Source organism: Marinibactrum halimedae, assembly GCF_021234875.1.
Taxonomy (GTDB): Bacteria; Pseudomonadota; Gammaproteobacteria; order Pseudomonadales; family Cellvibrionaceae; genus Marinibactrum; species Marinibactrum halimedae.
The window spans coordinates 230,686-271,452 of sequence record NZ_JAJQVM010000002.1; the positions used below are offsets into that span (position 1 = coordinate 230,686).

Annotated in this window: 35 protein-coding genes (1 of these 35 only partly in view); 17 read left to right on the forward strand and 18 right to left on the reverse strand. The window is 41.3% G+C overall.

Going from position 1 to position 40,767, the window contains the following annotated elements; translation table 11 throughout:
• The 3 genes in view from LU351_RS02155 to LU351_RS02165 are tightly spaced (at most 51 nt apart) and all read left to right on the forward strand, a layout consistent with a single transcriptional unit that may run on beyond the window.
• On the forward strand, positions 1–396 hold the 3' portion of the coding sequence (locus LU351_RS02155; protein WP_232592358.1) for an MBL fold metallo-hydrolase. Its footprint begins 252 nt before the window's first position; 396 of the gene's 648 nt are visible here — the last part of the coding sequence; its start codon lies off the left edge, out of view; the stop codon is at positions 394–396.
• The gene (locus tag LU351_RS02160; RefSeq protein ID WP_232592359.1) at positions 389–1,219 is read left to right on the forward strand and encodes a M48 family metallopeptidase; all 831 of its coding nucleotides are present in this window, start codon (positions 389–391) and stop codon (positions 1,217–1,219) included. Before LU351_RS02155 ends, LU351_RS02160 begins: the two co-directional genes overlap by 8 nt.
• Positions 1,220–1,270: 51 nt before the next feature.
• Positions 1,271–1,639 carry a DUF2750 domain-containing protein gene (locus LU351_RS02165; RefSeq protein WP_232592360.1) on the forward strand — a complete coding sequence of 123 codons (369 nt, stop codon included), beginning with the start codon at positions 1,271–1,273 and terminating at the stop codon, positions 1,637–1,639.
• Between the two features lie 120 nt (positions 1,640–1,759).
• Here LU351_RS02165 and LU351_RS02170 read toward each other — a convergent pair whose 3' ends face one another.
• Together LU351_RS02170 and LU351_RS02175 are read right to left on the reverse strand one after the other, a co-directional pair.
• Positions 1,760–2,308: a TlpA family protein disulfide reductase gene (locus LU351_RS02170; RefSeq protein ID WP_232592361.1), complete on the reverse strand. Its 549-nt coding sequence runs from the start codon at positions 2,306–2,308 to the stop codon at positions 1,760–1,762.
• A 244-nt stretch (positions 2,309–2,552) separates the two neighbouring features.
• Complete coding sequence (locus LU351_RS02175; protein ID WP_232592362.1) at positions 2,553–2,909, reverse strand: hypothetical protein; 357 nt, start codon at positions 2,907–2,909, stop codon at positions 2,553–2,555.
• 558 nt (positions 2,910–3,467) lie between these two features.
• On the opposite strand from LU351_RS02175, the gene LU351_RS02180 reads away from it, so the two are divergent.
• Positions 3,468–3,938 carry an LEA/WHy family protein gene (locus LU351_RS02180; RefSeq protein ID WP_232592363.1) on the forward strand — a complete coding sequence of 157 codons (471 nt, stop codon included), beginning with the start codon at positions 3,468–3,470 and terminating at the stop codon, positions 3,936–3,938.
• 96 nt (positions 3,939–4,034) lie between these two features.
• Here the strand turns inward: LU351_RS02180 and LU351_RS02185 are convergent, their stop codons facing one another.
• On the reverse strand, positions 4,035–4,406 hold the full coding sequence (locus LU351_RS02185) for a c-type cytochrome (RefSeq protein WP_232592364.1): 372 nt from the start codon (positions 4,404–4,406) through the stop codon (positions 4,035–4,037).
• A 989-nt stretch (positions 4,407–5,395) separates the two neighbouring features.
• Here LU351_RS02185 and LU351_RS02190 point away from each other — a divergent pair.
• From LU351_RS02190 to LU351_RS02225, 8 genes are all read left to right on the forward strand, one after another.
• Positions 5,396–7,135: a S8 family peptidase gene (locus LU351_RS02190; protein WP_232592365.1), complete on the forward strand. Its 1,740-nt coding sequence runs from the start codon at positions 5,396–5,398 to the stop codon at positions 7,133–7,135.
• 830 nt (positions 7,136–7,965) lie between these two features.
• Positions 7,966–9,738 (forward strand): S8 family peptidase, encoded by a 1,773-nt coding sequence (locus tag LU351_RS02195; protein ID WP_232592366.1) that lies wholly within the window; start codon positions 7,966–7,968, stop codon positions 9,736–9,738.
• Positions 9,739–10,160: 422 nt separating this feature from the next.
• Entirely contained in the window at positions 10,161–13,172 is a 3,012-nt protein-coding gene (locus tag LU351_RS02200) for a bactofilin family protein (RefSeq protein WP_232592367.1), read from the forward strand.
• A 26-nt stretch (positions 13,173–13,198) separates the two neighbouring features.
• Complete coding sequence (locus LU351_RS02205; protein ID WP_232592368.1) at positions 13,199–17,257, forward strand: DUF637 domain-containing protein; 4,059 nt, start codon at positions 13,199–13,201, stop codon at positions 17,255–17,257.
• A gap of 18 nt (positions 17,258–17,275) precedes the next feature.
• Complete coding sequence (locus LU351_RS02210) at positions 17,276–18,244, forward strand: hypothetical protein (RefSeq protein WP_232592369.1); 969 nt, start codon at positions 17,276–17,278, stop codon at positions 18,242–18,244.
• Positions 18,245–18,288: 44 nt separating this feature from the next.
• Entirely contained in the window at positions 18,289–18,645 is a 357-nt protein-coding gene (locus LU351_RS02215) for a hypothetical protein (RefSeq protein WP_232592370.1), read from the forward strand.
• 34 nt (positions 18,646–18,679) lie between these two features.
• The gene (locus LU351_RS02220; protein WP_232592371.1) at positions 18,680–18,994 is read left to right on the forward strand and encodes a hypothetical protein; all 315 of its coding nucleotides are present in this window, start codon (positions 18,680–18,682) and stop codon (positions 18,992–18,994) included.
• 333 nt (positions 18,995–19,327) lie between these two features.
• The gene (locus LU351_RS02225) at positions 19,328–19,663 is read left to right on the forward strand and encodes a hypothetical protein (protein ID WP_232592372.1); all 336 of its coding nucleotides are present in this window, start codon (positions 19,328–19,330) and stop codon (positions 19,661–19,663) included.
• Positions 19,664–19,716: 53 nt separating this feature from the next.
• On the opposite strand, the gene LU351_RS02230 is transcribed toward LU351_RS02225, so the two are convergent.
• From LU351_RS02230 to LU351_RS02250, 5 genes are all read right to left on the reverse strand, one after another.
• Positions 19,717–20,562 carry a SphA family protein gene (locus tag LU351_RS02230; protein WP_232592373.1) on the reverse strand — a complete coding sequence of 282 codons (846 nt, stop codon included), beginning with the start codon at positions 20,560–20,562 and terminating at the stop codon, positions 19,717–19,719.
• A gap of 263 nt (positions 20,563–20,825) precedes the next feature.
• Positions 20,826–21,662 carry a DUF6999 family protein gene (locus LU351_RS02235; protein WP_232592374.1) on the reverse strand — a complete coding sequence of 279 codons (837 nt, stop codon included), beginning with the start codon at positions 21,660–21,662 and terminating at the stop codon, positions 20,826–20,828.
• Positions 21,655–22,383 (reverse strand): hypothetical protein, encoded by a 729-nt coding sequence (locus LU351_RS02240; RefSeq protein ID WP_232592375.1) that lies wholly within the window; start codon positions 22,381–22,383, stop codon positions 21,655–21,657. Before LU351_RS02240 ends, LU351_RS02235 begins: the two co-directional genes overlap by 8 nt.
• A gap of 97 nt (positions 22,384–22,480) precedes the next feature.
• Entirely contained in the window at positions 22,481–23,581 is a 1,101-nt protein-coding gene (locus tag LU351_RS02245) for a beta-ketoacyl-ACP synthase III (protein WP_232592376.1), read from the reverse strand.
• A 90-nt stretch (positions 23,582–23,671) separates the two neighbouring features.
• Positions 23,672–24,268: a diguanylate cyclase gene (locus LU351_RS02250; protein WP_232592377.1), complete on the reverse strand. Its 597-nt coding sequence runs from the start codon at positions 24,266–24,268 to the stop codon at positions 23,672–23,674.
• A gap of 211 nt (positions 24,269–24,479) precedes the next feature.
• On the opposite strand from LU351_RS02250, the gene parC reads away from it, so the two are divergent.
• Positions 24,480–26,729, forward strand: a complete 2,250-nt coding sequence (gene parC / locus LU351_RS02255) for a DNA topoisomerase IV subunit A (RefSeq protein WP_232592378.1) — start codon at positions 24,480–24,482, stop codon at positions 26,727–26,729.
• A gap of 79 nt (positions 26,730–26,808) precedes the next feature.
• On the opposite strand, the gene LU351_RS02260 is transcribed toward parC, so the two are convergent.
• Genes LU351_RS02260 through LU351_RS02270 form a run of 3 tightly spaced genes read right to left on the reverse strand, consistent with a single transcriptional unit; the run spans position 26,809 to position 28,614 of the window.
• On the reverse strand, positions 26,809–27,183 hold the full coding sequence (locus LU351_RS02260) for a hypothetical protein (protein WP_232592379.1): 375 nt from the start codon (positions 27,181–27,183) through the stop codon (positions 26,809–26,811).
• A 41-nt stretch (positions 27,184–27,224) separates the two neighbouring features.
• A complete protein-coding gene (locus LU351_RS02265) occupies positions 27,225–28,187 on the reverse strand; it encodes a M56 family metallopeptidase (protein ID WP_232592380.1) in 963 nt (320 codons plus the stop codon).
• Positions 28,174–28,614, reverse strand: coding sequence for a BlaI/MecI/CopY family transcriptional regulator (locus LU351_RS02270; protein ID WP_232592381.1), 441 nt, complete (start codon positions 28,612–28,614; stop codon positions 28,174–28,176). Before LU351_RS02270 ends, LU351_RS02265 begins: the two co-directional genes overlap by 14 nt.
• Positions 28,615–28,686: 72 nt before the next feature.
• On the opposite strand from LU351_RS02270, the gene LU351_RS02275 reads away from it, so the two are divergent.
• Positions 28,687–30,741: a TonB-dependent receptor gene (locus LU351_RS02275; protein WP_232592382.1), complete on the forward strand. Its 2,055-nt coding sequence runs from the start codon at positions 28,687–28,689 to the stop codon at positions 30,739–30,741.
• Between the two features lie 121 nt (positions 30,742–30,862).
• Here the strand turns inward: LU351_RS02275 and LU351_RS02280 are convergent, their stop codons facing one another.
• The 7 genes from LU351_RS02280 to LU351_RS02310 form a co-directional block, all read right to left on the reverse strand.
• Positions 30,863–31,795, reverse strand: coding sequence for a glycosyltransferase family 2 protein (locus tag LU351_RS02280; protein ID WP_232592383.1), 933 nt, complete (start codon positions 31,793–31,795; stop codon positions 30,863–30,865).
• Positions 31,749–32,927, reverse strand: a complete 1,179-nt coding sequence (locus tag LU351_RS02285; protein ID WP_232592384.1) for a polysaccharide pyruvyl transferase family protein — start codon at positions 32,925–32,927, stop codon at positions 31,749–31,751. Before LU351_RS02285 ends, LU351_RS02280 begins: the two co-directional genes overlap by 47 nt.
• 10 nt (positions 32,928–32,937) lie before the next feature.
• Entirely contained in the window at positions 32,938–34,551 is a 1,614-nt protein-coding gene (locus LU351_RS02290) for an LruC domain-containing protein (protein WP_232592385.1), read from the reverse strand.
• A gap of 16 nt (positions 34,552–34,567) precedes the next feature.
• Complete coding sequence (locus tag LU351_RS02295) at positions 34,568–35,212, reverse strand: sugar transferase (protein ID WP_232592386.1); 645 nt, start codon at positions 35,210–35,212, stop codon at positions 34,568–34,570.
• The gene (locus LU351_RS02300) at positions 35,209–36,477 is read right to left on the reverse strand and encodes a WecB/TagA/CpsF family glycosyltransferase (protein ID WP_232592387.1); all 1,269 of its coding nucleotides are present in this window, start codon (positions 36,475–36,477) and stop codon (positions 35,209–35,211) included. The genes LU351_RS02295 and LU351_RS02300 overlap by 4 nt, the downstream gene beginning before the upstream one ends.
• 292 nt (positions 36,478–36,769) lie before the next feature.
• Positions 36,770–37,459, reverse strand: coding sequence for a hypothetical protein (locus LU351_RS02305; RefSeq protein WP_232592388.1), 690 nt, complete (start codon positions 37,457–37,459; stop codon positions 36,770–36,772).
• Positions 37,460–37,652: 193 nt separating this feature from the next.
• A complete protein-coding gene (locus tag LU351_RS02310) occupies positions 37,653–38,399 on the reverse strand; it encodes a hypothetical protein (protein WP_232592389.1) in 747 nt (248 codons plus the stop codon).
• A gap of 174 nt (positions 38,400–38,573) precedes the next feature.
• Between LU351_RS02310 and LU351_RS02315 the strand changes: the two genes are divergently transcribed.
• From LU351_RS02315 to LU351_RS02325, 3 genes are all read left to right on the forward strand, one after another.
• Positions 38,574–39,122: a heme NO-binding domain-containing protein gene (locus LU351_RS02315; RefSeq protein WP_232592390.1), complete on the forward strand. Its 549-nt coding sequence runs from the start codon at positions 38,574–38,576 to the stop codon at positions 39,120–39,122.
• 61 nt (positions 39,123–39,183) lie between these two features.
• Complete coding sequence (locus tag LU351_RS02320; protein WP_232592391.1) at positions 39,184–40,131, forward strand: sensor histidine kinase; 948 nt, start codon at positions 39,184–39,186, stop codon at positions 40,129–40,131.
• Between the two features lie 56 nt (positions 40,132–40,187).
• A partial coding sequence (locus tag LU351_RS02325) for a transposase (RefSeq protein WP_232592392.1) occupies positions 40,188–40,767 on the forward strand: 580 nt, incomplete at its 3' end.

Consider the following 40,767-nt stretch of genomic DNA (forward strand, 5'->3'; position numbering starts at 1 on the left):
CAATTCTGGATTCAAGGGCTTGCACAACAAGCGACGATGATGGGCTTTCAGCCGGTGCCAACGTTTCAACCTGGGCGCTGGTTGCAAGATGGCGATGAGTTAACCTTAGGACGCTTACGTTTTCAAGTCTTGCATTGTCCGGGCCATACCCCAGGCCATGTGGTGCTGTTTGAATCTACCAGTCGTATGGCGTGGGTGGGAGATGTGTTATTTCAAGGTTCAGTGGGGAGAACCGACTTTCCTCGGGGAGACTCACAACAGCTTGTGGCGTCTATCCGTCAAAAATTGTGGCCGTTGGGGGACGATGTACAATTCATTCCCGGGCATGGGCCGATGTCGACGTTTGGTCACGAGCGTCAAACCAATCCTTTTGTTGCAGATACTCGCTTTGGCTAATTCTTCTCGACATGTGAACTCTGTAAGCGTGGTATTAGCATCGAAGCCCACACCTCGACAGGCGCAAGATGTTGCTTTGTTGAGTAATGATGGCGCTGAAATCGACTTTTGTTACCGGTTGCGCCGATCAGCAAAACGTAAAACGTTGGAAATTCGAGTGTCTGACGGACAAGTGACGGTCGCTGCACCTACGCTGGCACCCCTTAAGTCGATAGACGCATTTGTGCAGTCTCGACGGCACTGGGTATTGTCAAAGCTTTGTGAGCAGCGCAGTGCGTTAAATGTTATTCAAGCAAGAGGTTTTGAGGCGGGTGCTCAGTGGCCATATTGCGGAGAGATGCTAACGTTGGCTATTGAGTGCGAGCCCCAAAAAAAAGTGGGCTCGGGTGTGATTCGGGAGGGCAGTACATTACACATTTATTTGAGTGGACGCAGTCAAAAGCCTCACGATGAGCAAGTGGTAGACCGGTTAACCCAGTGGTACAAACAAGAAGCATCAGTGGTATTAGCAGAGAAAAGTCGTGATATGGCACACCGATTAGGGCTGGCTTCGATACTGGGTAACATCAAGATTCGCCAGACAAAAACCCGGTGGGGGCACTGCACTTCGAAAGGTGATTTACAATTTAATTGGCTGATTATGCTGGCGCCGGAACCGGTAATTGACTATCTCGTTGCGCATGAAGTTTGCCACCTTCGTCATTTTAATCACAGTCGAGCTTTTTGGACGCTGGTGGAAAGTGTGTGCCCGGAGTTTCGGCAACATCGTCAATGGCTCAAACTGCATGGGCCAGGGCTTCGTATTCAAGTTCCAGCACGATAAACTGCTGGTTTTTCAGTTGCTGTATTTTTACGGCTTTTTTATAGGTAAGTTATGACCACAGAACCGCTGGGCCCTGAGGCCGATGAAAACTATGACCGTTTCATTGTGGAAGCATTGGACAATGGTTGTGTTTGGGGGCTAGAAGGCCCAGAGGGCTGGGCACTCTGCCCTTCAGAAAAATACGTCGACAGTGATGTGATGCCCTTTTGGTCACAACCGGAATTCGCAGAGCGTCATTGTGCTGAAGAGTGGCAAGGGTATGAAGTCATTGCGATTTCTACCGAAGAATTCATTGAAGATTGGTTGCCGGGTATGCACGAGGATGTCTTTTTGGTGGGTGTGAATTGGGATGCCGCAATGGAAGGGACAGAGGTTGAGCCGCTTGATTTATTAGCGGATTTAGAAGAAGAGTTAAAATAATGGACAATGAGGGTATTAGCGCGACGAATCATTAAAGGCGATGCGTCATAAAGGCTAAGTATCTTTAGCTAAACACCCTTAGGCCTTTAATAGGAAAATAACGCCGAATAGAAAATACCGTTAATTTATAGCTTTTTGTTGAGCGGCATTTTTCGTGATTGTGTTTAGCGATTGATTTAACGCTTTTCTCACCGCAATAACGACATCTTTATTGCTGGTGCCTTTTTGGCGAATATACGTAATTTTTTGATCAGAGTTGACCACAAAAACCGCAGGTGTGCCAACAACACCATAACGTTTTGCAACACTTTCTGCCCGCATTAGCAAGGTGAAATCTAAATTCTGCTTAGCAAGGTAATCCTCTGGGTTACCGTCCTCCCAAACATTCAAAGCATAGAACTTCACATTATTGAATGCCGACGTGCTTTTCATTTTATTAAGCATGGGCAGTAACTCTTTACAATAAGGGCACCAAGTTGCCCAAAATACAATGACTGCCATTTCTTTATCGGCATTTTCATAAAATGATACGCGCTGACCATTTCCTTGTTTCAAAATCCAGTTAGGTGCAGGGTCTCCCAGTTGTGGCGGCATGGCACAGTTGACAAGTGTAGAAAACCCAATGCATAAAACAAACAGAGATTGATGTAGAAGACTAAATATTTTCATAAATGAGAGTGACGTAAAAGGCAATGGTGATAAATCACAGTGAGTATGGTGCTACTCGTTTCTACACTAGACCATGATTATTGGGGAATGGTTCCCTCTCTTTAAGGGGGAATAGAGCCCTTCGTTACACAGAAAGGGAGTGAATAGGATGGGATGGGATGGGATGGGATGGGATGTAAATTATAATATAAACGTCATTACCGCCAGTATTGAATTGACAAGATTAAATGGAGCTAAATAGATTTTAATAAAACTTCAATTCTTGTGAGGATTCTGTTTCCAAGTCTGTTGTATCACCAAACAGATAATCATGAAGAATATCTGTCATGTGATTTTGTACATACTCCTCCAATGCGTTCATTGACCCGCATTCGGGAGAAGCCGAGGTGCTGGCATTGTCCGAAAGGCTAACCAGTTTAAAGTGGTTAGTGTATTTTTCAGTATGCCTATTGGTATTTTCATTGGATTCCTGGTGAGAATTTAAAGTGGCGACTCGAAAATTAAAATCACAACATAAGCGACAAAGCCTAGGATAATCAACGTCCTCAACCTTTATTAATGCTTTTGCCTCGGTAAATGGCTCTCCATTATTAATTTTCATTGACTATTCTGCTCGCTTTATTTCTTTTCATTGCTAAAGTACGTTTTCGGTGATTCATCTCATCACTTAATCTACCGCGCAACGGCTTCATCTTAACGATGCATTTTTCAATTAACGCGTAAATGATTTATGCCGCTATTCGTACATTCCTACCCTCTGACTTAAGGGGAGTCTTTATTGGTAAGGCCGCTTCTACGCCTACCTTATTTATAATATAAATTATGTTGTGTATTTCTAATAATTGTAAAAATTTAGAATTCTTATACTAATTTTTTTATTTTATGGTAAAAAAATGCTCGAGAGACAATTCAATTTGTGATCTATATCAAAAAATAAGCTTCTAACCATTTTAGTTAACATATGCGCCATAGTAAGAAAGTTTGAGCGTCAATCAGTTTCAACTCTGGTTAAATTTCATACTATTTCTGAATTTTTTTACTTACTTGGCATTGTGAATTCTTATTCTGTGCCAGTATCTTGCTCCTCGGTTTAAGTAGTCCTGAGTATAGACCGTCGCCTAATGTCTCACCTAACCATTGAAAAAAGGAATCTAAAAGCATGATGCTATCTAAGCAGTTGGTTTTAAGCTTGTTAAGTATTATCTGCTTTGTCGTGATATCTGGCTGCAGTGTTCTACAGCAATCATTGGAGCCACTAGAGGTAGATGTTGTAAAAGTACGGGTACTGCCCGCTAATGGTATGCAACAACGTTTTTTGCTGAATCTACAAGTCTCTAACCCGAATGGGGTTGACTTGCCTATTGAGGGAGTGAGCTATGCTCTTTCGCTAAATGGTAGTTCCGTCTTGAAAGGCATGACGGGAGAAGTTCCTCTCATCCGAGCCTATTCTTCAACGGAGTTGGAGTTAGAGGCAAGAACCCACCTATTGGGTATTGTGCAATTGGTGAACACAGTGCTTCGTGATCCTGGACAACAATTCTCATATGAGCTGGATGCAACAATTGATTTTGCCAATTGGATTCCTTCAATGAATGTCACACGCAAAGGGGACTTACCCATGGTAAGGTAAGTGAGCAGTGGAGTTTTACTTAATAATGATGTGCCTGGCTACGGTATGATTCATTACAATAAGCCAGGCTGAATAGAGATATTTGTTAAGAGTGACTTACTTTTTCCCTAAGGTTTGAGTGGAAAAGTAGGCGGCCAAATCGGCAATATCTTGATCCGATAGGCTTGCTGCCATTGGTGTCATTACCGCAGACATTCCGCCTTTGCGTTCATTCTTTCGATAAGCTTTCAAAGAGCTCTCAAGGTAAGCGGCATTTTGGCCGGCAAGATTAGGGTACATGGGGGCAATGGCGACACCGGTAGGGCCATGACAAGTGGCGCATACAGCAGATTTTCCCTTCCCAGCTGCCGCATCTCCGGCAGCGATTGCTGCAGATGAGACAAAAGCACTTGCCACTAATGTGGTCAAAAGAGCAGTCTTTATACGATGTTGCTTTATCTTATTCACGGCTTGATTCATAAAAGTCATTGTTGATTCCCAATATTTTTCATTTATCGGCTATGGTGGAGCTTGCAATTTGTACTGCAATAACGGCGTATTTCCCAATAAATACGTTGACCACGATCATATAGGTCTTATCCATAGAGAAACAATCCATTTACGACAATTTTTGCTGGCATTGTAAACGATTATATTTTCGCACCCGCCTTAAATTTATGTGGTTTACGACGCAAGAAAGTCTCTCTCTAACCATGAGTGTAACTAATGGAAGATGAACTTTGTTTAAACAAACACAAACTCTGCACTTGCCCCCCAATAGTGCACTAAAGACCAAAATATCGTGGATTACTTTCCCAATATAAATGTAAAAATGGTTTATTCGTCTGTCATTATATTGCTGAGTGAGAAAAAGTACCGTAAATAATTTTATAAAATCACTTACGATACCTTCCAAAAATTTTGGGGATTTTTTTTGATAATTTTGTGCTTCGCGCTGCCGCATAGATTTATTTCAAAAAACCCAACTGCTATTAATTGGTGCAACTTTATTTTTCACTCCTCCTTTCATGTTTTTTATTATTTCGTCGGTGTCACCCTATATTTTCTTTATTTTTATGGTGATGTTATTTATGCCAATTTTATTTTTTTATTGAGATGATTTCTAAGTTATGCGTTACTTATTTTAATTCCGATTAAAAATATTCACTTATCCAAAATTGAATACTCCGATTTACTTGATGATTTTCTTTCTTGAATAGTTGTTGGTGTAATTCTGATTGCGACAATTTTATTGCCTCCTTGTTATTCAGTGTAGGGGGCGATAAAAAGGAGATGTGCCTTTAGGACGAAGTGGTGGCGATAAATTTTCAATATCTATTTTCTATTTACACTTTTATGTTGTGTATTTAGATGTTGTGTTTCTAGATATTGTTTTTTAGAAGTATCGCTGCCTGAAAATAGTACGGGAATTACAGAGTTTTCCCGGATTTTTTATAGTCTAAAGCTCGGAGTTTTCCATGAAGCGATTAACCAAAGCAATAAAAAATGCTTACCAATCTGCCCCTAGAACGATTTTATTAGGCGGCGCAATTGCGACATCCTTAATATCCACTTCAGCTGCAATTGCAACCCCTGCTGAACTGATTGCGGCACCGATAGATACAGCAATTCAAGGACAATACATTGTTGTATTTAAAGATGACTATGTTCAAAAGCAAGCCGGTGCACTACAAGCTTCTTCAGCAAGCCCTGCTTCAATGAAAGAACTTCGTAAAGAAGCGGCATTAAAAAGTGTTAGTGAATTAGTTAATGCCTATGGTGTGGTGGCGGAACGCTCTTATAGTTCTGCTTTAGCGGGATTTGCCGCGAAGCTTGATAAATCAACACTGAAAGCATTGCTCAAAGATGAGCGAGTAGAGTTTATTGAACAAGACCAATTAGTATCGTTAACGACAGTTCAACCCAATGCCACTTGGGGTTTAGACAGAATTGATCAAGAAGATCTTCCTCTCAACAGTGAGTATGAATATAACTACACGGGCGATGGTATCGATATGTACATTATCGATACCGGAATTTTAGCCAGCCACAGTGATTTTGGTGGGCGAGTGTCGTCTGGCCGAGATTTCGTTGGTGATGGTCGTCGTGCTACTGAAGACTGTAATGGCCATGGAACCCATGTGGCCGGTACAGCAGGCGGTACTACTTGGGGTGTAGCGAAAGAAGTGGATTTAATCCCAGTTCGCGTTATTGGCTGTGGAAACTCAGCGCCAAATTCCAATATTGTGAGTGGGGTGGACTACGTTGCGGGTCAAATTTCAGGCCCTTCAGTGGTTAACATGTCATTAGGCGGCCCTGCTTCAACAGCGACAGATCGTGCGGTAAATAGCGTTATTAATAATGGGGCTGTCGTCGTTGTGGCAGCAGGTAATAGTAATTCAGACGCTTGTAATGGCTCTCCTAATGGTGTCCCACGTGCCTTGACTATTGCCAACTCTACAAGAAGTGACAGAAGAGCCGGAACGTCTAGTTGGGGCCGCTGTATAGACATGTTCGCACCAGGTACAAGTATTACATCTGCATGGAGTAATGGCGGCACTCGCAGTATTTCTGGTACTTCTATGGCATCGCCACATGTCGCTGGCGCTGCAGCGCTTTACCTAGAGGCGAACCCCGGTTCAACGGTGGCGCAAGTTGAGAGTGGTTTAGAATCTGTTGCTGCAAGAGGTAAGATTTCAGATCTACGAGGGTCTCCTAACCTATTGCTACAGACTAATTTCGGCGGTGGTACAACACCTCCTCCTCCGCCTCCTCCACCGTCTAATTGCGGCGAGGGCGTTATCAGCTTTGGCACAATGCAAACCTATTCAGGTGGCAGTGATGACGAGTATGAAATTTCATCCGATGGCTGTTCAATTACAGTTACGGGAAATTCTTGGGTAATGACCGCCGAGGATTACAATATCACCTCTGGCACTTCCATTACTTTTGAATTTTCCGCCAGTGGTACGGCTGAAATTCAAGGCGTTGGCTTTGATGCCGACAGTGGTGCTAGCAGCAACCGCATTTTCAAACTGGCGGGAACCCAAGACTGGGGCATCGATGACTACAGTTATAGTGGGGGTACACAAACCATTACCATTCCTGTTGGCCAGTTTTATACCGGAAACAGTATGAGTTTTGTCATTGCGAATGATAAAGATAGCGGTACACTGAACAATTCTGTAACGGTCAGTAATGTTAGAATTTCTAATTAATCTGCCGAAACAATAATGGATTGCGACATTAGCTAGAGTTACATTAACTAGAGTCACATTAGCTAGAAGCTTAGGGCACAAGGAAGTGCTAAAATCAAAAAAACAAGCAAGTGAATTGAAATCACAAGTACTCTCTTTTTCTCTATTCGTTTTTTAATGCTTTAATTCTCAACCTTTTTCTGAAATCCGTTTTCCACCTTCCTAAATTATTCTATTTTGCTACTAATTTGCCAATTTTTACGAGAAAACAGGGGTGTTTGATACACTTGGGAAGTGAATTTACAGCGTTTTTTGCGAAAGTTAAAAGTTGCACACTTTGTGTGGCTTTTCCAACTGAAATACAGTTTTAAATTATGGCTTTGTCATTAAAGCCATAGCATTCAATTATTTAGAGGTTATGGCTGCCAAATTGTAATTTTTATTGAGTTGTCTTGAAAGTTGTACGTCTGTTATACAGATTGAGATTAACTTACTCTTTAAAAGGTATACTGTTTTGTTGATGAATATTTAAATATTTCGTAGCTCTTTATTTAATAGGCAATAAAGAAGATTGCACGGATTTATTTTGTGTTTTTATTGTGTGCTTGGTTGTTCTTCTAAGAAGAGTTTCATACTTTGCCTTGGCGTAATAAATATTGACAAGTCTCTGAATTGCACCTGCATAACTTTATGCGGGAAGTAGTAAAGGGAGATGTACATTTGGGAATCAAATGGCAGCGTTGTCACTGTTTTCGTTGTGGGTGTTCTAGAGAAAAGTCGCGTTGCTCGAATGGTGCGGGGATAACAAAATTGTTCTCGCATTTTTATAAAACTCAAACTCGGAGTTTTCCATGAAGCGCTTAACCAAAGCAATAAAAAATGCTTACCGTAATACCCCTAAAACCGTTTTACTGAGTGGTGCGATTTCAGCTTGTGTTGGTTTCGCTCCACTCTCTATGGCCGCACAGGCGGAGCTCTTCGCAGCACCTGTTGATACTGCCATTGAGGGCCAATACATCGTTATTTTTAAAGACGATTATGTTCAACAGCAAGCAGTTGCACTGCAAGCAACGTCTGCAAGCGATGTTTCAATGAAAGCTCTTCGTAAACAAGCCGCACTAAAAAGCGTAAGCGAAATTTCTTCGGCTTATGGTGTTGTGGCCGAGCACTCTTACGGAACCGCGATTGCGGGATTTGCAGCTAAGCTTGATAAATCCACATTGAAAGCACTTTTGGATGATGAGCGTGTTGCGTTTATCGAGCAAGATCAAATCATGAAAGCCTATGATATCCAACCCAATGCCACCTGGGGTTTGGATCGCATTGACCAGGAAGATTTACCGCTAGATTCTCAGTATGAATACAACTACACCGGCGCTGGTGTGGATATGTATATTTTGGATACGGGTGTTTTGGGTAGCCACAGTGATTTTAGCGGCCGTATGAAAAGTGGGTTTACCTCAATTAATGACGGTCGTGGTACTACTGACTGTAATGGCCATGGAACACACGTAGCAGGCACAGCCGGTGGAACCCGATGGGGCGTGGCAAAAGAAGTTGATATTATTCCAGTACGCGTATTAGGTTGTGGCGGATCAGGAAGCAATGCCGGTGTAATTGATGGTGTTGATTTTGTTGCTGAAAATGCATCAGGCCTTTCCGTGGCAAATATGTCTTTAGGGGGTGGCTCTTCCAGTGCCTTAGATCGCTCAGTCAACCGTGCCATTGATCAAGGCGTGGTGTTTGCTGTCGCTGCGGGTAACAGTAATTCGGATGCGTGCAGTGGCTCGCCTAACCGCGTAGCTCGTGCATTAACAATCGCTAACTCCACCAGAAGTGATGCAAGAGCAGGAACCTCAAGCTGGGGTAGCTGCATTGATATGTTTGCACCTGGTACCAGTATTACTTCTGCATGGGATGATGGTGGTACGAGAACCATCAGTGGTACGTCAATGGCATCACCCCATGTTGCCGGTGCGGCTGCGCTTTATTTAGAAGCCAATCCACGTGCATCGGTTGCACAGGTAGAACAAGGGTTAGAATCGGTTGCGGCTGTGGGTAAAATCAGCAATACACGTGGCTCCCCCAACTTATTGCTACAAACCGATTTTGGCACGCCCACTCCAACGCCAACACCCACTCCAACTCCGACGCCAACACCCACTCCAACCCCAACACCTACGCCTTCAACGTGTAATGCTGCCCCAATGAGTTTCGGTAACATGCAAAGCTATTCCAACAGCAGCGACGACGAATACACTATTTCGAACGGTGGCCGCACCATTACCCTAACCGGAAATACTTGGGTAATGACTGCAGAAGACTACAGCATTTCTTCAAGTACCTTCATTACCTTCGAGTTTTCTGCCGGCGGTACCGGTGAAGTGCAAGGAGTAGGGTTTGATGCCGACAGCGGTGCGAGCAGCAACCGAATCTTCCAGTTAACCGGCACTCAAAACTGGGGAATTGATGACTACGATTACACCGGTGGCACACAAACGTTCACCATCCCTGTGGGTGAATTCTATACCGGCGGAAGCATGAGTTTTGTGATTGCCAACGACAAAGACAGTGGTACGTTGAATAACTCCGTTACGGTCAGTAATGTGAGAATTTGTAATTAATCTTTTTGGTTGATTCTTGTAAAGCTAAAACCACAATATAAGGACATGTTGTGGTTTTTTAATTTTTATTAAACGCTATTTTTCACTTCTATTTTTCTGCATTAAAGCCAGAAAAACGATTATTTTCAGAGTTGAATCTAGGAGAGATAGCAACATTCAATTTTTCATTTCGATTCCTATCATAAACCCAAAGTTTAAAAATAATACTTTTATGTTCGAAATGTGACCTTCATGGGTTGCAATTCAATATATTTTAAGTTTTTTATAAGATGTATTGATTTTATTTCGAACAATATTACAATTGCGCTGCACAATTTATTGTAAATCAGGGTTTAAGTGAGGTATGGAGTGCCATTGCTCTTCCGTACAGTTTATCTTTTATTCCCCCGCTTTTCTTTTGGCCTAAAAAAATCTGAAACTCTATGAAAAAGCTGCTGCTGACGGTTGCGGCCAGCCTTTGTATCGCTGTGTGTTTTACGGCGACGGCTGGTATTGCCCCAATGATTGTTGAAATTCCTGTATCTGACCGAGACGGTACCTTCGACCTTGAATGGATTGAAGGTGCGAATACCCGCTATGGCCCGTTGACACATTTTGTTATTCAACATTACTTGCCGAATGGTCAGCAGACGTTACATAAAGTGGGGCCCAAAACGCGCTACTCCTTCCATCGTTTAGCCAATGGCACGCACATCTTTCGGGTGGGAGCAGAGTATCGAGGCCAAAATAATAATGGTGATTTTCAAGACGACTTATATTGGTCTGGTTACTCACAAGCGTACTCGGTGACTGTTGGGTCGAATGCACCAGAAGGGCCATTTGGTGATCCCGTTTACGTACCCATTGGCGTGGGTGGTATTACTACTATTATCCCTATTTATGAAAATGCACAGTACGTTGGGGCATCACAGGCTACTCGCGCTGTGCTTCCGAATATGACAACCAATACATTGTCATCTGGTAAGCGAGTACTACCTATTGATCGCCCGAATGGATATGGGGTGTCTATTACTCGTATAGCCAATTTAAGCGTAACCGATAGGCCATTAACCTTATTAAATGTAGGTAATGGTAATGTGAATCATGCGGCGTCGTTAATTGTGTTAGAGGCTGATAATTTTACGCTCAATAACACGGTTGAAAACCTCGGTGAGCCGGCAGATTTACTGCTTATCTCTAAGAAGTCTAATGGGGTTATTAACTGTACAGCCTGTGAATTTAAAGGCTTTAATCGCGTTACCCTAGCGGTAGGTGAAACCATTGAAGACATTAACGAAATTAACGGCATTGGTGCGATAGAAACTCATCACTCTGGCAGCATTATATTGAATGGAATAGATGCACCGGGCGTGGTCGGGCTAAATATTCTTGCTGCCAATGTTCAACAAAATGGAATCATTAATACCCACAAAAAAGCCCATCGATTAAGCAATGGTGTTTATGAGGCAAACCCTAATGGGCGCTATACAATCGCAACAGGCTCGGTGAGTTTACTTTCCGGTGATTTAACGTGGCACTTTGATAAAGACATGGTGTTATCGCGAAGCACGAATGTCAGTGACAATAGTCACTTTGGCGGTAACATTACCGCCGCAGGAGCAAAAATTGTGGCCACTCGCCCATTGGCCATGAACACACACATTAATACCACGGCAGACGCAAAATCCACACTATATTATCGTGGCGCGCCGGTGATTGCTGATAATCGTATTACCATACACAGTTATGCAAGTGAAAACTTAACCTTAAATCGCTCCCTTATTGCTCATGGTGTCAATATAAATAGTGGTAATGGCAGTATTGTCATTCACGGGGGTGGCCGAATAGAAAGTCAGAATACCGACATCATCGCCAAGGGGGCACTGGTCAACTACGGTCAGATCAAAACAGAAACGTTAAATATTGCAGCCTCACGATTGGATAACCAATCCATTATTAAAGCCGGTGGCGAAACACAAGTGTATACCGATGGCGCTGTGCTGAATCGTCATGGTGGGAGTATTTCGTCAAAGACGCTTCACGTAGAGGCTGGTGGTGTTCTTATCAATGGTTCAAGAACACCATTTAATCAATACCCTAATGGTTATTTAAATGAAGTTAATGATCGTTATCATGAGTCGTTAAATTCAGCAGAGTTAGGCATTTTTTATACTGCAGGGGTAGATCATCAAAATTGGTCTGGTAAATCTCAATCCAATAACACCAGTGCGTATATACATGCAAAACGCATCAGCATTAAGGCTGGCGCGGTTGAAAATATCAATCCGTATTATGCGATGTTTGAAGAGGCGGATGAAGAACTCGTTTTATCACGAACCTTCTTCGATCAGGTTCAATTTACCGCTGAAGAACGTCTGGAAATTGAAAGCAGCCGATACATTGTCAATGCATCAGCACTAATGGGCGTAACCAGTGAAAACGGTAAGGTTCACGTTAAGGCTCGTAATATTGTGAATGAGCGTTATCGTGTTACCTCCATTCTTGATCGTAATACTTACGATATAAACCCAAGTGCTGCACCTAACACAGAGATTGATTCTGCAACTGAAACCGCTGTGTATGATCGCATTGCCGTCTTTTCTCCATCGGGCCGTTTATTTTCCATGGGAAGTTTTGAAGCCTCCGCAACGAACCTTTTCCTAAATAATGTCGGCTATTTTGAAGTGTTTGGTGAAGCCAAAATCAATGCGGGCAGTCATTTTTACGACTTTGGTTTAAAAGGGCGCAGAATTTCAAGGTCTAGTATTTCCTCTACTTATTACGGATCTTACTGTGGTACAGGCTGTGCTTCTTCCCATATTACACCTGCTGTTGTGACTGGAGCCAGAGAAGTCGATTCGTTGTTCTTTGTGAATGGTAGTGCAGCCATTAAAGTCGGCCCACAGTTTTTAGATAATGTGGATGAAGGTGAAGACTCTATTCTGAATAATTACAATCAAAATAGAGTACAACGCCCTGAAGAACGCTGGCATTTCACTAATCATGATCCATTTGATCAATTCATGAGAGATCGCATTGAGTATTTACGTGCAACTCAGTTTGATGAAGCAAGAGATGGTTTGGTATCAGATCGTGGCAACAATGCCGATGGGCAAGAGATTATATGGAATATAAATAATGAAAGGCATAGAGAGCGTATGCCGGATGATTTTGAATACCGCTCTTATGTCTCCGAAGGAGTTATCGATTACGAAACTGGGCAATTAACAATTAATTGGAGCGAATCTTTACTTGCTTATGTGGAACGTAGGGTTACTGAGTGTAATCAAGGATATTCTGATAATTGTCAAGGCACAGAGTTTCACGAAGAAGAGATCGCTAATGGTGGGAGCAAAGTATATCGCTTATTTGACGAAATGGGTCATGCCTATGAATCTCTATTAGGTTGGGTAGAAGGTATTTTCGACGAAATTAAATGGTGGGAAGACGAGTAATGGCCGTGTACGAGGAGAAGAAAGCAATGACGTCGAAATCGAATTCAGCGCAGTTTAGTGTATCGCTTAAAATTATTGCGTGTGCACTGTCCTTCCTTATGGTGTTTCAATCTACCGTTGCGGTAGCGGCGAATTTGCCAAACAGCGCTATTGAGGAAGATATTCGGTCTAATCCGATTTTCCGCTGGTTGGATAACATGAGTTATCTTTACCAAGCGGACGATTATGTCGAAACTCTTGCCCCACAAGGGGCAACCACCATTGAATACTTTTGGCAACGTTTATTTAATAATTACCAAGCGGGTCTTGGCAATCCCAATTATGTGCCTATTTCGGTCGGCGATGGCTTAACGACCATTATTCCCATTTTCGATTCCGCCAAAAGTTTAGGGACGCCCTTGGTACAGAGTCGTTATGTTCGGCAACAAGTCAGAGGGTTACTTGGCCGTACCTTAATTGACTCAGACAAGCCGGAATACACGAACGAAAGAGCTCAATTAAATACCCTTTACAACAATGCTTATAACTATGCCAGAGCGAATCAAAAGCAATTTGGCGATGTATTGGGTTTTCAGCAAGATGGTGTTATTGAGTCTGACATGATTTGGCCAGAGTATCGGACACTCTTCGGTCAGCGTGTTGTCGTACCTATTGTTTACCTTAGTCAAGATACCATTGATAAGCGCAAGGTCGATGGGCATGTTGTTGAATTTAATAATGTGGTTGAGTTTTCAGACCTTGCTGTTGATGGGGTGAATCTTCAGTTTGGCCGAAATGCAGTATTAAATGTTGCCGGAAGTTTACTTAATAATAGCGGCTCCTTTAACGGAAGTGGTGATCTCACCATTATCGCCGAGCAGCTTTCAAACTTGCAGGGTGACATTACTGCTCAGCGTAATTTGAATATGGTCGTTGAAGGCGGCTTGTACAATGCATCAGGCCTGTTATCTTCCGGCGAAGATATGTACATCAGCGCTGGTGATTTCCAAAGTGAAACGTTAGTACACCTTTTTGATAATGGTGATTCTCGTGGTGGAGTCTTTGGTGAAGTCGCTGAAATTACCTCAGAGAATGGCAGTGTCAACCTTCGTACGTCTAATGATATTAACTTAATTGGAACCCAGGTTCGTGCAGGGCAAAATATCCGCTTTGGTGCTAGTGGTAATATTAATATTGGTTCTTCTAGTTACAGTACTTACGATGACTTAAGTGGAAGAACGAGGTGGCGTAATTATGAGCGCTCTTCTACGGAATATCTCACTTCATCTTTATCTGCCAAAGAAAGTATTGAATTAATTGCATCAGGTGAAATTAAAATTGATGCGGCAGATATCATCGCCGATGAAGGTCATATCGAGATACTTGCAGGCCTTGGGATCACGATTGAAGATGACCTGCGTTCTGAACAATTTTATCGGGAAGGAAAGTTTGGTAAGAAGAGTGTTACAGAATCTACCTATCAAACCGTAGCCATTCGTTCGCTACTTGATGCCGGAAAAAATATAAGGCTTCATGCTGAATTTGGTGATATTACATTAAGGGCTACAGATATACGTTCAAATGAAGGTGCAAGCGTAACGGCAGATAATGGACAAGTGAAATTGCTTGTTACAAAGGAAACCGATCATTACAGCTATAGCTCTATTGCAAAGCGGTTATTTACTGTTAAAACCGTTAATCGTGGACACAATATTGAAAATGTTGTCCATACGACGATTGTTGGTGGTTTTGAAGCAAATGCTTTATACGGATTAAATGTTGAGTATGAAGGAGATCCTAATTTAACGTTTGATGAGCAATTAAATGAATTAGAAAAAATGCCAGGTTTGGCGCCCTGGGTCAAAGAGGCTAAAAGACACGCAGAGCTTAACAATGTTGATTGGACATTGGTGGAGGCCGAATACAAGAAATGGAATGATTCTAGTACAACACTAAATGCTGCTGCATTAGCCATCATAACAATTGTTGTTGCAATTGTTACTGCAGGTGCCGGTGCCGCTATGATAGGTGCGGCTGGCACTACAGCAGGCACTACTACTGCTTTAGGCGCGGCGATGAATGCTGGTTTCACCGCTATGATTAATACTGCCACTATTGCAATGGCAAATGTGACAGTTAATGGCGGTAACCCAGAAGATATATTCAGAGCTGGCTTTGAAGCTGTTCATAGTGAAGAAGGTGCTCGAACTATAGCAACTTCTGCAGTAACTGCTGGGGCTTTGCAAGCAATTGATGCTCAGTTTTTTGAGGTCGCTAGGGGTTCTGAATTAAGTTTAGCGGACCAAATGCTGCAGGTTGTTACTCATTCAGCAGTAAATGCAGGGATAAATACTATTGTGAATGGAGGGGGCTTTGAAGAATCCTTTATTCAAGCTTTAGCACAGAACTCCATTAATTTACTTGGGCAGAATGCAACAAAAAGAATATTAAATAGCAATGAATTAGGAGATGCGCTAAAAAATATTTTGTCAGCTTCTAATAGTTGTATAGTCGGTGCGGCCACAGCTGGTTTGCAAGGGGAAAATGCCGAATCTGCATGCATATCATCTGCAGCTTCGACTACGATAACGAATATTGTTAGAGGGAATTTGACCGCTGATTTAACAGAAAAGCAAAAAGAATTATCTAGTTGGTTTGAAGAAAATATTGGTGAAGGTATTCTTGGTCTTTCAAATGAGGAGTTACAAGCTTATCTAAATAATGGGCAACATCTTCCGCTCGATATATTGCCCAGAATTCAAGAGTTTTCACAGCTTCAAAATGAATTAGGTAGGCTGACACGTCGATCTATTAATATTTCTAGGCTGACTGCTGGTGTCGGTGCTTTAATTGCAGGTGCTAGTGGAGCGAGTATTAATATTGCTGATGGTATGGTTTCAAATGTTGGTTGGAGTGGCTTTACTGCTGACCGCGCTGAAGTAGATGATGCCGTTGCAATTTACGATTTATTAACAGAGCAAAATAACCTTCGAACGTTGCGAGATCGATTGTATTCACCATGGGATTTAGTTCAACTGGATTACATCCCAGAAGAGTGGATGCCTCATCCAAATGCTCCAACGCAGCATATTACCGGTGATCAGTTATTTGTAATGCATACTCTTGCAAGTATGGAGGAGTTTCATTCTGAGGCAGAAGCGGATTACAAAGAACAGAATAAAAATGCTGTACTGCCTTATCATTTTGGTGACGTTAATTGGTCAGAACTAATTCGCATGGCTTTCAGGGAGGGGCCTCAAGATGCCATTAATGCTTATATTGAGGAAACAGAAAGTGAAATAAGAGAATATGAATCACAGGATATTACTGTGGTGAATCGAGAAGAGCTTCGAATGATGGGGAATCAGATGCAAAGACAATTTAGCATCTATGAACCCATATATGACGCGATAGATCAATTTGGAGCTCCCTCATTAGTCACTCGTATTGGGGCCGAAGTTACAATTGAGGCTGTTGAAAGTGTTGCATCGATGGGAGTTCTCATTGGTCGTGCGCTTGATCGAAGTAATTTTGGTAATATACTTACCAAGAAAACGCAAGAAGAAGCATTAGAAATTATAGCCACTGAATCAAAGAATAAGCGAAACAGGATGGTTGCTCTTTCTAGGACAGGCATTCCAGAACTTGGTGTGGATTCGGATTCATTCACTAATATTGATTTCAAATTAAGCCCTAATACAGAGATTCCTGGAGTTTCAAGACCTCACACTGGTGCTATAGATGAGGTGTTTACTGTCGAATCAATAGATGAATATCTTGGTTTTGTGAAAAAATTATATAAGGACAACGGAATGGAGATGCACCCGATCATTGAGAGGCGTATTGCTCAACATTTAGATGGGGGCACTTTTACTATCCATGATGCTGACAGCTTTAAAGGAATACCAGGCTTGCATGCTGAAGTACGTGCTGCAAATGATATCTTGAATCAAGTTAGAGCGGGCCTTGATTATGATGTGAGTAGAATTCAAGTGGCTACCTATCGATTGAATGGTGGTGAAGGTGTTTTGGGGGAGCCATTTGCCGCATGTAATCACTGTGGAGGAATATTAAATGGATTTGAAATTCTAACCGGAACTCATTAATTGTAGAGATATTGAAAAATGTTTGTGAATAAAAGAGCACTCTCTTTAAAAAACGATCGGTATTTTTACAAAGAAAGCTTATTTACAGGGGTTTATTTTTTTATTAGCAATGGATTGGTTAAAGAAAAAAAGGTATGTGAAAATGGTATGGTGGTGGGTGATTTTGAGCTCCCATTCCCTTTATTGAATGAAAATCCTAAGCATATTGTAGAGGTGGAACCTTTTATTGAATATGTGGAGGACTATATGGAGCAATTTTTAGTTTATTTGGATACGAAGCCTTTTAGTGGGGTTACCTATCTATTTAATGAATCTGGCTATGTAAAAGCTCCTGGAAATTATGATAGCTTGGGAAAAGAAGTTGAAGACCCAGCTTGGATAAATGGTGATGGAAAAAGTCTTTTACGGGGGGTTGAAATTTCCCAATATGTAAAAGGTTATGATGAGTCTAAAGCCTGTTATCAAGATGGTTCATTATTTATGTTAGAGCATGTCGATAATTCCATAGGGCTTCGAGAGAAATATCGCTGGAATGCTTGCGGCGAGGTTGTTTTTTATAGCTATCAAGCATTATTTAATAATTTGTTGTTATTTTGGATGAAAGATGAATTTGGCTTACTAAGCACTTTTGAATGCTCGATTGATTATTTTGAAGAATTGAGCATGGGATCATTTCATCCGTCTGTTGGAGGTTGTTGTTCTTATTCTTTTTTAAGTTTGGAAGCTTTATCTGGCAAGTTAGAGTTGTCTGGCAGCGGAATAACTGATGAAGCTATAACTTCTTTGTTGAAAAATAACTCAGTTGAAAAAATCTTTGAGCTTCATATTTCTTCGTCATCTATTACGTCTGATTCCTTTTTTAATCTCACTAGCCTCTCTGGCCTGAAAAAGTTATACCTTTCTTCATGTCAGCTCTCGAAAGAGCTTTTTTTTGATTTAAGAAAGTCGATGCCTTGGTGTGAAATTAGGGTGGGGAATGAAATTTAAATGAAATTAGTTTTTAGTTGTTTTTTGGACCTGGAGTTTTATTAATGAGCAAATTGTTTCAAATTTTAGTCCTATTATTTGCAATTGTAGGCATAAACGCCAACGCAACAGTCTGCAATCCAGAAGGAAAATTACAAGGCCTCGTCCCCTCAATGGGAGTTGCAGGCTTTAGCATGGATACTCAATTGGGTGAGTGTGATTGCGCGCACAATGTGATCTGGATTGATACCGCAACTCAAGGCGGTCAAGCCATGTACTCAGCAGCACTTGCCGCCAAAATGGCTGACCGAAGAGTGCTTGCCACTATTGAAGATGGCTTGGGAGAAGGGGCTGAGGGGAACACCTCAATCTCTTATCGTTATTGGGCAACATGTAAGTTAATCGCATTTCAAATTTTGTAATTAAGTTAAGCAGAAAATAGGTAAAGGATTTTTAATGAAAAAAGTTGTATTTTTAGTTGCTGTTTTGTATTCGGCTTTTGGTTTTGCTGCTGAGAGCACGCCATTTTCCAAAATTCAGGATATCGCTACTGATTGGGGTGTTAATTCAACATTTTTTACTTTGGAAAATAAAACCATTGTAAATGGATGTACAAGGGCGAGATTATTTGTCCCTCTTAGTAATAGAATGCATGATCAAATTCTATCTATCGCTTTGTCCGCTTTTATGGCTGGAAAAGAAGTTTCCTTTAGAATTACGGAGTGTACTGACAAGGGAACAATGGTTGGCTCAGCAGTTTTTGTTCGTTAACCCTTGGTAAAATAATTCAAAATCCCAGATTTATTCTGGTTTTTTTAGCCTTTAGTTTTTGTTGAATCTATTGGTTGGTACGGAATTATTAAGCTGCTATAGCTGCGGTGGAGATTGGCAATAAAAATGGTGAGCTTAATATTGAAAACTCTCCTTTTGATCAAATTTTTTCAAACAGATTTAATAGCTCGCATGTGAGTTTGTCTGCCTAGGAAGGAGAGTTTGAAGAACCTTTTGAGGAAATAATTTTTGATAATTATGAAAAGCAAGAATTGGTTTCCTGGTTGGCTCCGGTAATAACATTGTTAAATTAATATTTTAAGGAATTTTATTGTGAAAAAGTTATTGTTATCTATTTTCTTAGTTATGGCGTCGTTTCAGGCGTCTGCTGATCTTCATTTTACAGGTTGGTTTAAAATTAGTCAGCTGTTTGTGTCGAATGCCAATAACTACCATTTCCGAATTTATGGTATGCCTAGAATGGATTATTGTTCAGCAAGTCCAGACTGGGCGTATTTAAATGAAAATACATCTGGCTCTGAAGGAAAGATGTCTGTTCTGTTAAGTGCATACGCGATGGGAAAGCAAGTGAATTTACGAGTGGAAGATAAGGATGGGGGAAATGGGACAATACGATGTCACATAGTAGAGTTTTTTGTGAAAGACTAACTTTTTTATAGTTCAAAAGGCCCCCTTCAAATAAGGGGGCCTTTTTGGAACTCTTATAAAACCTTAGTCAACGTCAGACGAAATGTATCCCCTTCAAAATTCTCACTACTGTCGTAATCATTGTAATACGCCGCATTCAAACCCAGCTTAATACTTCCCCAAAAATACCCTGCTTCGACGCCAATAGCGTGGGATTCTGAGTTGCCGCCAGAGGTTTGCCATAAATCGTAGCCGACGATACCAATATCAATGCCGGTTTCTAAATTCTTTTTCAACCCCCATTCCACAATAAGTTCTTCATCTACTTCAGAATCATCCGGGATTAAATAGCGAGAGAGTGCGCTGATGCTCACGTCTTTTTTGTCGGTGAGATAAAAATTGGCGCCGTAAGTTAGCATCACTTCGTTGTAGTCGTGGCCTGGGTCGGCGGGTGAGTCGTCATCTAGGGTGTCGAACCACATGCCGGCTCCGGCGACGGCATCCCACCACTGATTGTGCCAAGATAATACGGAGCCAACAAAAATATCTTCTACATTAAATTGCTCGTCCCTAACGGCACCGTTACCAATATTTAAATCGATATTGATTAACGGGATAACGGTTTCGGCAATTACGTCGGCACCGAGAAAATTGGCGCCCGTTACCCAGACAAACCGATTGGCGGCGACGTTGACGGTGACTTCACTGTTTTCAGGTGCTCCTTCACCTTCATAACTGTCGGCTCTGTATTCTAAGGCATAGCCACGATAATACAGACCTGGCCCAGGTGCTTTGGCATTGTCGAGACCTTCTATGCCTGGCCCATAATGGCTGGCATAAACAGAGGGTGAAAATGACTGTGACAAAACTCCAAAAATTACAGCGAAAGATGAATACTTAAGAATCTGTGAATTTTTCATGATTAAGCATCTCTAGTGATGTTCAAAACGTCATGGAAAGTTTAGTTTTGCACTGAGTGTGAAAAGGAGCCCGCTTTATTTTTCATTCTTTTGAAATGCGAACTCAGAGTAAAAGTGGGAAATCACAGATGTATCACGGAATTTAGACTTATGTATAAAGTGATTTATTTATTTCGCGTAAAATGGTTTTTTTAATTAGAAAGAAAAAATAAGTGATGATTAAGCACTTTGTATTCTTTGGCACTTGAGAAAAATTCAGGTTGTCACGATTTATCTTTATGATAAAAATTATGTAATTTGGCATATAAATATTCTGTAAAGAAACCATGCATGAGAAAGCGTTGGCTAAGATTCCATGGGCCAACAAGGTAGTGAGGATGTTTGTTGTACGCCATTTCGACAATACTGTCGTCGCCAATAATTTTACCGATTCGTATAGCGATGGATTGATCGAGATTAAACCCGTTGATGGCGTCTCTGTACTCATCTCGAGTCAGTAAAAAACAAAATAAACACATAAACAAAGCATGGGAGCTTTCAAAATCTAAAATTTGTGAGCGACGTTTTTCAATCTTATAATTGCTCATATCAATAGGTCGCCAATATTTCCATTTTAATATCGATTCTGACGAAGTGTGCTGCCACTTTCCCAACTCTTTAAACAATCGAAATAATTCCTGATCGTGATCAACAAACGTTGCCTGATGCATGTCTTCAATGGTACAGGGGTAGAGTTCTACAGGGGTAGGAGCGTGGTTATCTTGAATATGGGAGTTCTCTAAGAGAAAGTTCAGAATATTAGACTCAGTGGCAAAGTGACGAAGAATGAGTTTGTTGGCCTCTACACTAACGACGTTTTTACAAAACCAGCAAATGAGGCTTTGTAAAAGGGTGTGATTAGAAAACTGCGGCAAGGGTAAGCGTTTAAGAAACCAGATAAGGTGTAATAAAATGGCAAAAAAGAACTGCAAAAACGGCCTTAGCCACCATCGGAAGGGGTTGTCTAGATCTTTTAACCACAAGTCTACCGCGTCTTGCTCAATGGGTAATGAGTTATCCACAGCGATGGCTTGAAGATAAGCACTGCGAGATTTACTCATAATCCACTTCCTCCAGTTGTAGAGCATAAAGTCGGCCAACAACCCGCGCCGTGCGAAGTATATTTTGTACGTCAGCATCAGTTTGGCAAACACGATCAATCATCTTATAGAGTTTTTCCATATGATGATCATCGTTGGCTCCGTGGTAACGCATAAAACGAGTGCAGTGTTGTGCCATGTGTTCTTCACTTTTTGCGAATGCTTTAGTGAGGCACGCTTCGACCAGTTCGGCCCAGTCGTTCGCCATTTTCTCTCCAAGCCCTTCGATCATCCACATGGCGCCAATCATATCCACAGGATTGCTTTGGCTGGCCCGATACATCAAAAAACCATGTAAAGCTTCTGAGCCTGCATTACGAGGGTAATTATTGATGTCTTCGGGTTGCCCGCCGCTGTTGATGTAATCCTGTTCCAAGATTTCATAATCCCGATGTTCTTCTTGTGCATGGCCAATGACTTCGGATCGAATATCAGCAAAGGTTCGATCAAAACTGGAGGCGGTTCGTGTGATCCAACGTGAACCTTCGATCACTTGTTGGCGAAGATTTAATAAGAGTTTTTGGTAATCTTCGAGGGTGAACTGACTTTGTTGGAGGCGTTGGATAATGGGAATACGCCCGAGTGCTCGCTCAAACTGAAACCATTCGCGCATTAACCCTTGCAGGCACTGTTGGCCAAGGGGAGTAAGGGCTTTATCAGACAATGAAGGTTGTGATGTCATGAGAGGTTATTATCCTTAATTGTAAAATTATTCTTGCGTTATTTGTTGCTCGCGCTTTAGCTTGATTTTTTGCTCTGTCTTCAATTCAGTTTTCAACTTAGCTTTCCACGACGGTCAGTCGCATATACACATTATTAAAGCGTCCGCTCTCAGGCACCATGCAAATAATGGTATCGCCCACACTGTAGTGTTGAGTTTTGGCAAATTCGTCCAGCATAATGAAAATGGAAGCACAGCCGGTATTGCCACGTTCGTATAAATTGGTGTACCACTTTTCTTCAGGAATGGCGACGCCCGCTTTTTCCATAAGGGAAAATATTTTTCCTCGAAAGTAGTCAGAAGAATAGTGGCAAAGGACATGATCGATCTCACCGACCTGTATTTTTCCTTTTTCGAGTAACCGTAAAAAACCATCCACACCCAGTTTCACAATATTATCGAGTAGGCGAACATCTTGACGAATTAATAGCGCTCCGGCGGCTTCGGCTTCTTGATAGGTAGAATAATCTTGCCAAGTTTTATCAGCGTCGTTTTGCCCTACCGACATACAAACAGGGTAGGCGTCTGCATGAGAAAATCCCTGAATCCATTCGATTTTAAAACATCGGCCCACAGGCTGATTTTGTAATAAAAACGCGCCGGCGCCATCGGAGAGCATCCAGCGTAAAAATTCTGCATTAAAATCGACTTTATTCGATAAGGTAGCTTCGTATCGGCTGGCTTTAAATAGCCGAGAAGCTAATTCGCTGGCAACCACTAAGGCGTTGTTGTGTTCTCCTAACGCAACCGCCATATACGCGGTTTTTAATGCCATCATGCCACTAGAGCAAATACCGTGAGCGGTATTGAGTTCGATGTCGGGGAGTTTTAATGCCGCTTGTACCATGCTGCCAAATCCGGGTAAGACTAAATCCCCTTGGCTGGTGGCAACCGACAACATGCCTAACTGCCGTTTACTGACCATACTGGATTGCAAACAGTCATCACCGGCAAAGGCGGCCATGTCGCTATTGGAAATCAGCGTTTCATGGTCTCGATTAATGGCATAGTGCCGGGTTTTAATCCCATTGGATTGAAGAATTTTTTTCTTTAATCGGCTGGGCTTACCGTGCACAAACCCTAAAATATTTTCGATTTCGTCATTATTGACCGGATTGCCCGGTAAACAATGACCTGTGCTAGTGATGTATACGCTCATAGATAATGATTTCCGTTATTTCTGAAAGCGATTGAGGCTGTCTGCTCTGGTGAGTAACTGTGGCTAATCGATGATAGATCGTAGAGTGTGTTAGCGAGATATTTTTATTCGAGAGCGATAAAAATAAATTGCGCAACGAATGTTTTCTTCTGCATAGGGAAACACACAAATAATGGCCATGAAGAATGTGTAGTGAAATACGTACCCGTCAAACCCGTGTGCTTGCCTTAGCGGTTCTAGCGCCAGGTGCCCTTGCCAATTTAAAGTGACCAGGTTTTTTACCATCGGCCAATTGAGGACGAAAATGAGTGTGAGCATAAAAAAGGGCAGGGTCGCCAAATAACTGTGGGCGTGCATTTCCCAAATGGAAATATCGCGCCGAGGTGAGGCATACCACACATCAATGTGTGCAATCACTTCATGGGCAAGCCAAGCGAAAATACACACCAATAATACCGTGACATTAATTTGGTAAAGCAAACACAGAGCAATGGGGATGGCAATTTGGATTCCCATAAGTGAGTGCAAGCTCGACTCCATCAAGCCAGAGTTCTGCTCAATGTGGGTTCGGCGATGGCAAACCCAGTCTAAGAAACCGGCGATGCCCCAGATGGGTAAAAAGACATACAGAAGGACATTAATCAGCAGTTGGTTCACCCCAACAACATCGTTTGCATCCATTTTCATTCCTTGTTCTTACTTTTTACAATTGGCGGTTAATTCGTCAATTTCTATTCTTCAGCGGACGACCGACTTTGAAAAGCCATGTTGTTGAAGCACTTCATAGGCAGTGCTTCGTTGCTCCTGACCGCCCTCTTTGGTATAAGCCCTAAACTAATATCGTTAAGTCTCGCTTTTATCAGTATGCCTCTTATTAGCATAAGTAACAGGATTATCTATGACAGATCTCACCTACGGCCCCGATGCCGATGAAACCATAGAGCTTAAGACCTTTACCGAAAAGGCGTATTTGGATTACTCCATGTACGTCATTTTGGATCGGGCGCTGCCGCATGTGGGAGATGGCTTAAAGCCAGTTCAACGTCGAATCGTGTACGCCATGAGTGAGTTGGGGCTGAAGTCCACCGCAAAGTTTAAAAAGTCGGCACGTACGGTGGGGGATGTGATTGGTAAATTCCACCCGCACGGCGATGGCGCCGCCTATGAGGCCATGGTGCTCATGGCGCAGCCGTTTTCTTATCGTTACCCACTGGTGGATGGTCAGGGGAACTGGGGCTCGCCAGATAACCCGAAATCTTTCGCGGCCATGCGTTATACCGAGGCACGCTTAGGCGCTTACGCCGAAGCCCTGTTGGGTGAAGTAGGCCAAGGGACGGTAGATTGGTTGCCGAACTTTGATGGCACCTTAGAAGAGCCCAAAGTCTTACCTGCACAAGTGCCGAACGTGCTGCTGAATGGGACAACCGGGATTGCCGTGGGGATGGCCACGGATATTCCACCCCATAATTTGCGGGAAGTGGTGAATGCCACCGTACATTTACTGGAAAATCCCAAGTCGACCGTCGAAGAGCTGTGTGAGTTATTACCGGGGCCGGACATGCCCACGGATGCGGAAATCATCACACCGAAACAGGATCTGTTGAAAATCTATAAAACCGGTCGTGGTAGTTTGCGCATGAGGGCGGTTTGGCGCATTGAAGATGGCGATATCGTCGTCACAGCCCTGCCCTATCAAACCAGTGGTGAAAAAGTCCTTGAGCAGATTGCCGCGCAAATGCAGGCGAAAAAATTGCCGATGGTGGCGGATTTACGAGATGAATCGGATCACGAAAGTCCGACGCGTTTGGTCATCGTACCAAAATCGAATCGGATCGATACCGACCAACTGATGAACCACTTGTGTGCCAGTACGGATTTAGAGCGTACCTATCGTGTCAACATGAACATGATTGGCATCGATGGTCGCCCACAGGTCAAAAGCCTAGATCGACTATTGGGAGAATGGCTCGAGTTTCGAACCGAAACCGTTAAGCGTCGCTTAAACCACCGCTTGAAAAAAGTGGAAGAGCGCTTACTGCGTTTAGCGGCATTAATGATCGTCTTTTTAAATGTGGACGAAGTCATTCGTATTATCCGCGAAGAAGATCACCCCAAGCCCATTTTGAAGGAACGTTTCAACTTAGTTGAAATGCAAGCCGAATACATTCTTGATACCAAATTACGTCAGCTCGCTCGATTGGAAGAAATGAAAATTCGGGAAGAGCAAGAAGCGTTAGAAAAAGAGCGAGATAAATTACAGCTTACCTTGGGTTCAGAGCGACGTTTAAAAACATTAATTCGTAAAGAATTAGAAGCGGCGGCGAAAACCTATGGTGATGATCGTCGCGCTAACATTGTCGAACGTGGTGAGGCCCAAGCCTTTAACGAATCGGATTTATTGTCTTCTGACCCAGTCACTGTGGTGTTATCAGAAAAAGGATGGATTCGCGCCGCCAAAGGTCATGAAATAGACCCTGCGGCATTAAGTTACAAAGCCGGAGACAGCTTTAAATACGCCGCACGAGGTAAGAGTAATCAAAGTGTGGTGTTGTTGGATTCTACCGGTCGCTCTTATGCGCTTGCCGCCCATACCTTGCCGTCGGCACGAGGGCAAGGGGAGCCGGTAACGGGCCGATTAAATCCACCCAGTGGGGCCACCATTGATGGCCTCTTTATGGGCGAAGAAAAGCAGCAAATTCTTGTGGCCAGCGATGCGGGCTATGGATTTGTTACTACCCTTGCAGACATGTACACCAAAAATACCAAAGGCAAAAATCTACTAACCTTGCCAACTGCCGCACGAGTTTTACCGCCAGTGCCGTTAGAGAATGTGAATAATGCCATGCTGGTGGCCATCAGTAACGAAGGGCGTATGTTGGTGTTCCCAGTTTCTGATCTGCCTGAGTTAGCACGAGGTAAAGGGAATAAAATCATGAATATCCCCGCTGCTCGCGCTCAGAGCCGAGAAGAATTTATGGTGGCTGTGACCGTATTGCAACCTACCGATAAATTGGTGGTATACGCCGGTAAACGTAAAACCATTATCAAATCCGCTGATTTAGAACATTACGTGGGTGAGCGAGGCCGCAGAGGCAATAAATTACCGAGAGGATTCCAATCGGTCAGTGGCGTGGATGTTCAGTCTTAAATGGTAACGACGTTTATATCTGGAAGGAAATACGGTGCTCATGGTTAAGCACCGTACCAGTTTGAAGGATCATAATTTATTACAAATCTTTACACCACGATTTGGGTTGTACAATTTTATTGTATTCATGCCCTTTTGATTTACTCGATATCGTTGAAACGCAAGCAATATCCCCAACCTCATGTTTCAGATGTGTCGTGGTATTAAAAAGAGTCCCGTTAGCAAGTTGCAATTCCAGTTCATAAGTCAAGCTTGAACTCATGGCTCTTCCACCGCTGGATTGCATTGCTTTGGCCTTCGTGACTAAAGCGGTTTCGACATTGGTCAATACAGAATCAGATGCTTGAAAAATACTGAAAATTGTAAAAAATAAGAAGAGGGAAGCGATCAACGACCCCACAATCCAAGCTTCTTTTTTGTTTGGTTTCCTACTTTTTCTCTCTATTTCAAACATGGCGAATTTGTTGCCCCCTTAGCACTATGACACTTTATTGCTCATCTCAACAACCACTCCAATAAATGATGTCCGAAGTGTACCGAGAGAATAATTGCAGCCCCCCCAAGAAACATCATAATACCAATGGATTGCAGTCGATAAACAAGGGGGGCTGCTTTTTGGCCACAGTGGATATTCAATTCTTGCTCTAATTTTTCTCGACGGCTTTCAAGATAACTGGGCTCACTCGAATTAAATCCACTTTTAGTCAGTGAGTCATATCGTTCTAACGTATCCACAACCGCTAAGGAGTTAACTTTAGCTGCCATCACATCACATATTTGCTCAATGTAGTGAGCTAAATCTCGGCGAATTTGATGTTTAAATCGGCTTGGCCAAACAAAAGTTGCCCAATGCAAAAGCCACTTGCGTAAATTATCTTTTCGAACCACATGGGCGAGTTCATGCGCCAATACTGCTTCTATTTGTTTAGGGGATAAGGCATCAATCAATCCACTTGAGAGGTAGATTTGGGGTCGAATAAGGCCCACACACCAAGCAAGATGCGCTGGGCTATCGACAATTCGAAACGCAGCCGTACTCTTTTTTGACAATTGACCCAATAACTTCAGTTTTTGCCGACTTTTTAAAAGCTGCATTAGCATAATAACGCTAACACAAAGCAATAAAACAAGAATAAGACTGACAAGCATGGCACCTTTTATCGTCTCTTTCTGCATATGCACGGTATGTGGTGCGCAATGTGTCGCATGACAATGATCAATGACAAAAATAAAACTCAGTGCCGGTAACGACAATAAAATCATGGTCACGGTTGTTGCAGCTGGCGCCAATAAACCATAAAGCAACGAAAAAAGCGCAGATTGCCCAGCTTCTTTTTTAACCAAGGTACGTGAAATAAGGGGATAACCTATTGCTGATATCCAAGACAGTAAAACCGTCAACACAACCCAACCAAACACCTGATTAAGAATGGTCGTTAACAGACTATCTTCCATCATCGGATACCAATCGCTCCATAACTTCTTTCATTTCAGCAGAAACCGTTCCTGACGTATCCTGCTCAATAAAATCCATAAATCCGGAAATCATTGGGGCCATTTGACCATCACTGACCTGTTCAGCAATGTTCCCCAGTAACTCGCGAATCATCTCATTACGGCTGACCGCAGCCTGATAAATATAAAATCTGCCTACCTTTTCCCTACTCAAAAGAGACTTCCTGTGTAAACGCTCTAAAGTACTTTGCATTGTACTTAAGCTTAATGTCGTATCAGAGAGTCGCGTTAGCACCTCTTTGGCGGAGAGAGCGCCATCTTGCCAAAGGATTTTCATCACTTCTAATTCTCTCTCCCCCAATGCTGATGAAGAGCGCCTTTTTTGTCTATGGGGCAGTAGCTGACTCAACCTGAGGGCAATCGTTTTCATCAAAACCTATCTCTTATCGGTTTTTAGAGCGTCGTGGATAATGCGGGCAAATCATAAGGGGTTAACTATTTAATGAAAAGACTGCAAAAACTGTTTCTGTTAATGGTAGCAGGGCCAAACCTGGCCTACGCACATACGATTGAAACGGTCACAGTAGAGGGGCGTCAAACCAACTTGGTGGGTGTCAGTACTTCTGCATCTGAAGGGCTGATAGGGCAAAAAGAGATGGAAATTCGGCCGCTATTACGAACAGGTGAAGTACTTGAGTTGGTTCCAGGCATGGTCGCTACACAACACAGCGGCACCGGTAAAGCCAATCAGTACTTTTTACGTGGTTTTAACTTAGACCACGGTACCGACTTTTCTACCTCTGTCGATGGTATGCCAGTCAACATGAGAACCCATGGCCATGGTCAAGGTTATACCGATCTGAACTTTCTAATACCAGAAACCGTATCGCAATTGGCCTACAAAAAAGGAGCCTACTATGCCGATGTGGGCGATTTCAGCGGCGCCGGCAGTGCCGAAATAACAACGTTCAAGCAGCCTGAAAACAATATCGTCGACATCACCGCAGGTGAGTATGATTATTATCGATTATTCCTGATGAGTAACATTGCGCTTGCAGGGGGAAATACACTTTTTGCAGTTGAACGCAATGACTATGATGGCCCTTGGTCCGACATTGAAGAAGACGTTGATAAAACCAATGTATTGATCAAGCACACCACCCCGCTCAGCCAAGGCCACATGAGTGTGGCTTTCATGACCTACGATAACCAATGGAACAGCGCCGATCAGATTCCATCCCGTGCGGTTGAACAGGGTATTATTGATGAGCTGGGGTCGCTTGATAACACCTTAGGTGGCGAGTCAAGTCGTTATAGTCTTAATGCCAATTGGGAATTTGGCAATTGGCAGGGCTCTGCCTACATCATTGATTACGACCTGAACCTGTGGTCTAACTTCACCTATTTTTTAGACGATGAAACCAATGGTGACCAATTCGAACAGGTCGATGACAGAGTCATTTACGGCGGTCATGTCAATTATTCCCTTAAAGATAGCTTCATGGGAAAGCCTATGGAAAACCGTTTTGGTATCGAGTGGCGTGTGGACGACATTGACGAAACCGGGCTTTATCAGAGCCAAGCCCGTCAACGACGAGGTGTGATTCGCAGCGATCAAGTCAAAGAGTCCAGCATTGGCGTCTTCTGGGAAAATAAAATGACATGGACAGATCAATTACACAGTGTTGTAGGCATTCGCTCAGATTATTATGATTTCGAGGTTGACGATCAGGTTGGAACCAATACCAATGGTATTGACCTCAGTACAAATAATGGCAATACCAATGACGATATCACTTCTCTGAAAGGCAGCTTAATTTACACGTTCAATAGCGAATGGGAGAGCTACATTTCGGTTGGTCAAGGGTTTCATTCTAACGATGCACGCGGAACAACAACTCGTATTGACCCATCCGATGGCAGTCTTGTAGAAACCGTCGACCCATTAGTTCGATCCTTCGGCTATGAAATGGGTATTCGAGGTTTTATCAGCGATAAAATTAACACCTCTTTGTCTTTATGGACATTAGAATTGGACAGTGAATTATTATTTGTCGGAGATGCTGGTAATACAGAAGCCAGCCGAAGGTCAGAACGGAACGGGTTTGAAATCACGGCTTACTATCATATTACAGAGCAATGGAGCGCTGATGTAGAATATGCTTATACTGATGCAAAATTTACAAACTCAGCACCAGAAGGCGATAACATACCCGGTGCCATTGAAAGCGTATTTCAAGCAGGGCTCAATGCAGACTTCGGTAACAGTTGGTTTGGCAGCCTACGTGTACGTCACTTCGGCGAACGCCCTCTTATAGAAGATGGCACAGTAAAGTCTGACCCCAGCACGATCTGGAATTTACGTGTAGGTTATCACCTTGCCGACTGGACTTTTAAAGCAGATATTTTAAACCTCACCGACAGTGATGATCATGATATTGATTACTTCTATGCTTCGCGCCTTAACAGTGAGTCATCAGGTCAGGAAGTAGAAGATATTCATTACCATGTTATGGAGCCTAGATCGGTAAGATTTTCAGTAGGTTATCAATTTTAAAAAATAACTGACCAATTCAAAAACAGCAGAATATTTGCCTTGATGGTGTAATCAATATCAAGGCAAATAAAAAGTCTTAACATTTTAAAAACACTTTAAAAGCCAAAAAACACTCAAAAAATCAACAATAATTTAAGAAAGAAAATAACTTTCTTACGTATAAATTAGCCAACCAATAACGACGCTTAAACGATTTAAGACTGCAACGCTCATCCATCAAGAGTCGTCTGGCAATATCAAATCGTCCAACACGAATATTTCTCGAAGCCAAATGAATAAGATGGGCGGCACTACACTTCAACAACCATTTTTTATCCTGAGCACGTACAAAAGAATGGTGGGCGAAACGCGTAAGCCGTTGACTATAGAAACATTCCTGATCTGGAATCGAAATATTCATAGCACTATTATCCGCATCAGATCGATAAAAGACCGTTATTCGATTGCTATAAGCAATTTGATGCGTTAGCGCAATTCTGAAAAAGAAATCTTGATCCTCACCCATAGATTCACCTACAGGAAACCCCCCTACTTTTTCATGAACTTTCTTGGGAATAACACAAGAAGAAATAATAAATGGCAACTCGCCTTCAGAGCATACCTCAAAGTAATTAGGCAAAACATAAGGTCCAACTTCTTTATCCATCTTTCTTATTTTGGGTAAGTAAAGTCCGTTTTTATTAAAACATTGATAATTGCTACCATAGACACCCGCATCCGGGAACAACCGAATCAATTTCTCCACTTCCGCAAGATAGTGAGGAGACCATTTGTCATCGGCATCTAAAAAAGCGACATATTCCCCTATCGACTTTTCAACCCCCATATTGCGAGCAGCAGAGACACCTTGGTTTTTTTGCGAAAATACTTTTATGTTTTCATTATTTAATTTTGATATTTTCTCCACACCATCATCTGTTGAGCCATCATCAATCACTACAACTTCCAAGGCAGGATAGCTTTGATTTAAAACAGAATCCAACGCCTCTAAAATATAATGGGTTTTATTATAAAGTGGAATAACTACGGAAAAAGCAATCTGATTCTTTTTCATCAATTAATCTCCAGTTATCAAATGAAGCTTGTACGGCATGGGCAAGCGTTAAAGAAGGAGTCGGAATATTTCCATTTATGGTTTGATCTAATGCAAACAACAACTCTTCAGAGCTAAAGTTTTCCGAACTCAACTGTTGTTCTTCACTCATACCAATAGAGCGGCACCACTCTCTGCATTTTGAATGATAATTCAAAGAAATAACCGGAGTATTCGCCATAAAGCTTAAAATAGCACCATGCAATCTCATCGAAACAACGGCTTTGAAACTGGCCAATCGCTGCAATAAACGCAATGGGTTACTATCATATTCTATATGCCGCTCCACAACACCATGAGGCAACCTCTTCGTAATTGCTTTATGTAAATGGTGATCTCCCATTATTGGATGCCCATTGATATCCAGAAGATAGACAGGCTCATTAGATTCAAGATGCAATCGATTGATCACCTCTACAACTTCCGTTATTTTTTTCTTATTAGAAGAATCATTAACATCATCTACTTGAGACCAACATAAATTAAAGGCTATTCCTTTACGAGGAACATCAAATAATTCAAAATCTTCTCTGCATAACAACATTGGCGCCAAATCAAATGTTTTATGTACATTCGCGGTAGGCGCAATGGCTTGCGCAATCTCTAAACTGGTTTTATCACGAACCCCCACAAACCGACATTCATTTAAAAATTTAACACAGGCTTTTTCGGCGGCAACATTTTTAAAGGGCCCCAAACCAACACCCAAAGCAAGACTGAATTTAGTTGCACTCAGCTTCATCATATGAATTTTCTGATGTATATCTGAAGCAGAATGCAATACTGAACCACCACCAAAAATAATAAACTGACTCAAAATTGCACTAGAATATCGACGAAAACGGTTTTCGCCTTTAAATCGTTGTTTCTCAACCAATGTTGATGGAATGGTATCAAAGTCTTTATTTGATAGAGCCATAGGGGTTGTGACTGACACCTTTTGTACCCCTAAAAATTTTTTTGCTCCCCAACCAGCAGACAATAATAATGCATCATCACCACTGTTCTTCATTCCGTAAAAACCGCACAAGGTTGCATCGAATTTTTTCATAAACACCTCAATTCTAATAAGTGCAGAATAATTATTCTGCACTTACTTTTGATCAATAAAAATGGGTATCTCGCTCACTCGTTGAATGCCAATCAAGGGCTTGCGCACCAGAGCTTTCTACCCAGGTTTCATAATCTGGATAAGCCCACAGCACATCAATATATTCTCTAGGATGACGCCAATCGGAATTCACTTTTATCGCCCAAGGTAAATTCGTGCTAGTACGAAAATATCGATTTTGCTCCGGATTAGACGTATCTGCATGAGCTCCGAACTGAGATTCATCAAAATAATCTGTGGGTGGATAGTCAGCAAAATGAATTTCACGCCCCCGATAGTTCGTTCTAAAGATAAAAAAGTCGAGGGCGGAATGAAGCAGAGCATCCACAGAAACAGCAAAGTCAACATCCAATTCGAATGGAACAGGTTCGAATTCTGTGCAAGATTTTACAGTATTAAAATGTGAGCATTGCCCTGTCTCACCCGTCGTCGTAAAAGTATGAGAATCTTGCCATAACAAGATGACTGCATCGGTCTGGAAATCTTCCGTTTCCTTAGAATAGGTTATGCCATTGATGTTAATATCAACTTCATCAATGACAGATGGAGCTATATCCATTAAACGTAATGCAAAACCATTGTGATTACTGGCACCTCTTGCATCAATAAAACCTTTAATTTTAAAGCCTGATATATTTCCTTGGCCATCATAAATTAACTGAAAACGTTCACGGATAACTAAATCATTCATATCGTAGTCATCCGTTTGAGGCCACTGATCTTCATAAGCCAGTGTTGTCCATTCTGAAGCCGAAGGATAGTAACTTGAGTAGGCACGCTTAAAGTCATCAGGAAATTCATCTAAAGAATCAAGAACACCATCAGCATCACTATCATTCACATCGGGAATACTCACTAAATTAGCATTATCTATTGCAGATTCAGGGCTTGCTTTAACTGAAAATACAGCATCATTAAAATCATTATCTCCCCATGTTCGAGGTAAATCCTCGAAACCAATAATGGTTTCACTGGTGGAATCATCGTACAGCAAAACACAGTGCTGCCTTAATTCATCGGTAGGGTCAGGGTTAAGTCCTTTTAAAGAATAGTAGTGAGGCGCATAACCATTTTTTACACCTGTAAAATAAGAAAATCCGTTTGCAGCAAGGAAAAATCCTATACTGGTTCCCGCTGGAAATGTTCCTAAACTCAAACGATGACCATTCGTCATATGAGGATAAGAAAGATTCGGAAAAACAATAACCTCATCAATTTCTTCTTTTGATGTAGGAGGGTTTTCTTTATCAAAAGTAAAGTAACCAAATGAGTTTCTATAACCTGCACCCTCATGAATAAAAGTAACAAAGACTTCTGCCTCTTGGTTTAGTGTGATATTTGCACCTTCATCATCTGTCAAGAAGGCCTCATTCACTTCTCTTTCTGGCAAAGCATTATTAATTCTTGAGAAAAAATCAGAGGAATATTCGTTGTATGCCCAGATCAAATCATCTGGCTTCCCGATATTTTGATCGTACCCTAGAGGCCAGGGCAAATCAGTCAAGAAATTCCAAATATATTCTCCTTGCTCATTCTGATTCGTTGCCATTGATGAATGGCAAGCTAAAAAAGCCAAAGACAAGGTTAATTTTTTAAAATTATTCATCACTTTTCCTCAAAAATTAGTATGCACCGCGACAGAAAATAACTGCCGGAATGGTTAACAAAAGTATTTTTAAATCCATCCATAAGCTATGTTGTTTGACGTAATTTAAATCCAACTCAATTTGATGTTCGAACGTAGTATCGGCTCTTCCTGACACTTGCCATAGGCCTGTAATACCTGGTAGCACATCTAATCGATCTAACATTTTATTTTTGTATTCGTTGTATTCACTGGGTAATGCAGGCCGAGGCCCAACTAAAGCCATATCCCCTTTGATTACATTGATAAGCTGTGGAAGTTCATCTATTGATAATTTACGAATAATACGACCAAGTGGCGTAATTCTCGGATCTTGACGATATTTCTTACACAATCCATCCCGATCACTCTCTCCTGGTTCTACGTACTTTGGATCACTCTTTAAATACATCGACCTAAATTTATAGAATTTAAAATAGACCCCATTCTTACCTATACGAGTTTGTGTAAAAATCACAGGGCCTGAACTGGTACACTTGATACCCAGTGCCACAATCAATAAAAACGGTGCACAGACAACCAAAACAGTAATTGCCATTATCACCTGTATATTAATACTCAATTTACGAAATCTAGGAAAAACGATAGCGTCTAAAGACCAAGATAATGATTGTGTTTTCATAGTTCACCTGCCTGATTAAGCACAAAAGTTCTAAATAAAAAAATGGGATTTCCAATAACGTAACGATTAAATTTTGTCTTTGGCTCTTGAAGTAATCTCCACACCCACTCCAAGCCTAACTCACGAAGGTATAATGGTGCCCGCTTTACCTTCCCAGAAAAAAAGTCAAATAATCCACCTACCGCTAAAGCACATTGGCAGTGCAACAAATGCTTATGATCTTGCAACCAAGCTTCCTGTATTGGACTTCCCATCGCCAATAGGAGAATATCTGCACCACTGTTATTAATTTCTTCAATAATTTTATTTGTTTCTGAGGGCTTAAAATAACCATGATGCGAGCCAGCAATAGACAAATCTGGATAAGACATTAACAAGTTATTTTTTGCCTTTTCCGCAACACCGTCTTGCCCACCCAATAAGAAAATAGACTTGTCCATTTTGCTGGCTTTTCTACAAAGATGGGGAAGAAGATCTGTACCATTCACATTATCTTTTAAATCTACACCAATATGAGAACAAGCAATCCGAACACCCGACCCATCTGCAAACACTTTATCAGCTTGATTAATGGCTTGTGATAGCCCTCTATTAGATAAAGAGAGATTCACTGAATTAACATTCACAAATACAGCTGTCTTACAGCAAGCAGTATCCTGCTTACTGACTATCCAACTTACAGCCTCATTCATAGTAACGTTGTTAATGTTCAAGCCAAACAACGTGAATCTATCTTGTTTTTCAGATCGATTCGCTTCTCTTCTTGAACGATATATTATTCTGCAAGCAATGTATTTGATGACAATAAGTGCAGCTTTTTTTAAAGCTATTTTATTTGTTTGATCTAAAGTAGTGATTTTTCTCTCCGCTAAACAAAGGCCCGTTAATTTATGAATATCAAAAACACTGATCATTCCTAGCAGAAGGTTAGAATCACTTCTTTGTAAACACTGATCAACAAACACTTCATGAGAATCATCTGGCAACCCAACGACGGCTATATTTTTTCGCAAAACATCGAGTAGCTGCGCTGTGGATTTTAATAATCCACAATTAAAAAAATGAACCAAATAAACTCTGCCTAAGCAGTCTCTTCTTTTTATTCTCTTAAAAAGATTTTTCCTTAAAAAAAAGGAAACACCTACATTAACCAACCAAATTGGAATCAAAAAAACGATTAAAGTTGCTGCAATCACAAATTGTGAAGCACTTTCGTTCGCTAGACGTTTATTCCCCCTTCCATGAGTAACCAAGTAAGTATTCATTGCAATTTGCCTCTTTAACTTTTAACTACTTACCCTGTTGCTAAGAATGTACCAACCACGCTAAAAATCACCAATGAAAACATAAGCCGCTGTTTTTATTGTACTTTTTTGAAAAAACGCCACGTTATTTAAGTTAAAAACTTCGCATATCGATAAATTAATTAACTTCTTCTATTCTGCAAATTGAGAACGGAGAACGGAGAACGGAGAACGGAGAACGGAGAACGGAGAACGGAGAACGGAGAACGGAGAACGCCAATAGCTTTATTAGTATTGGCGCTTTTGTAAAGCTTTAATGAAAATGATGAACTATAGCGTCGTCGACAGAAAGGAGTGCTTCATTTTCTACTCCAACGGCTTCAATTTCTACAATCACTTTTTTAAGATTATTAGGCCATTCTACTAATTGATTTAATGCCCCTGAGGAATCAGTCATTCCCACCAAAAGCAATGATTTTTCATAAGCAGACTCCTCCGTTAATTCTTCAACAGAATCATCAACTTTATACACTCTGACCAAAGAGTTTGCTATTGCATCACCGTTGGTATAATTACCCGTTATTTGAATATCCACCAAAGTACTAGCACTAAATGAAAATGTATTTTCTACATACAACTCAGAAGAATTATCTGCATCAGAAATCATTAAATCTTCATTAGGAGTATAATCAACTTCAGCCTCATCTGATTCATTGGATATTTCATTTTCAACGAGAGAATCTTCTTCAATACTCTCTGCGGTCTCTGAAGAATTGTCGGCTTCCGAAGGAATATTATCTTCAGCCTCATTCGTTTCCGTCATGCCCCCTGATATCGTCTCCTCAGATAATCCATCATTAGAGGCAACATCAGCTGGCCCATCATTATTTACGGCGGGGGTTGGTGTACTGCTGCCCGAAGAACTACCACCTCCACCACCTCCACCACAAGCACTGACCACTATCGATAAAAAAATTGAGCTGGCTAATAATTTTGCTTTCATACTATCCTCCAAGTATTTGTGTAAACTCACTATTTAAGCAAAGCCTGCTTTACTAATTTCTTTGCAATGAGCAAAACAGATACATAGAGAATGCGACAAACATGCCAACAAACCCCTTCATTAAGCCATTGATATATAAATATTTTTTTATTTTCAAAATGAGAATAGCGAAGTAGAACTACATGAAGTAGAACTACATATTGATGGACAATGATTTTAAATATCGCTGTATGACAGTTTTAGTTAGGTCAGTCAATAAATCACCGGATTTAGATTTCAGCCACGTATCCCAACGTAATTGCCTTAATAATACAAGTGGTACCTGATTCAACCTCCAAAGGCAATACCCCAACCAAGTGACCTTATAATGACACCTCATTGGACCAAAACTATAGTGCCTAATATAATCCTTTAGCATCGGATTCGCATTATTATTCCATCGAGGATCGATAATTTTTACAAACTTCTTATCTTTAGCATATTGAATAATATGACCGTTTTCCCCCCATCCAACTGAGCATTCCTGTCTAACGGGTTTATGCCTAGACTCAATAACACTTTGAACCCAATCAATCACGTTAACGGAATTACGAACAATAAAAACACCTGAATTGAGACGATCCGTGTAACCTTTTGCAATATAAAAATCTTTTTCATCCACTAAAATATCAACAAAATTAGGAGCCTCTTTTTTTATCTCAGCATCCGCATCAACATATAATATCGTAGAATAACCTTGCTCCAAGGCATATAGCAGCACCGTCAATTTCAACCAGGCACACTCTCGCCCTACCCTCCAGCAATAGGGCTTTTGAATCACAACGTATTCGTGGTTATACCTACGCGCGTATTGACGGTGACTGGCTAGGTTTTTTGCATATAAATGCTGATATCCATTCATTGCAATAGAATAAACCAGTGTCTTATTTTTGCTTACCATAGCTCAATCCCAACCGACAGTTTAATTGACTAAAGCAAAAAATACGCCAGTTAAAGATTTACTGTGAAAAATAAATCACCATGGATCATACCTAATTGAATTAAAGCAATATACGCTATGCTTATAAGCATTATGACATAAGTGAAATAGTCAATACTGAAAGAAGAGGCAATTATGCTGGGCCATATATTTACAATTCTTGAAAAAATGATTGTCACCCAATATGGCTTGAAATTTTGGAATGAAGTGATTCGAGAAACGGAGTTACCCAATCAAGGAGCATTTACTACGGGAGGCTTATACCCAGATGAGTATATGTTGAATATACTCTCCGTTTTGGTAAAAAAAATAGGCATACCATTACCCGACTTATTGAGGGCATATGGTCATTATATGTTTGAACCACTCTTCTCAATTCACCCTAAAATAGTAGAGCATTACAAAACGGCAAAAGAATTGCTCATGAATATTGATGTTCGAATACATCATGAAGTGGCAATGTATCATAAAGAAGCCGCCCTTCCTCTATTCACCTGTAAAGATACAGGTAAAAACACAATGATAATGTACTATCAATCTGAAAGAAGACTATGTTATCTCGTAGAAGGCTTGCTTAAAGGCATAGCAGAGCACTTTAGCACTTCCATTGAATTCACGCATTCAACCTGTATGCATAAAGGCGATGATCAATGTACTTTTAACCTTGTCTTTAAAGACCTTTAAGCCTTTTAGGATTATCGTTAGATTAAACCGTTCAATATTTCAATAAACGGCATAAATTCCAATGGATTCATATGATGACCTCCTCGAATACAAGTTTGCTTATGAACGAGAGCGTGCTGCACGAGAGGAGTCTGAACGTATATTAGAACGACAACTCAGGGTGCTGTATGACACTAATCTTGCGTTAGAGGAAAAAAATAAAGAACTACTGGAACACAAAAACTCGCAAATACAAATAGAAAAATTAGCCGCACTTGGTACTTTAAGTGCTGGCATAGCACACGAAATCAATAATCCTTTAGCGTTCGTTATAAGTAATTTAAAAAATCTGAATAAATATGTCGATATTTTTATTAATATTGTTAATGATTTCAAAATCGAACCCCATTTAGACCATAAGCATATTAATCACATCTTAACAAAGAGTGTCCAACAGTATCCTCGTTGGGATATTGATCACATAATCAAAGATAGCCAAACCATTTTTTCTGAAACCTATGAAGGTTTAGAGAGGGTCAAAAACATTGTTCTAAACTTAAAAAATTTTTCTCATTCTGAACACAGTGTTAAAACCGAAACTGATATTAATAAATGCATAGAATCTGCTGTAACCATCATGCAATCTGAGTTGAACGATCCATCAGAGCTGGATATAAAACTCTACCCAATACCTAATATTCAAGCCAATTCAACTTCACTATCTCAAGTTTTTCTTAATTTTCTACTCAATGCGGCATATGCCACTCGTAGCAAACACACTAGAAAAATGGCTATTCACTCATTTAGAAAAGGCACCAATATCTACATAATAGTGCAAGATAATGGCATCGGTATTTCAGAAGAAGATTTAAACCATATTTTTGTTCCTTTCTTCACAACAAAGCCGATGGGCGAAGGTACTGGATTAGGACTCTCTATTTCTTATGGAGTGATACAGGATCTTGGCGGAAAAATTGAGGTGGTTTCACAAGAAAAGGAAGGCACCACGTTTACTATTGGGCACCTCTAAAAATAGCCCAACTTTGATATAATCTCACTGTTCAAAAATTTCAAGAGTTTCCTTCTATGTCTCAGCCCGGCTTTTTTGATTTAGATGACAGGTATCGCAAGTTAGATGAAAAAGATCCATTAGTTCATCTCAACAAACTGATATTTTGGGAAGCCTTTCGTCCGACCTTAAAGGAAATACGAAAGTCGAACCGAAAAAGCAATGCGGGTCGTAAAGCCTATGACGAGCTTCTGATGTTCAAAGTACTCGTACTTCAGCACTTATACAATGTATCCGATGATCAGATAGAGTACCAAATACGGGACCGCTATTCTTTTTGCCGGTTTTTAGGTCTGACTCCATCGGACAAGGTGCCTGATGCCAAGACAGTGTGGCTGTTTAGAGAAAACCTAGTCAAAGCTGGTTTAATGAAGCGTTTGTTTTTTACTTTTGATGTTCAATTAGAGGAACACGGTTTTCAAGCAAGAAAAGGTCAAATAGTGGATGCGAGTTTTGTCGATGTTCCCAGGCAGCGCAATAAAAAGGAAGAAAACAAACAGATAAAACGCGGTGAAACGCCTGATCGTTTTGAAAAGAATCCGAACGTTGGCGCTCAAAAAGATACGGATGCCCGCTGGGCGAAGAAGAACCAAGAGA

What these genes read in the sequence shown, in the direction of transcription:
- LU351_RS02165 (WP_232592360.1), top strand. Translation starts at nt 1,271, where the DNA reads ATGACCACAGAACCGCTGGGCCCTGAGGCCGATGAAAACTATGACCGT.
- LU351_RS02170 (WP_232592361.1), bottom strand. Translation starts at nt 2,308, where the DNA reads ATGAAAATATTTAGTCTTCTACATCAATCTCTGTTTGTTTTATGCATT.
- LU351_RS02175 (WP_232592362.1), bottom strand. Translation starts at nt 2,909, where the DNA reads ATGAAAATTAATAATGGAGAGCCATTTACCGAGGCAAAAGCATTAATA.
- LU351_RS02180 (WP_232592363.1), top strand. Translation starts at nt 3,468, where the DNA reads ATGATGCTATCTAAGCAGTTGGTTTTAAGCTTGTTAAGTATTATCTGC.
- LU351_RS02185 (WP_232592364.1), bottom strand. Translation starts at nt 4,406, where the DNA reads ATGACTTTTATGAATCAAGCCGTGAATAAGATAAAGCAACATCGTATA.
- LU351_RS02190 (WP_232592365.1), top strand. Translation starts at nt 5,396, where the DNA reads ATGAAGCGATTAACCAAAGCAATAAAAAATGCTTACCAATCTGCCCCT.
- LU351_RS02195 (WP_232592366.1), top strand. Translation starts at nt 7,966, where the DNA reads ATGAAGCGCTTAACCAAAGCAATAAAAAATGCTTACCGTAATACCCCT.
- LU351_RS02200 (WP_232592367.1), top strand. Translation starts at nt 10,161, where the DNA reads ATGAAAAAGCTGCTGCTGACGGTTGCGGCCAGCCTTTGTATCGCTGTG.
- LU351_RS02205 (WP_232592368.1), top strand. Translation starts at nt 13,199, where the DNA reads ATGACGTCGAAATCGAATTCAGCGCAGTTTAGTGTATCGCTTAAAATT.
- LU351_RS02210 (WP_232592369.1), top strand. Translation starts at nt 17,276, where the DNA reads ATGTTTGTGAATAAAAGAGCACTCTCTTTAAAAAACGATCGGTATTTT.
- LU351_RS02215 (WP_232592370.1), top strand. Translation starts at nt 18,289, where the DNA reads ATGAGCAAATTGTTTCAAATTTTAGTCCTATTATTTGCAATTGTAGGC.
- LU351_RS02220 (WP_232592371.1), top strand. Translation starts at nt 18,680, where the DNA reads ATGAAAAAAGTTGTATTTTTAGTTGCTGTTTTGTATTCGGCTTTTGGT.
- LU351_RS02230 (WP_232592373.1), bottom strand. Translation starts at nt 20,562, where the DNA reads ATGAAAAATTCACAGATTCTTAAGTATTCATCTTTCGCTGTAATTTTT.
- LU351_RS02235 (WP_232592374.1), bottom strand. Translation starts at nt 21,662, where the DNA reads ATGAGTAAATCTCGCAGTGCTTATCTTCAAGCCATCGCTGTGGATAAC.
- LU351_RS02240 (WP_232592375.1), bottom strand. Translation starts at nt 22,383, where the DNA reads ATGACATCACAACCTTCATTGTCTGATAAAGCCCTTACTCCCCTTGGC.
- LU351_RS02245 (WP_232592376.1), bottom strand. Translation starts at nt 23,581, where the DNA reads ATGAGCGTATACATCACTAGCACAGGTCATTGTTTACCGGGCAATCCG.
- LU351_RS02250 (WP_232592377.1), bottom strand. Translation starts at nt 24,268, where the DNA reads ATGAAAATGGATGCAAACGATGTTGTTGGGGTGAACCAACTGCTGATT.
- parC (WP_232592378.1), top strand. Translation starts at nt 24,480, where the DNA reads ATGACAGATCTCACCTACGGCCCCGATGCCGATGAAACCATAGAGCTT.
- LU351_RS02260 (WP_232592379.1), bottom strand. Translation starts at nt 27,183, where the DNA reads ATGTTTGAAATAGAGAGAAAAAGTAGGAAACCAAACAAAAAAGAAGCT.
- LU351_RS02265 (WP_232592380.1), bottom strand. Translation starts at nt 28,187, where the DNA reads ATGATGGAAGATAGTCTGTTAACGACCATTCTTAATCAGGTGTTTGGT.
- LU351_RS02270 (WP_232592381.1), bottom strand. Translation starts at nt 28,614, where the DNA reads ATGAAAACGATTGCCCTCAGGTTGAGTCAGCTACTGCCCCATAGACAA.
- LU351_RS02275 (WP_232592382.1), top strand. Translation starts at nt 28,687, where the DNA reads ATGAAAAGACTGCAAAAACTGTTTCTGTTAATGGTAGCAGGGCCAAAC.
- LU351_RS02280 (WP_232592383.1), bottom strand. Translation starts at nt 31,795, where the DNA reads ATGAAAAAGAATCAGATTGCTTTTTCCGTAGTTATTCCACTTTATAAT.
- LU351_RS02290 (WP_232592385.1), bottom strand. Translation starts at nt 34,551, where the DNA reads ATGAATAATTTTAAAAAATTAACCTTGTCTTTGGCTTTTTTAGCTTGC.
- LU351_RS02295 (WP_232592386.1), bottom strand. Translation starts at nt 35,212, where the DNA reads ATGAAAACACAATCATTATCTTGGTCTTTAGACGCTATCGTTTTTCCT.
- LU351_RS02300 (WP_232592387.1), bottom strand. Translation starts at nt 36,477, where the DNA reads ATGAATACTTACTTGGTTACTCATGGAAGGGGGAATAAACGTCTAGCG.
- LU351_RS02305 (WP_232592388.1), bottom strand. Translation starts at nt 37,459, where the DNA reads ATGAAAGCAAAATTATTAGCCAGCTCAATTTTTTTATCGATAGTGGTC.
- LU351_RS02310 (WP_232592389.1), bottom strand. Translation starts at nt 38,399, where the DNA reads ATGGTAAGCAAAAATAAGACACTGGTTTATTCTATTGCAATGAATGGA.
- LU351_RS02315 (WP_232592390.1), top strand. Translation starts at nt 38,574, where the DNA reads ATGCTGGGCCATATATTTACAATTCTTGAAAAAATGATTGTCACCCAA.
- LU351_RS02320 (WP_232592391.1), top strand. Translation starts at nt 39,184, where the DNA reads ATGGATTCATATGATGACCTCCTCGAATACAAGTTTGCTTATGAACGA.